We start from the raw sequence: 56216 nt of genomic DNA, 5'->3' as shown, positions 1-56216 counted from the left end.
CGAGCTTGGCACATGCTTCACGTCCAAGCTCCAAGATTTCGCGCTCGACCAGCAACAGCAACTCGAGATGCCGCTCGATCTCTTCGTCGCGCAAAAACAAGGGGTTAAGAGCATGCATCGCGATCGTCATCGGCCCATGATGGCGCCACCTATCGTGCGTCGCTTTTCCTAGTTACGTTGACACTTATGAGGGGCAATGATACCCCTCGCAATGGTCTTTTTCACACCAACTTAATGTCTTAAGAGGCCGGTTGGCCATGGCGCAGCTTGTTCCCTATGATGATCGCGACGGTTGGATTTGGCTTAACGGCGACTTGATTCCCTGGCGTGACGCAAAGCTTCACGTGCTCTCGCACGGTCTGCATTATGCTTCGGCGGTGTTCGAGGGCGAGCGCTGCTATGGCGGGCAAATCTTCAAGCTTACAGAACACAGCCAACGTCTGATCAACAGCGGCAGGATTCTCGGCTTCGAAATTCCCTATACGCTCGATGAGATCAACACTGCGACGCGCGACGTGGTGGCCCGGAATGGCGTGCCTGACTGCTACGTGCGGCCGATTGCTTGGCGGGGTTCGGAGCAGATGGGCGTGTCGGCCGACAAGGCACGCATCAATCTCGCCATCGCCAGTTGGGAGTGGGGGGCCTATTACAGCGACCTGAAACTCACTCGTGCAGCCTTCGATCGGCCAGCGCCGACGACAGCGCCCGTGCATGCCAAAGCCGCGGGTCTCTATATGATCTGCACGATCAGCAAGCATGCCGCCGAAGCCAAGGGCTTTGGCGACGCCTTGATGCTCGACTATCGCGGCTATGTAGCGGAAACAACCGGGGCCAACCTGTTTCTCGGAATGAACGGCAAGCTGCATACGCCGATCCCGGACTGTTTTTTGAATGGCATCACGCGTCAGACCGTCATCGAGCTGGCGCGGGGTAACGGCATTGACGTGGTCGAGCGCCACATCAAGCCGGACGAATTGCGCGACGCTCAGGAAATTTTCGTCACTGGCACGGCGGCCGAAGTGACGCCGGTTCGGGCGATCGATGAGCTTTCATTTCCCATCGGTCCGATTACGCGTCTTTTGATGGACGCCTACCAGGCCGAAACTCGGCGGACTCATGCCGATGTTCAGGCCGCAGAGTGACGCTGGAGGCTGGAGCCCTGGCCAATCGGGCTGCATCTGAGCACCGGTTCAGCGTTGGCGTCTTTTGTGGCTCCCGGTTCGGCAATGATCCTGCCTATGAAAATGTGGCGCGCGAGCTAGGGCGCGCCATCGCCACTCATGGCTGGGGGCTCGTCTACGGCGGCGGAAACGTTGGCTTGATGGGCGTTGTGGCTGAGGCCGCGCTCCGGGCGGGTGGCCATGTTACCGGCATTATTCCTCGCCGCCTCCTCGAGCGTGAAGTCGGCAAACCTGAGATCGACAGCCTGATCGTCACCGACACGATGTTCGAGCGCAAGCAGAAGATGATTGCGGCTGCGGATGCCTTTGTAACGATCGCTGGCGGCTTTGGTACATTGGATGAACTGCTTGAGGTCATCACCCTCAAACAGTTGGGCTATCATGAAGGTGCGATCATGATCTTGGATACGCTCGGAATATGGCAGAGCCTGCTGCAAACTTTTGACGATCTGATCGGGCGGAATTTCGCTGCGCCGGACGCCGTATCACTGTGGCAGGTCGCCTCCGATGTCGAATCCTGCGTCGCACTCTTGCGACAAGGCGCGTCCGGCCAACCGGCCGCGCCTGCGCCCTGAATTCAGGCGTGGCCAACCGGCGGTTCGCCGGCGGTCTGGCCCTGCATCTGCTCCAGCCTGTTGCGGTACAAAGCCACGAAATCGATCGGCTCGAGCATCAAGGGCGGCAAGCCGCCATCGCGGGTGACGTCGGCTACGATGCGTCGCGCAAAGGGGAAAATGAGCCGCGGGCACTCGATTAACAAAATAGCCTGCATCGTTTCGTCGGGAATGTTGGCGATGTTGAAGAGCGAGCCATAGCTCAATTCCATGACGAAGACGGTTGTGTCACCGGACTTTGCGTTGAGCTTGAGATCGAGCACGACCTCGTATTGTTCCTGGCCGATCTGCTTCACGTTCACGTCGACGGCGATCTGGATTTCGGGACGCGATTGGCCCTGAACCAGCGTCTGTGGCGCGCGCGGGTTCTCGAACGACAAATCCTTGATATATTGCGTGAGGACGGCAAGACGTGGGGCGTTCTGCTGATCGGCGGCGGCGCCTTGCTGCGGCATTTCGCTCATCGGGATACCTTTAAGATAGCGTCAGTTGGGAGCGGCGACGGTTGAGACGGTCGGATCGACGCTTGCTGTGGCGAGGTTTCCCACTTCGAGCCCTGTGACGCAACGGATGAAGCCCCAATGGGTAACGACCAGAACATGATCGTGGTCGTCCCATCGCGCGGCTCTATCGAGAAACGCTTGGGCGCGACGTTTGAGGCTCGGATTGCTTTCGATGGTTCGTCCCCACCACCGCTCTTCCAATTCGCCGAACTCAAGTTGCGGCCACAAGGATTGAAGAACCGATCTCGGTGTCCCTTGGTCGCAGGAAAAGGCACATCTCTCCCGTACCGAGACGTCGACCTCGATGGGCAGGTGGAGAATCTGGGCGAGATGCGAGGCCGTCTTGAGGGTGCGCTGGTAGGGGCTGGAGACGATCCTGCGCAATCCCTTGTCCTTCAAGTCCATTGCCGCGGCGGTGCAAGCCATGCCACCCGATTCCGTCAGGTCTGGGTCGGTCAGGGCTGCGTCGATCCGGCTGGCACCGAATACCAGATTCCAAGTCGACTGTGCATGACGGATGAGAAGCATGAATTGGCTCCGAGGGAACGGTGGCGCGCGGCTTTTATTATCCTCTGCGGTTGCTTATATGCGAGCCGCAAGGCATGGCCGCCGGGCCGGCTGGGATGCGCAATGTCCACGTTGGCACCGGACTTTAAGCGAGGCCTTCCCGCCGGGACGGGCTGTATGGCGGCTTTGACGCTCGATCCAGTGGTGGAGAATGATGTCTAATAGCTTTGCATATATCGATATCATTCTCTTCGCCATGCTTGCGGCGTTCATTGCCTTCAAGCTGCGGAGCGTCCTTGGTCGCAAGACCGGCAATGAGCGTCGTCGTATGCCCCCTGCCTTGGGTTCGAGCAAGAGCACATCGCCTGTGGCGCCAACGGTTGACCCAGTCGATGAGACTGGGGCATCCGGATTGCCGGGGCTTCAAGAGCTCCGTGCGGCAGACCCCCAATTCGACCCCGCGGCCTTTCTGGATGGCGCACGGGCGGCCTTCGGATTGATCCTGGATGCGTTTGGCAGAGGAGATCGCGCTTCGCTTGAGGGCCTCGTGGAGCGTGACGTCCTTGAGAGTTTTGCTCAGGCGATCGATGCCCGCGAGGCTGTCGGTGAAACGCACGGCGCGACCTTGTTGTCGATCGACGATGCCAAGATTGTCGGTATGCGGCTGGATGGGTCGCTCGCACGGGTCACCGTGCAGTTCACCAGCCGTCAGACGGACCCCGGCGCTACCGATCAGGTCCATCCGCCGGCTGACGAGCCAGTCATCGATGTTTGGACCTTCGTGCGCGACACGCGTTCGACGGATCCAAATTGGCGGCTAGCCGAGACTCGCTCGCCCCACGTTTGAAGATTCGCATCAATGACGAGTTGGCGAACCCTTCGAGCGTCCCTGATCCTACTGTTGTTACTCGCCGCCAGTTGCGGCCGCGACGAAAGCTCACCGCCGGTAGTGAGCTATGAGTCCGTAAATGTAACGTCGCTGCCCGGCTGGGATGCCGATCGTCAAGGCGATGCGTTGGGCGCGTTCCAGCGTTCGTGCGGCGTCATGATGAAGCGCTTGGGCGGGCAGGGGACGGCGGCGCCCCATGAATCCGGTTCCCTGTCAGGCGCTTGGAACAAGGTTTGCGCCGCGTCGCTGACAACCGCCGCTAGTGAGAATCCCAAGCGATTTTTCGAGACTGGTTTCGATGCGTATAAAGTGAAGCCTGCCCAGGCCGAGGGCCTGTTTACCGGTTATTATGAACCTCTTCTCAATGGTGCCCGCCAGCCCGATCAGCGCTACGCTACTCCCCTTTATGAGAAGCCGAGTGACCTGATTAGTGTTTCGCTTGGCGATTTCAGCGACGATCTGCGAGGACGACAGCTTTGGGGACGGGTCCAGGACAGCCGGCTCGTGCCTTACGACGACCGCGCCGCGATCATTAAAGGATCGCTTCAGGGCCGGGCACGGGAATTGGTCTGGGTTGATGATCCGACAGATGCCTTCTTCATGGCGATTCAAGGATCTGGCCAGATCAGACTGCCCGATGAAACGAGGATCCGTGTGGGCTATGCGGCGCAAAACGGCAGACCTTATCGCGCCATCGGCAGAGATCTCGTGGCGATGGGGGCGCTGACAAGTGAGCAGGTCTCCATGCAGAGCATTCGCGACTGGTTGCATCAGCATCCGGATCAAGCGGATGCCTTGATGGCGAAGAACCCGTCGTATGTGTTTTTCCGCGAACTCGGTCGGGTTGACGACACTCTGGGCCCACTCGGCGCACAGGGCGTTCCCCTGACGCCGGGTCGTTCGTTGGCGGTCGATCGCGAAGAGGTACCGTATGGCATGCCGGTCTGGATCGACACAATGGCCCCCTTCCCGGAAGGACGACGGCCGTTGCAGCGATTGATGATTGCGCAGGACACCGGAGGCGCCATTCATGGCGCTGTACGCGGCGACGTCTTTTGGGGCTCCGGTGCCGCCGCTGCCTACATTGCTGGCCAGATGAAGGAGGCCGGGCAATGGTATTTGTTGCTGCCGAAAGGATTGCCCGCGCCAATATCGGGAGGCGACCTTACCGCGTCGTCGGCCTCTTGAGCCGTCGCCGCTCATCTTCGTTAGATATATCCGTGCCCCGCGTCTCGAGCCGAGCCGTGAGTGTGAGCGAAATCGAGCTTTGGCATCGGGTCATGGCGGATGTCGAGCCTATCGAGATGAAATCGAAGACCGCGGGTTCACGTTCATTCCCCAGCGGGGATGACAATACTGCCCCCGGCGTGGAAGGGAGCAAGTCAAGCGATTCGAATGGTCACGTTATAGTCCCGCCGGCAAAGATGAAGTCCCGGATGCGGGCCGTTCCAATCACTCTTGATCGACGTACGCGACAAAAATTGCAGCGTGGCCAGTTTCCGATCGCTGCCCGTTTGGATTTGCATGGCATGACCCAGGCGCGGGCACATGCCGCTCTGACTGAGTTCATCCAGCGCCAGAGCTCGCTCGGTGCGCGCTGCGTGCTCGTGATTACCGGTGTCGGCCTGCGGACGGGGGGCGTCCTTCGATCGCTGACGCCCCGATGGCTCGATGAACCGCCGATAGCGCCTCTTGTCCTGGCGACGAGCCCTGCCAGTCTGAGGCATGGTGGCGACGGTGCGATCTACGTGATGTTACGTCGCCGACGGGATGGCGAAGGGAACGCAACCTAGGATCGTCAGTTTTTCTTCTGCCTATCCAACGGGCGTGACGCAGAACTAGGGCCAGGACGGCAGGAAGGTCATCATCGGTATTCTGAGCAGAGCGATCGGTTTCGAACAGTCTGTCTCACGAGCTGAAACTCAGGCGGTGAGCGGGCACTATGTAGCTTTGGATGGCTGGCGGGGCATTTGCGCCATTCTGGTTGCAGCCCATCATTTCCCGGCAGTCAGCCACATCTTTGGCTGGCCGATCATTCGCAACAGCTTTTTGTTCGTCGATTATTTTTTCGTGCTTAGCGGCTTCGTGATAGCAGCGGCCTATGGCCGCAAACTTTCTGATGGACGCGATTTTGCCAGGTTTATGCTCAAACGCTTCGGTAGGATCGCTCCGCTCCACTTTGCCACCTTGGCAATGATCGTGTTCGCCGATTGCGCCTTATGGGGCATTGGAAATGTGGGCGGGATCGGCTCCTCCTTACTCGGCGAAGGGCGCACGTTCTGGGAAGCGATGGTGAATATCGCGATGATGCAGAGCTTTGGCATCTTCGACCACCTGACCTGGAACGAACCCAGTTGGAGTATCAGCGCGGAGTTTTGGGTAAGTAGTGCTTTTGCGGCTCTGGCAGCATTTTCCGGCCGTTTCGCCAAGCCGGCTCTCGCGGCGTTAGCGGTGGCCGCCCTCGTTTTCCTTATGGCTCGCTCGCCGAATTACATGAACGCTACGGGAGACTATGGCGCAATACGATGTATGGTGGGCTTCGTCATTGGGCTGTTCATTTTCGACCTTAAGCAACTTCTCGGGGACACATTGGTCGAGATGCGGGCGCATGTCGTCCTCTCAAGCGCCATCGAGATCCTTTTGCTGACGATCATCATGGTCTTCGTCGCTCGCGACGGAACGAGCTTTGCTTCATTCGGAGCCCCGTTCCTCTTCGCCGCTGCCGTGCTCGTCTTCTCAGCCGAGGCCGGCATCGTCTCCTGGCTGCTCAAAAGCTCGCCGATCATCGCCTTGGGGGCTTGGTCCTATTCCATCTACATGATGCACTTCGTCGTCCAAAAATCGATGATTTGGGTTGCGGTCTATGTCATCGACCCACTCTCGCCCGTACCGCTGATGAGCTATCCGTCGGGCGACATCCTGTTCGGGACGGAGCGTTGGATGGGGGACCTCTTCTATCCATTGATGCTGGCGATCGTTATCGCCCTTTCGAGGCTGACCTTCCTTTGGATCGAGGTGCCGGCGCGAGACTGGTTTCGAGATCGAGCTCGGGCCATTTAAGCGCGGCTCCGAGCTGCCCCCTAGATGGACGAGCGACGAGCGCGACGGGCCCGAAGGAGCAGGACGAGGGAGAGCGAAACGGCGATGACGACGAGGGACACCGCTGTCGTCAGTGTGCCAAGCGCATAGATGACCGGCGTCGTGGCATTGGTCTGCATGGCTTGGAGTTCGAGCGGCAAGGTGTTGAGCGCACCCATGGCCTGTGAACTTCGCGCCAGTTCATCATAGGAAAGTGTGAAGCCAAACAGGCCTACGCCGACTAGGGCCGGGGCGACGACGGGCAGAATCACATGCATGACGACTTGAAATCTGCTCGCACCGAGGTCTCGGCCGGCCTCCTCGAGCCGACGGTCGAAGCGATTGAATACCGCCAGCATAACCAGAAGGCCGAAGGGCAGGGTCCAGGTGAGATGGGCGCCGATGCCGGAGCTAAACCAGTTGCGTTCGATCCCCAGGAGTTCGAAGAGTGAACCGATTCCCAGTGAGATCACGATCGACGGCATGATCAGGCTGGCAATGACGATGTAGAAAAGAATGCTGCTCCCTTTGAACCGGAGCCTGAAGGCCAAGCCTGCCATAAAGGCAATGATAACGGTTGTAAGGCAGACGATCGCCCCCAGGATTAGCGAGCGTTCAAAGCTCCCGCCGATATCACCGACAGATTGCGCTTGGAAAACCTGCGTGAACCAGGAAGTTCCAAATCCGCGCATTGGGAACGTTAGCCCGCCCTCCGGGCCTTGAAATGAAAGAATCGTGATGGTGATGGTCGGGCCATAAAGAAACAGCACGAAGACCACGAAGAGCAGCAGGAGCGCCCAGAAACTGCGTGGGTGATTCTCTCGCAGCATGGACCTAGAGTTCCTTGCGAATATCGATGATTCGCGTCAATCCGACGATCATCAAGATCACGATGGCCAGGAGAACCATGGCATTGGCCGCGGCTGGCGGAAACTGCAGGTAGGAGAGGTCCGTCCAGATCGACTTACCGACACTCGCCACTTGGCCGCCGCCCAGAACCGTCACCGTGACGAAATCGCCCATGACGATAGTGATGACGAAGATCGATCCGATCGCGATCCCGGGCTTGCAAAGTGGCAGGATGACATGGCGGATCGTTTGCCATTGGCTGGCACCCGCGTCGGTGGCGGCTTCAATCAATGCTTTGTCGATGCGCACCATCGAGTTGAAAATCGGCACGATCATGAACATCGTATAGAGATGGATGAAGCCTAATATCACCGAGAAGCTGGAATAGAGCAGCCACTCTTGCGGCTGCCGCACCACGCCCAGATTCAAGAGCAGTGAATTGACGATCCCATTCCTGCCAAGAAGCGGGATCCAGGAGATCATACGAATGACGTTGGAGGTCCAAAAGGGGATGGTGCAGATAAGGAACATGACCATCTGCCACGTCACCGACCGAATATAAAAGGCCATGAAATAGGCAAGCGCGAAGCCGAGAACGAAAGTGATCACCCACACGATGAGGCAGAATTGGAACGTTGCGAGATAGGTGTCCCAGGTGGTCGACTCGGTAAATACATCGATATAGTTTTGTAACGTGAACGCCGGAATCAGGATCTGATAGCTTTCGTAATTAAAAAAGCTGACGGCGATCACGAGCAGGATAGGAACAACGAAGAATGCTAGAAAGACGAGTGTCAGTGGCGTGACAAGAAGAAGGGTCCGCCAACTGGGCGCGTTCGGGTCGCGGCCGCTATCGTCTTCTTTGGTCGATGCCAACTTTTGTTCGGCGGAGACCACGGCACTAGCAGGTGTGATCACGGGCGTGGCCTCCTCGAGCTGGAAAAGTGGGCCCCTTTGAGGGGCCCTGTGTATTGTAACCCGGTCACGCGGCGACGAACTCGTTCCATTTGCGGACCATGTAGCGATCCTCGTCCATCACGGCGTTCCAGCAGGCAATCTTGCCCATTCGGTCCAGGAACGAGCCCCCATCGCGGGTCTCTCCCGGGTTGGCAATGACTTCACCTGTCGGGCTCTTGATCGGCTGGGTGGCGGGCTTACCCTCCATCCAGTAGCCCCACTCATCGGGTGTCATCTGCGTCTTGGCGGTATTGAGGACGGCCGTGTAATAGCCCTGTCGATTGAGAAAGGCGCCGGCCCAGCCCGACAGGTACCAGTTGATGAATTCATAGGCCGCATCGAGCTTGCGACCCGTCAGATGACTGGGAATGCCAAGGCCCGATGCCCAGGCACGATAGCCTTCTTTAAGTGGCTGGAACCGGCAAGCGATCCCCATCTGGCGGACCTTTGTAACGGCCGGCGACCACATGGACTGGATGACGACCTCGCCAGAAGCCATGAGATTGACAGACTCGTTGAAATCCTTCCATAGCGCGCGGAATTGTCCGCTTTTCTTTGCCTCGATGAGAGCTGCGATCGTCTGGTCGATTTCCGCCTTGGTCATGTTGCCCTTGTCGGCATACTTGATGGAGCCCCTGGCTTCGCATGCCATGGCCGCATCCATGATGCCGATCGAGGGAATGTTCAGGATGGAAGCGCGTCCTTTAAATTCCGGGTTGAGTAGTTCAGCCCAGCTGTCGACGGGATGCTTGATCAGGTCCGGCCTGATTCCCAGCGTGTCTGCATTGTAGACCGTGGGAATGAGCGTCATGAACTGACTGGGATCAGGAGCAAACGCTTTGCTCTTCTCGCCGGTCATGTAAGCGACCTTGATCGGTGCCGTCCCCTCACGGGAGACCTTGCTGCCGTCCGGTAGCGTGCCCTTAGTGAAGATTGGAACAATCTGGTCGTAGTACTTGATCTTCTTGACGTCGATGCCGAGCAGATTCCCGGAAGGGACGATCTTGGCCAGCATCCAGTACTCGGAGTCGAGCAGGTCGAAACTGCTGGCCTGGGTCACGGCGCGCTTGACGACATCATCCGAGCTTAGCGTCGTGTATTGGACGTCGAAGCCAAGGTCTTTTTTTACTTGGTCGGAAATTTCCTTGAAGGCGTTGACGCCCGTGCCCGCATAACGGAGCACGATTGCTTCCTGGGCATGAACGGCGGGTGCCGGAAAGTTGCTGGCCGCAATGCCGGCGCCGACCAGCGCGCTGCCGCGCATGAGGTCGCGGCGCGTCAAGCCGCCCGAACGGACAAGGGTGCGCACGATGCTGTTGCTCATGTCGAATGTTCCTGTTTTGGTCGCCGATCTGCTTGACTGCGTAAATGCGGCGTCAGTGGAGCTCGCGCGCGGCGGTAGCCACCCATCGAAGTGTTACGGCTTGGCCCACATTGACCGGATCCCTGTCGAACGCATCCTCGCTCTTGATCACCAAGATGTCGGTGGCAGCGGGCCCCCGAACGCGCAGGTGAACGTTCGTTCCCTGGTACTCGACCATGCGCACCGTCCCCTGCAGGGAGGTCTCGCCAGGAGCGGCCTGCCCTATGTCGATATGGTCGGCGCGAATGGCGACATCGACGCGGCCTCGGCCTATGAGATCGCCAGGTATGACGTTGTGCCCGCCAATGAAGCTTGCAACAAACGCGTTGGTGGGTTCGTTGAAGATCTGCCTGACGCTTCCTGACTGGGCCACCACGCCATCGTTCATGACTACGGCCAGATCGGCCAGCGCAAGTGCCTCGTCCTGGCTGTGAGTGACGTGGATGAAGACGATGCCAAGCTCCATTTGCAGTCGCTTCATTTCCTCGCGAACCTTGATCCGCAGAAAGGGATCCAGCGCGGAGAGAGGCTCGTCGAGGAGGAGGACCTTCGGATTGGTGATGAGGGCGCGTGCCAGGGCCACGCGCTGCTGCTGACCACCGGAGAGTTGGCCCGGAAGCCGCTCGGCATAGCGCTCCATGTGGACGCGCTCGAGCATCTCGGCCGCGCGTCGCCGGCGCGTCGACTTGTCCACACCCTTCATGTGCAGGCTGAATGCGACGTTGTCGGTGACGCTCAAATGAGGAAACAGTGCATAGGACTGGAACATCATGGCCGTCCCGCGCTGCACGGGCGTCATGTCATTGACCACGGTGTCGCCGATGAAAATATCTCCGGCGCTTATGCGTTCGTGACCGGCGATCATGCGAAGCGTGGAAGTTTTGCCGCAACCGGAGGGACCGAGCAGGCAGCAATAGGTGCCGTCCGGAATGGCGAGGCTGACAGTATCGACAGCTGTCGTTTGGCCATAGCGCTTAGTGAGACCGACAAGTTCCACGCGCGCCACCCGCTTCTCCCCGCTACTGACAATCTGTCGGCTCTTGAGCAACAGGCGTGCCACAGAAATTTGCGCAGGCGTGCTATGGAAATTGGCTGATAATCACGCCAATCGCTCAATCGTGCTGCCTAACACTTAATCAGTAGCCGGCATTCGCGCGGTTGAGTTAGGCATCTTCGAATTTCCGGTTGACCTAATGTCCAGGCCTTACTAGCAGCGGCGGATGAACAGACACGCCTTCGCTCTCGCCATCCTGGCGATGATCGTCATCGTCACGTCGTCGAATTGGTTGGTCCAGCACCCCATTAATGACTGGTTGACGTGGGGGGCTTTGACCTATCCGGTGAGTTTTCTCGTCACAGATTTGACGACTCGTTTGCTGGGGCCGGAACGTGCCAGATATTGCGTCTATGTGGGCTTCTCACTGGCGGTAGCATTGTCGTGGTGGCTGGCGACGCCCCGTATAGCGCTGGCTTCCGGCACTGCGTTCTTGGTAGGCCAGCTTTTCGACATTTTCGTGTTTCAGCGTCTGCGCAGAGGCTCATGGTGGCGTGCGCCGCTTATGAGTTCAATCAGCGGCTCCATCATGGATACCATTCTTTTCTGGAGCATCGCCTTCGCCGGTACGGGGATTCCCTTGCTTTCCCTTGCCTTGGGCGATCTCTCCGTCAAGCTCCTTCTCGCTATCATTTTCCTGGCGCCGTTTCGTGTCGTATTGGGTCTTGCGATGCAGGGACGTGCGGCGGCTGTTAATTGAGTCGACGCCGACCTGTTAGTTAGCGGACCAGCAGTGGCCGCAGATCTATTGGTTGTTTACGGTCACCAGTTCTCCGACCCTCATCCAGGGCTGGATGCATCTAACGTTTCCCGCTTGCCATCGTCATCCCATATGCCTCTTCTCGCCGCTCTTTCCATGTTCGTTTGAAACGTCCTCGTCTCGATCCTGACGCTCGAAGATATTTCGTTGAGGACGGGCGAAGTCCTGTCCGTAGCCGGCATGTTCAATAACGCGCTGCAACGGACGACCAATCGTCTATGCTGCGTGATTTGAGTGGCACAAAGGGACCAAATAATAGAATCCTTCCAGATCCGCCCTGGACAAATTTGCCCAAACATTAAATGTTAGTCGAAGCAAACCTTGCTGAGGCGTTTATGGACATATTGGAGCGGATGGCGAACAGAGAAGGGGGCGCACAGCCTAGCGTCAGGCTCCGGCAGAACGCCTCATTCTTTCATCGGTTGCTGGGCTTTATCGGTCCGGGTTTTCTCGTCGCCGTAGGGTATATGGATCCCGGAAACTGGGCGACGGCATTGGCCGGCGGCTCTGCATTTGGTTATCAACTTCTCTCTGCGGCGCTCGTGTCTAGCCTCATGGCCATGCTGCTACAGGCACTGGCCGCAAGGCTTGGCATCGTTGCCGACGCCGATCTTGCGCAGCTCTGCCGCCGTCATTGCCCGCGTCCGATCAACTTGGCGCTTTGGGCGCTTGCCGAAATTGCCATCATCGCAACGGATCTGGCCGAGTTGATTGGTACGGCGGTTGCACTCCAGTTGCTGTTTCGAATCCCGCTGCTTATGGGCGTTCTACTCACAGCGCTGGATGCGCTCCTGATACTCTGGCTGCAAAACAAAGGCGTCAGAGTGCTCGAAGCCTTCGTCATTGCCCTCATCTCGTTGATCACCGCCTGCTTCGCGATCGAAATAGCCCTATCCGATCCGGACTGGGGCAGCCTCCTTGCAGGTTATCTCCCGACAGCGGCAATCGTGCGGCAGCCTGAAATGCTCTATCTGGCGATAGGCATCGTCGGTGCTACGGTAATGCCGCATAATCTCTATCTGCATGCCGCGATCGTGCGCTGGCGCAGGCTAGGGGATGGGGATGCGGCTGTGCGGGAGACGATCCGTTTCGCGACGATCGATTCAACGGCTGCGTTGATCCTGGCATTGTTGATCAATTCGGCCATTCTCGTTCTGGCCGCCGCAGCTTTCCATGCGATTGACCGAACCGACATCGCTGAGATCCAGGACGCCTATCTGCTTCTAGCGCCCGTCCTGGGCGTCGGCATTGCCTCGATTCTCTTTGGAGTTGCTCTTTTGGCCTCCGGCATCAGCTCGACGGTGACGGCCACGCTAGCAGGCCAGATCGTCATGGAAGGCTTCTTGAATTTCAAGGTGGCACCGTGGCTTCGACGCTTGGTGACAAGATTGATCGCTATCGTTCCGGCCGTAATAGTCACGTGGCTTTGGGGGGAGCGGGGTACTGCGGACCTGCTGGTTTTCTCGCAGGTCGTCTTGTCGCTGCAATTGCCCTTTGCCGTGGTCCCGCTCCTCCTTTTCGTCGGCTCACGCCACGTCATGCGCAATTTTCGAGCGCCGGCGTGGATGTTGACTTTGGGCTGGGCTTCGGCCGCGATCGTCATCGCGATCAACATCAAGCTCCTGTTCGATTTTTCCTTCGCATGAGCGGTGCCGGTGCTAGAGCGTTACGCGGACGTCGATTTCGCCCTGCCGCTTGAGGAGGGAGACGGTTACCTCCTCGTCGTGCCGGCGCAGCAGAAGATCGACGCTGGCATCGCCTAGCGTCAGGTTGCTGATCTTAACTTCGTTCAGGAAACTTGGGAGTTGGGGGCGGATCAGGCGAATGACACGCCGCTCTGGATCGAATTGCAAGCCGAGACATGCCTCGAGCAAGGCAAAGGGCGCTGCCGCAGCCCAGGCCTGCGGGGCACAGGCAACCGGATAGGCTACGGGCCCGCGCCGTGCCTGCCGATGGAAGCCGCAGAACAGTTCCGGCAGCCGGCGTTGATCCACGTAGATAGACGCTTCGAAGATCGCCGTGAGAACGCTCATCGCTTCGCGCCTCAGCCCATATCGAGAAAAGCCCAGGGCGATGAGCGCATTGTCGTGCGGCCAGATCGAGCCGTTGTGGTAGCTCATCGGGTTGAAGCGGGGTTCGCCCTGCGCGATCGTGCGGACGCCCCATCCGGAGAACATTGACGGACTAAGGAGTCGCTCGGCCACTCTGCGGGCCCGCTCCGGCGTTGCCAGTCCGGCAAAAAGTGCGTGCCCTGCGTTGGAAGAGATAGCGGGCAGTGGCCGCTTCTCGCCGTCGAGGGCCATCGCATAGCAGCCTGTTTCCTCAAGCCAGAAGGCCGCGTTTACTCGCTCGGCCAGATGGCTGGCTTCGTGCTTGAGGCGGGCTGACTGCGCGTCGAAGCCGAGTGCTTGAGCAAGGGCGGAAGCCGCATGCTTGGCAGCAAACACGTAGGCTTGCACCTCGATCAGCGCGATCGGCCCTTCCGCGAGGTTGCCGTCGCGGTCAAAGACCGAGTCATAGGAATCTTTCCACCCCTGGTTGACAAGGCCTTTGTCGTTGCGTCGGCCGTATTCGACGAAGCCATCACCATCCCGATCGCCCTGCTCATCCATCCACGTGAGGGCGGCCTCAATGTTCGGCCAGATCTGGCGAATGGTGAGGAGATCGCCCGTTCGCTGGTAATACATGCCGGCGAGGACGACGAAGAGTGGCGTGCTGTCGATCGACCCATAATAGCGGCGGAAGGGTACCTCTCCTAATCGCGCCATCTCACCATCACGAAGCTCGTGCAGGATCTTGCCTGGCTCGGCATCAGCCTCGAGATCGAAGCTGGTCGCCTGTTCCCGGGCGAGAAAACGCAGTACACCGCAGGCGATCTGTGGATCGATGCTCAACGTCTCCATGGCGGCTATTAGCCCGTCGCGCCCAAATACGGTCGAGAACCAGGGAACGCCGGCGTAGGGGTAAGGGCCGACGCTCGTTTGGGTCAGCAGCATGTAAATGTCGGCCGTCGACCGACATAGCAATTCATTGAAAAGGTCGTTCGAGGTCCGGATTGTGGCAATCCGGGCCGTCGCGGTACGCAACTCCCGGCGCGCGTCGCGGATGACGTCGAAGAATGTCCGATTGCTCCAAGACGTCTGCCGGGCAATTTCTTCACGCGCTATCCGCTGACCGCCATCAAGCTTGATGCGAGTGAATAGGCTGATCTGCCCATGCGATTTCACCGCCATCTGAAATGTAGCGTGATCGGCCGATAAATGGGCCGGTATCTGGTCGAACTCGATGCGCGTGGTACGCCTCACGCCATCGACGCCCAAATAGCCAAAGAGGGCGGCTCGATCGCCGTCGACGGCGCTCGTGATCTCTCCGCGCCTGGGTCGCACCGCACCACGGATCTCGAAGAGATCGGCGAAATCCGAGCCGTAACGGACCGACAACTCGAATTGCGCGTCGCGATCACCGAAATTGCGAATCGCCAACCGCTCGTGATAGGCGCCATCATATAGGAAGATAGTACGCGAGATATGCAGCGTGTCCTTCGGCAAGACGAGGACGTCGCCGTCGAAGAGGTCGGCACTCGTGAGGTCGACCGCGAGCGAGGCGTTATCGTCACGCGCTGTGGAACTCAGGAGGAGCGGGCGAAACCCTCCGACCGTGAGCTGCCAGCGCGACAAATGGCGAGTGTCGCCAAAGAACAGGCCTTCCGGCGTCGTGGGGCCGGCGAAAACGTCGCCGTTGGCATCGAAGAGTGCGAAACAGTCACCGTGCTTCAGCGTTCGAGGCCTGCGTTCCTGCAACGACGACGTCGCGGCGATAAAGAAGGCCGGCGTGTTGCTGCCTAACTCCTCGTTGACGTCTTGAACAACCATGTTCATCCCGTCCGGCCAGATAGTGGAGAAGGTCGCGTTCAAATCCCGTCTAGGGCGAACGCTGTTTATGCGCTAGTGGCGAAGAACGGCTTTTTCCGATCACGTCCGTGACGAGCGGGCCGATAGCTGCTCGTCACGATGCGGGTGGTCGGTCTTGATCAGCGCCATCGCGCATGATTGATGTCCCAAGTCGACGCTCGACGTCGCGGGCGTCGTAGGCGTTGATATCGTCCGCCGGTTTCGCGCCTTTGCGGACTAGGATGGTCGCATACGCCGTATAGCTCGTGATTGGACGGGTTGTCGACGTTGTGAACTCCGGGCCGACGAATGGGCCTCTGTAGGGATAAGCGCCATAGTAGCCACCGGGAAAACCATCATTGAGGGTCTGATAGATGGTTGAGGGCGTGGTCTCGCGTTCGCCCATCTCGAACCAGTCATTCCCGCTCTGTAGCGTCAATTCTGCCGCTCGATAGAGAAGATAGTTCTCCACGCGTTCCTTAGGCGTCTGAGCGTTGCCGGCGAAGCTGATCCTGTAGCGTCCCGTCTCAAGCTCGCGCTCGGCGTACCCCTCGCCCTGCGTGGCCGCCTGATAAGGAGTCGGATGCGTGCATGCAGCCAGGAACGACACGGCCACGATCGATGGCATCCACCGCGACAACGACATCAGCCACCATCCTTTTTGACGAGTTGGGCGTCCCGCGGTGAATTTGGCGCTCTGGGCCTCAGATATCCAGATTGACGACGCGTAGCGCATTTTCCTGAATGAACTCACGGCGCGGATCGACGACTTCGCCCATCAACGTCGTAAAGATCGATTCGGCTTCGCCCACATGGTCAACCTTTACCTGCAGGAGGCTGCGCTTGGTGGGGTCAAGCGTTGTCTCCCATAGCTGCTCCGGATTCATTTCGCCCAGGCCCTTGTATCGTTGAATCCCGAGCCCACGCCGACCTTGTTCGAGAATCGTGTCGACCAGTCCCGCCGGCCCATACACTGCTCGCTCTTGCTCGCGCCGGACCAGCGTGCCCGGGCGGAGAAACACGTTAGCCACCTTGGCCGTCGCATCGGCAAGGCGACGAGCCTCGGGCGCTCTGAGGACACTTTCGTCGAGCCGATGGCGTTCCCGTCGGTCGCCGTGCTGTTTTTGGAAAACGAGGACGCCCTGATCGTCGCGAAATGCCGTCCAGCCGCCTTTGCCTGCAAGGCTGAGGCGTTGGGCAACGAGTTGCGCTAGACGAAGCGCTTCGGCTTCGTCGACGAGAGCTTGTTCATTGAGCCCGTTTTCCAGCGCGATGGCCTCGGTCAGCTCGATCGGCAGTTTTCGCGCGAAGCTCGTCAGCAAGTGGCGAATTTGCCGAGCTGCAGTGATAAGCTCGACAAGTTCATCGCCCTTGATCTCGCTGCCATCTTCAAGACGTAACGACGTGTCGTCCAGGCCGTCCTCAATGAGGTAGGCCTCGAGTGCCGAGTCGTCCTTAAGATAGCGCTCCTTGCTTCCCCGTTTGACGCGATAAAGCGGCGGCTGAGCAATGAAGAGATGTCCTTGCTCGATGACCTCCGGCAGATGACGATAAAAGAAGGTCAGGAGCAGGGTACGGATATGCGAGCCGTCGACATCGGCATCCGTCATGATGACGATGCTGTGATAGCGCAGCTTGCCGATGTCGAACTCGTCTCGGATGCCGGTGCCCAGCGCCGTGATCAGCGTGCCAATCTCCTGATTGCCGAGGACACGGTCGACGCGGGAGCGTTCGACGTTCAAGATTTTGCCACGCAAAGGCAAAATGGCCTGGTAGGAACGGTCGCGGCCCTGCTTGGCGGAGCCGCCGGCACTGTCTCCCTCAACGATGAAGAGTTCTGACTTGGCTGGATCGCGCTCCTGGCAGTCCGCAAGCTTGCCCGGCAGGTTGGCGATGTCGAGCGCACCTTTGCGCCGCGTCAGCTCGCGAGCTTTTCTCGCCGCCTCGCGTGCGGTCGCGGCCTCGACGACCTTCCCCATGATGGCCTTTGCCTCGACCGGGTGCTCGCCCAGCCATCGCTCCAGCGCTTCGGAAACCGCACCGGAGACGATGGGCGTTATCTCCGAGGATACGAGCTTGTCCTTGGTTTGAGAGCTGAACTTAGGGTCGGGCATCTTGACGGAGAGAACGCAGGTCAGCCCCTCGCGCATATCGTCGCCGGTCAATTGGACCTTGTCACGCTTGATCACGCCGGAGGCCTCGGCGTAGGCGTTAATCGAGCGCGTGAGAGCCTGACGGAAACCCGTCAGATGCGTGCCGCCGTCCCGCTGAGGGATGTTGTTGGTGAAGCAGAGCATCGTCTCGTGGTAACCATCGTTCCACGCCATGGCGACCTCGACGGTGATCGCCTCGCGCTCCGACTTGATGACGACGGGTACGTGCAATGTGGTGCGCGATCTGTCGAGCCAGACCACGAACGCCTCAATTCCGCCTTCATAGAAGAAGACCTCTTCCTTGGGCGTTTCGCCGCGAAGATCCTTTAGGATTACCCGCGCGCCGGTATTGAGAAATGCCAATTCGCGCAGCCGATGCTCAAGAATGGCATAGGAGAAGGAGAGTTTGCGAGGATCGTCCTTGGCGAATACCTCCTGCGACGGCATGAACGTGATCTCCGTGCCGCGTCGGCTCGCGTCGGGCCCGACCTCCTCCAGTGGTGCCACGGGGATGCCGCCGTTTTTGAAGCGCATCGCGTAGAGGTTGCCATCGCGCCAAACCCTTAGGGTCAGCCAGTCCGACAGTGCGTTGACGACCGAGACACCGACGCCATGCAGGCCACCGGAGACCTTGTAGGAATTCTGGTTGAATTTTCCGCCGGCGTGGAGGACGGTCATGATGACTTCGGCGGCTGAAACGCCCTGGCCCTCGTGAATGTCGACTGGGATACCTCGTCCGTCATCCGCGACGGTGCATGAGCCGTCTGGGTTGAGCGTTACCTCGACCCGTGTCGCGTGGCCGGCCAGGGCCTCGTCGATCGCGTTGTCGACGACCTCGAAGACCATGTGGTGCAGGCCTGAGCCGTCATCGGTGTCGCCGATATACATGCCAGGACGCTTACGGACGGCTTCTAGTCCCTCGAGAACCTGGATCGAGGATGCGGTGTAGCTGTCGCTTGAGGATTCAGTCTGTTCGCTCATCGTCGTATCAGTACCGCATCTTGCACATGGAAAAATTGGGCCGCGCCTTTAAGGGGCGCGAAGTTCGGCTCGTCGGTACCCGTCAACCAAGTCTGGGCGCCTAGAGCCACGAGATAATCGAAGAGCTGGATACGCCGCCGTTCATCGAGGTGAGCGACAACTTCGTCCAGTAGAATGATCGGCAATTGACCCTGGCGATCAGCACGCAGTCGGGCCTCGGCCAGCACGATGCCGAGCAGCAATGATTTCTGCCGTCCGGTCGAACAGGCGGTCGCCTCACGTCCACTTTCGGCGTCGATCACTCGAAGATCACTGCGATGCGGTCCATGCGAGGTGCCGCCCTGTAGGCTGTCAGCCTGTCGCGCGTCTGCCAGTTGTTCTATCAGCAGCGCCTCAGCTCTGACAGCCGGCATCGACTCCAGCATCGCGTCGACGCCACCTTCAAGGGCCAAATGGGCGGCCGGAAAGGGTGACATTGGGGCGGAATCGCCCGAGGGCGCGCCAGCAAGCACGCCATCTAGTGCCTGAACGAGTTCGCGTCTCGCGGCCGCTATGGCAATTCCCTCTTCGGCCAAGCGCTGTTCGATGGCCCGAAGCCAATGGGGATCAGGCCTCGCCTGCCTTAGAAGAAGAACGCGCTCGCGCAAGGTGCGTTCATAGCTTGCGACGCGCCGCGCGTGGCCATTATCAATGGCGAGGACCAAGCGGTCGAGAAAGCGGCGTCGGGCCGCGGGCGAATCCATGAAAAGGCGATCCTGGGCCGGGGTTAGCCAAGTTGCCCCCATGAACGCCGCAAGTTCACTCTGCGAGCGCGTAGCCACGCCTTCGATCTCGATCAATCGCCGCTCGCTGTCGCTGCGTCGCCCGGTGGTCACTCCAACAAGCTCCTTGCCGGAAGCGATGGTTGCAGTGACTGCCCATGTGTGCCCCCCCTCGCGCGTGAGCTCGCTTAAGCTGGCGCGGCGAATGCCTCGTCCTGGCGCTAAGAGTGAAATTGCCTCCAGGAGATTCGTTTTTCCCGCGCCATTGTCGCCGGTCAGGATGATCGGGCGAGAGTCCGTCTCGATATCAAGGCGTCGATAGTTGCGAAAGTCGCGCAGCCGCATTTGCCGTATGGCAATCGGCGAGGAACGGTTCGCTTGAATGCCCGGCTGGGTCAAGTCGGCTCTATTTACAGCAAATGTCGCCATCAAACCCGCATGGGCATGAGAACGTAGAGCGCGCCGCTGTCGGCAGGGTCTCTGACGACCGTCGGCGCGGCGGCGTTAGCCATCTCGATGCGGACCTCGCCGCCGTCAATCTGCGACATCATGTCGAGAATATAGCGGGCATTAAAGCCGATCTCGAGGGCGCCGTCAGGATACTCGGCGTCCAGTTCTTCGACGGCCCGACCGGCGTCGGCGCTAACAGCCGAGATCGTGATCTTGCCAGTATCGAACGCAAGTTTGACGGCCCGAGCCTTTTCGGTCGAGATTGTGGCAACCCGATCCACCGCTTCGGCGAAGACCTTGGCTGGGAGTGAGGCCACGCGCTCATTGCTCATGGGAATGACACGCTCGTAATCTGGGAACGTACCATCAATGAGGCGCGAGACGAGCATATCCGGGCCGCAGCCGAACTGGATCCGGGCGCTTGACACGGCAACCTGGACGGGGACATCCCCCGCAGTTTCGATCAGCTTGCGAATCTCGCCCACGGTCTTTCGCGGTACGATGATGGGCGGCATGTTCTCTGCGCCCGGCGGCAGCGGAACCTCGACTCGGCTGAGGCGATGGCCGTCGGTCGCCACGCCCCGCAACGTCCCAGTGGGTCCGCTGCCTGCAGCATGCATATGGATGCCGTTCAAGTAATAGCGTGTCTCCTCCGTCGAGATCGCGAAACGAGTCTTGTCGATCAGGCGCGCCAAATCGGCGGGCAGGATCTCGAAGCGAACGTCGAGCTCTTCCAGGGACATTGCCGGGAACTCGTCGGCGGCAAGGCAGGGAAGATGGAACACCGACCGGCCGGCTTCGACCGTCATCTCCGTACTGCCCGCGGCCTGCTCCAGGGTGATTGCTGCTTCGCCAGGAAATTTTCGTACGATGTCGAAGAATGTGTGAGCCGAGACAGTTGTTACGCCAGGATCGATCACGTCCGCCTTTTCATTGGCCATCAGCGTAAGATCGAGATCGGTGGCCGTCAGCGCCAGGTTTTCGTCGCGCGCCTCCAGCTTGACATTGCTCAAGATCGGGATGGTGGTCCGCCGCTCAACGACATTCTGGATATGGGAGAGCGACCGCAACAGCGCCGCACGCTCGATCGTGATCTTCATCGTAGGTCAAAGGCTCCGGCGACAGAAAAAGACCCGGCGGCCAGAACCGTCGGGCCAGCATCCTAGCAGCTTTTTATGTGCTGACGCACCCCTTTGAGCGTACCCTTTTAGCTCGGCCCGCCTCGAGTAGCTCAGGCCTGAAGCCGGCGCTTGAGCAGTTCCACGTCCTCGGCTAGCGCCTTGTCCTCGACGACCAGACGTTCGATCTGGCGAACAGCGTGCATGACCGTCGTATGATCCCGGCCGCCGAATCTCTTGCCGATTTCTGGCAGCGACCTCGGGGTCAACAATTTTGAGAGATACATCGCCACCTGACGCGGCCGAGCCACAGCGCGGCTTCGCCGGCTGGAGGTCATGTCGGTCAGCTTCAGGCCATAATGGTCGACGACCGATTTTTGTATCTCGTCGATTGTTACTCGGCGGTCGGCAGCGCGCAGAACATCCTTGAGGATCTCCGAGGCCATCTCGATCGAAACCACGCGCTCGGTCAGGCTGGCCTGATGGACGATCCGGTTGAGCGCGCCTTCGAGCTCGCGGACGTTCGAGGTGATCCGGTGCGCCAGGAACTCGATAACCCGAAGCGGTACGTCGAGCCGCATCTGTTCGGCCTTGGACTGCAGGATCCCAAGGCGCAGTTCGTAGGTGGTGGGATGAATATCTGCAACAAGGCCCCAGGACAGCCGCGAACGGATCCGTTCTTCCAATCCCGAAAGATCGGAAGGGCTGCGATCAGCTGAAATCACGATCTGCTTGCCGCGATCAACGAGGGCATTGAAGGTATGGAAAAATTCCTCTTGCGTGCTTTCCTTGCCCGAGATGAATTGCACATCATCGACCATTAGCATGTCGACGGAGCGGAACAACTCCTTGAAGCCGATGGTGTTCTGCTCGCGCAGCGCGCGAACGAACTGATACATAAACTTCTCTGCCGACAGATAGACGATCTTACGCTGCGGGTCGCGCTGGCGTACGCGCCAGGCGATCGCATGCATGAGATGAGTCTTGCCGAGGCCAACGCCGCCATGAAGGAAAAGCGGGTTGAATGACGGCTTGGGCGAGGAAGCGACTCGTTCGGCCGCGGCGACCGCGAACTCATTGGGCTTGCCGACGATGAAGCGCTCAAATGTAAAACGAGGGTCGAGGCGGCCCGAAAGGTCGCCCAGCGGCAGTTCGGCCACCTCGCTCTGCGTCGTGGGCGCTTCCCGCATTCCGGCGTCGGGCCGAACGCCATAGCCTTGACTGAATGAGTCCTCATCGACCGGCGGTTCTGTAGGGCTCGCAGCAAACGCCGTAGATCGGCGTTCATCTAATGAGGGTCGCGCGCCTCTTTCGCCAAGCGGCGGCGACGGAGCTTCGTTTCTTGCTGCGCCGACATCCGGGCGAACGTGGAGTGTTACCGATCGCACCGCAGGATTTATGGCGGCCCAGGCCGAGCGTATGCGGTCGCCGTAATGACGGCCGACGAAATCACGTATGAAGTGCGTCGGAACGCCGACGAGAACGCGTTCGCCTTCCTGGCCGATAACGTCGAGCCGCTTCAGCATACCCGACGACACATCGCCAAATTCGCTCCGCAGGACGGCCAGCACGTCGCGCCACTGATCAACAAGATCGCTGGACCGGTCGGACATCGGCTCCCTTACGACGGCGCGGGCGGTGGCATAAGCCATCTCGATCTTTGGCCTTCCGGCCATGGTCCCCCTCAGGCGGCCAAGGTTTGCATAAAGAGGCGCGGGCTTTCCATCGAAAAACCATCACGCCAACATAAGAAAGTGCGTTTGACGCACTCATGATTGAAAGAAGCGTGGAACGTGCTCTGCTTCCCCGTCATGTGGCAAATGACCATCAGCCAAGCGGCAAGCAAAGTATCCGATCGGATGGAAGCAGCTTGCACAAATTCTCATCAAGTAATCGCCACCGCTGGAAACGGCTCGGAGGGCCTTGATGCGACGATGTCGAATGTTACGAACTGCGGTCGGAGCTTGCAAGAGGATCGAAAGGAGAACGCGCGATTCTTGAAAATATGTCAAATACAAATAAAAATGCCTTGCAGCTTACAGGCCGCAAGGCACTTTTTTAATACCGCAGCAGCGGCATGCTACAGACCCATCCGGATAAACCGGACGGGCGCTGAAATCAGACTGCGGGCTGGGCGAGGGCCTTCACGCTGCGCGACAGGCGCGAGATCTTGCGTGACACAGTATTTAGATGCAGCACGCCTTGGCCAACGCCCCGACGCAGCAAAGGTTCCGCTGCGGCGAACGCCTCGCGGGCGCTGTCGTAATTACCGCCGGCAACAGCTTCCTCCACCTTGCGGACGGAAGAGCGGATACGGCTGACATGCATCCGATTGATGGCCGCGCGCTTCACGCTCTGCCGAGCACGCTTCCTTGCAGAAGGTGTGTTTGCCAAAATATGTTCTCCAGAGGTCGAGCGCGCCCCTATAAGTGTTGCGCGGGTGACCGTCAATCCGTAACTGCGCGTCCTCCGAGAATCAGCCGTCGCCTAGCTGATGGAGCAACCGGTGACGCGAAGTTCTTCATCGTCCATGATTGAAGGACGGTTTACGCTTTTCCAAAAAGGCTGTCATCCCCTCACGTTGTTCGGGGCTGGCAAAGGTGGCGTAGAAGGCGCGTCGCTCGAACCGAAGCCCTTCCGCTAAGCTCGTCTCGAAAGCCACGTTCGTGGCCTCCTTGGCCATCTGCACGGCGGCTCTTGGCTTGGCCGCAATGGCCTGGCCGATCTGCATCGCCGTGGCCAGGAGATCCGCAAAGGGTACGACGCGAGCGACGAGGCCACATCGCTCCGCTTCCTGGGCACCCATGAAGCGGCCGGTAAGGATCATATCCATTGCCTTGGCCTTGCCGACGGCGCGTGGCAGGCGCTGCGACCCACCGGCTCCAGGCAGGATCCCCAGATTAACCTCCGGCTGGCCAAATTTGGCATTCTCTGCGGCGATCAGGATGTCGCACATGAGGGCAAGTTCGCAGCCGCCCCCGAGCGCAAAGCCTGCGACGGCGGCAATCAATGGTTTTCTATGCGAAGCTATTGCGGCCCAGCGACCGATGAAATCGCTTTCATAGGCCGAGGCAAAATCATGGTCGACCATCTCTTTGACGTCAGCGCCGGCGGCGAATGCCCGCTCAGAGCCGGTGATGATCGTGGCCGCGACGTTGGGATCGGCATCGAAGCGGGTGAGGGCGTCCTCAAGTTCGCTGATGAGTTGCGCATTGAGGGCATTCAACGTTGCTGGCCGATTGAGCGTGACCAGCCCCACCTCGTGGGTTGTCTCGACCAGGATCGTCTCGTAGGTCATCGGCCAATCCCCTCGTTGGGCCGCAATTTAGAAGAGCTGCCCGATTTTCTGTCAACGCTGGCAGGCAGCGCAGAAATAGGTGGCGCGGCCACCCTGGACGGTGCGGGAGATCGGATCGCCGCACACGACGCAGGGATTGCCTTCACGATCATATACTTGAAAGAAGCGCTGAAAGTTGCCGAGCTCGCCATTGGCCTGGACATAATCACGCAGCGATGAGCCGCCGGCGTCGATGGCACGCCTCAGCACTGACTGGATGGCTTCGGCCAGACGTGTGGCGTGGCGCATGGAAAGTTCACCAGCCGGGCGAGTGGGAGCTATCCTGGCCTCGAAGAGGGCCTCGCTAGCATAGATGTTGCCCACGCCAACCACCCTTCTCTGGTCCATGATGGCCGTCTTGATCGCGCTGCGCGATCGGCCCAGCAGGCCTTTGAGACACCGCCCCGTGAAATGAGCGCCCAAGGGCTCTTCTCCGAGATGCCGGAGCCACCGATGTTCAGACAGTTCGGAGGGCCGGCTGATGTCAAGCATGCCAAATCGCCGTGGGTCAATAAAGCGAAGCATGGTGTCGTCGTCGAACTCGAATGTCACATGCTCGTGCAAGGCGCCGGCCGGTCCATCGAAGACCAGGCGACCGGACATGCCCAGATGAAGCAGAAGGACGTGCTCCTCGCCCATGTGAACGAGAATGTATTTGGCGCGTCGGTCGAGGGAAGTGACGGTCAGCCCCGCGACTTGATCGGCTAGGCCTGGGGGAATGGGAAAGCGGAGGTCCGGCCTGTGCAACCGCAGGCGCAAGAGCCGGCGGCCGATGAGACGCAGTCGCATCGCCCGCATGACCGTTTCAACCTCGGGAAGTTCGGGCACTTTTTCCCCTGCGGTTAGAGAATCCTGGTTCACGTCGCGGGCAAGTCGATATCGGGGAGGGCCAAGGCTTGCCACCCCTCGGCCACCACCGTTATCGAGCACACAGGTGGATGCCGTCCGCGCCATGCCGGACGCTCGAAGATCCGCGCTGCCGGGCTATCTGCATGAGCCGGGCAGGCCGGGCAAGAGGAAAGGGGCGATCTTGAGTGAGCCAGGACAGGAGCGAGGTGAGGGGCGGCAACCTGCGGCGGGCAGCGGCGCGCCAGCGTCTGCAGCGGAGGATTTAGCCGCTTCGTTCGGTTACCGCAAAGTCGATCCTCAGGCCAAAGCGACCATGGTGCGCGCTGTTTTCGACAGTGTCGCCGAGCGCTATGATCTCATGAACGATCTGATGAGCGGTGGCATTCACCGCCTTTGGAAGGCAGCGCTCATCGACTGGTTGGCGCCGCGGCCCGGCCGCCACTATCTCGATGTGGCGGGGGGGACCGGCGACATCGCCATGCGCATTTTGGATCGGCAGCCGCTCGTTGGTCGGGTCACGCTGATCGACATCAACTATCAGATGCTGCGGGTAGGTCGTGGGAAGGCCATCAATAAAGGCAGGCTTGCCAATCTTGACTGGGTGACCGGGGACGCGATGGCCCTGCCGCTCCCAGGCAACGCCGTCGACGCCTACACGATCGCTTTCGGTATGCGCAACGTAACCCACATCGAGCGGGCATTGGCTGAAGCACATCGTGTCCTTCGCCCCGGCGGCAGGTTTCTCTGTCTGGAGTTCAGCCGGGTCTTCCTGCCGGTACTCGACAAGCTTTATGACCGTTATTCATTCAACGTGCTGCCGCTCCTTGGTCGAATCGTCGCGCAGGATGCCGAGAGTTACCGCTACCTCGCGGAAAGCATTCGCAGATTTCCCGATCAGGCCACTTATCTGGGGTTGGTTCGCGCCGCAGGGTTTCGCAACGTGACCTATCGAAACGTCTCGGGTGGGATCGCGGCAATTCATTCGGGCTGGAAGATCTAGATCATGGCGATCAGGCGGCGCGTGATCTCGTGGCGCAAGTCCGCCGCATGAAGCATCCCTTGCGTCATGTCAGCCGGTTTTTGAAAATCGGTTTCATTTTGGCCCGCTACGATGCGCTTTTCGTGTTCGAATTGGTTCCGCAACTCGAACCATTCGTGCGATTAGCCCGACCAATCACCAACAAGGCCGCCGCGGGGCGGCCGGGCGAGCGGCTTGCCAAGGCGCTCCAGGAACTGGGCCCCGCCTTTATCAAGCTCGGCCAAAGCCTGGCAACGCGTGCCGATCTTGTCGGTGAGACGATGGCCCGGGATTTGGCCCTCTTGCAGGACCGGCTCCCGTCCTTTCCTGCCGCCGAGGCCAGAGCCACGGTCGAGCGACAACTGGGCAAGCCGATCGAGGCGCTGTTTGCGGTCTTCGAGGATGAGCCTGTCGCGGCCGCCTCGATTGCACAGGTGCATCGAGCGGTCACGATGGAGGGTGACCTGGTCGCCGTAAAGATCCTTCGACCCGGCATAGAGCGTCGGATCGAGCACGATCTCGATTTCTTTGTCTGGCTGGCTAACTGGGCCGAGCGTCTGCATGCGCCCTTGCGCCGTCTTCGCCTGATCGAGACAGTCGGACTTTTTGCACGGGCGACACGTGCCGAGATGGATCTCCGGTTGGAAGCGTCTGCCGCTTCGGAATTTGCGCTGAACAATGCCGATGACGAGGCCTTCGGTGTGCCTGCGGTCGACTGGGAGCGAACGGCTAAGCGCGTTGTCACCTTTGAATGGGTCGATGGCGTGCGGCCTGACGAGACGATGGCTCTAGACGCCGCCGGTCTCGATCGTACCGCCATTCTTGAGAACGCCAGCCGGGTTTTCTTCAACCAGGTATTTCGCGACGGTTTCTTCCATGCCGATATGCATCCTGGAAACATGCGAATCGACCCCTCGACGGGTCGAATCATCGCCCTCGATTTCGGCATCATGGGCAGGATCGATATGGAGATGCGGCGCGATCTGGCCCTCGTTCTGCTCGGTTTCCTCACGCGGGACTATGCCAAGGTCGCCGATGTTTTCTTTCGCGCGGGCTATGTGCCTGTGGATCAGGACAAATCGGCCTTTACTCAAGCACTACGTGCGGTCGGCGAGCCCATTTTGGGCCTCCCGCTCGAGAAGATCTCCTTTGCCCGGCTCCTGGGACAGCTGCTTGCGACCGCAGCAACTTTCGAGATGACGACCGAACCCCAGCTGCTTCTACTGCAGAAGACGATGGTGGTCGCCGAGGGCGTCGGCCGTGCTCTCAATCCCCGGATCAATATGTGGCAAGTGGCCCAGCCTCTGGTCGAGGAATGGATGCGGCGCCATCTTGGTCCTGCGGCGACGGTCAAGCGCAACGTCGCTGAATGGGCGACACTCTTTGAGCGCATCCCTCGCCTTGTGGCCCGGCTTGAGGCGGACGTGCAGCAGACTCGCGTGCTCGTTCGCGATCTGAATCCGCGACACCATTTCTATTGGTTCGTGATCGTGCTCGTCGCGTTCACGATCGGTCTTGCCATCGGTTGGCGTTGAACGACAATAAAGGCTCCGTAAATCGCGGAGCGAGCTTCGAGGTTGGCTGGCCATGCAGGGGCGACGCATCCTTCTTGTCATCGGCGGCGGTATTGCTGCTTATAAATGCCTGGAGCTGATCCGGCGTGGTCGGGAGCGCGGGCTGGCGTTCCATTGCGTCATGACGGCCGCTGCAAAGCATTTCGTTACTCCGCTCAGTGTGGCCGCGCTGGCCGGCGATCGGATCTATGATGACCTTTTCTCGCTGACAGACGAAGCGGAAATGGGGCATATTCGATTATCGCGGGAAGCCGACCTCGTTGTCGTCGCTCCGGCGACGGCCGATTTAATGGCCAAGCTCGCCGGCGGTCATGGCGACGATCTGGCATCGACCCTCCTTCTGGCAGCTGACAAGCCGGTGCTGCTTGCACCGGCGATGAATCCCCAGATGTGGGCAAAGGCCGCGACGCGCAGGAATGCCTCGCAACTGGCGCAAGATGGATGCCAGTTCGTCGGACCCGATAGCGGGGATATGGCATGTGGTGAGGTCGGCTCGGGTCGTATGGCAGAGGCTGCGACCATTTTAGATGCCATAGAGAAGATTCTAGACGGAGCAAATCGATCGCAGCCTTTAGTCGGCATGCGCGCGCTCGTCACCGGTGGGCCGACCCACGAGCCGATCGATCCGGTTCGCTTTTTAGCCAATCGTTCCTCAGGACGGCAGAGTTATGCAATCGCCGCTGCGCTGGCCGAGGCCGGCGCAGCGGTGACGCTGGTCAGTGGTCCGGTTGCGCTCTCGCCGCCCGCTGGCGTTGAGCGCATCGGTGTCACGACGGCTGTCGAAATGCTGGCAGCCTGCGAGGCCGCGTTGCCGGTCGACATTGCCATCTGCGCTGCTGCTGTGGGCGATTGGCGGCCGCTGCATGTGGACGCGATGAAGATCAAAAAGGTGGCAGGCAAAACGATGTCGATCGAGCTTGCGGAAAATCCCGACATATTGGCGTCGCTGAGCCGGCACCCGCAGTCCAGGCCGCGTCTGGTGGTCGGGTTCGCCGCCGAAACCGGTGATCCGCTGCGTGAAGCTATGGCGAAGCTCGAGCGCAAGGGATGCGATTGGATCGTGGCCAACGATGTGTCGCCGAACCAAGGCGTGTTCGGCGGCTTGAATAACACCGTTACCCTGTTGCGCCGTGATCGACCGCCTGAGGCTTGGCCTACCGCCGAGAAGACGAGTGTGGCAAAGCGGCTGGTGGCCGAGATCGCGCTCGACCTTGTCGGGGAGGATTTCTGATGGTCGAGCCAGCGTCCTTGCTTCGCGTTACCGTCGAGCGGCTGCCGCATGCGTCGGATTTGCCCTTGCCGGCCTATGCTACCATGGATGCCGCTGGCCTCGATCTCATGGCGGCTATTCCGGAAGACGAGCCTTTGCACCTGGCGCCGCGTCAATGGCAGGCGGTGCCGACCGGGCTGCGTATAGCGCTTCCCTCCGGTTATGAGGCGCAGGTCCGTCCACGCTCGGGGCTGGCGATGCGCCATGGCATCACCGTTTTGAATGCGCCCGGCACTATCGATGCTGATTATCGTGGCGAGATCAAGGTGTTGTTGATCAATTTGGGTGAGGAGCCCGTCTCTCTCGTACGCGGCGAGCGGATAGCGCAAATGGTCGTCGCACCGGTGGCACGATTGGCGTGGAGCGAAGAACAAATCGATGTGCAGGGCACCGCGCGCGGCGTCGGCGGTTTTGGCTCGACGGGACGTCAGGGGTGAACTGCTGGCGCAACGAAAGGGTAGGGGATGTTGCGGCTCACCAAGAAATTGGCGCTGGCCGTCGAGGCCGTGGTTGATATCGGTTGTCATGGTGGCAATGAGCCTGTGCAAAGTCAGGACATCGCGATGCGTCTGGGGTTGCCCAAACGCTATCTGGAACAGGTGATGCAGCAATTGGTCCGCGCGGGAATCCTTAAAGGCGTGCGCGGGCCTAGAGGCGGGTATCGCCTTGCGAGGGAACAACGGCGTATATCGATAGGTGACGTCTTTCGCGTGATCCGGAAAAACGAGATCGAGGAAGAGACTTCGCTCGGCTCGGAGAGCGAGCTAGGCAGTCGCGTCATGGCTCCGTTTTGGATGCAGCTGGAAGAAGACTTCGTTCGGCGCTTGGATGATACGACTGTGGAAGAGCTATGCCGTACCGCCGCTGACAAGGGCGTGCGATTTCAGCGAGAAGCGGCGCCCGATTTTGCGATCTGAACCATCGATTGACCGGGGCGTAGCCGCTTCTAGAGCAGCTAGAGCTGCCCGCCAGCGGAGTTTTTGCAAGCCTTTGCACGCTAGGGTAAGTATGACGACGCCTGTCCCATCGTCTGTGTCCACGGCCTGACTCGCAACAGCCGAGATTTCGATAGTCTCGCTACAGTATTGGCCGGTCGCGGCGGAACAGTCTTTGTGCAGGGCATGGCCGGCCGAGGTCGCAGCGGTTGGCATAGCTCCCCGCACGAGTATGCGATCGAGACTTTTCTGATCAACGTTCAGGGATGCCTGGCGTTACCGGGCCGTCAGCGCATCGGTTGGATCGGCACGTCGATGGGCAGGCTGATGGGGATGGCATTGGCCGTAGTCCGGCCTGAAGCTGTCCGTTCGCCGGTCCTCAACGATATCGGTTTATTCTTCTGGCGGCGCCTCTTACACAGATTGCCCTTTGTCGGCGAGGATCCGGTCTTTACCGATGTTCGCGCCGTCGAAACTCACCTCTGTCGGGTCTATGTGGGCTTCGGTGCGCTCAGTGAATGGAAATGGCAACATCTGGCACGTCATAGCATTCGTCACGACCAGAACGCACAGCTCCGGCTGTACGATGATCCGGCGATCGGGCAAGAGTTCAAGTCGATCGAAGGGGTTATCGACCTTTGATCGCTCTGGCGGGACCTAAGTTGCCTCGCTTTCTGCTTCGCGGCGCTTAAAAGGACCTTGTTGCTCCCTGGCACTTTCGCCACTTGCCAGAAAGACCCTTTGACCGACGGAGCAGCATTCAGTGATGGCTGTCATTCACCAGCCCTCATGCACCCCGATCAGGTCGCCACTTGGCACGAGCGTTTAAGCAGCATTAATACTTAGAGAGAGGCTCGTAACCCATGTTCATCGCAATGAACCGTTTCAAGATCATGCCCGGCGAGGAAGGGGCGTTCGAGGAGGTCTGGCGCACCCGTGAATCGCACCTTGAATCGGTGCCGGGCTTTAAGACCTTTCATCTGCTTCGGGGCGCGAAGACAGATGAATACACGCTCTATGCTTCGCACTCGGTATGGGCATCGCGCCAAGCTTTCGAAGATTGGACAAAATCGGAAGCTTTTCGGATGGCCCACCGAAGTGCCGGTGACCGCAAGCCACTCTATCTTGGCCATCCGCAGCTCGAAACCTTCGAAAGCGTCAATCTTTGCTGACACCGACAATGGCTAGCCGCGCAGCCATCGAGCAATGTCCGAAGCGGCATAAGTAATGATGGCATCGGCGCCGGCGCGTTTAATGGCGGTTATGCTCTCGAGCATGGCGGCATCGCCGTCTATCCAGCCGCGCTCGGCCGCTGCCTTGACCATCGCGTACTCGCCACTCACGTGATAGGCAATCGTCGGCAAGCCGAAGCTGGTTTTGACTGTCTGAATGATGTCGAGATAGGGAAGGGCTGGTTTGACCATGACCATGTCCGCCCCTTCGGCAATGTCGAGCGCCGTCTCGCGCAAGGCTTCGACGATATTGGCGGGGTCCATCTGATAGGTTTTCTTGTCGGCCTTGCCGAGTGCGCTGCTGGAGCCGATGGCGTCCCTAAACGGCCCATAGAAGCCCGAGGCGTACTTGGCTGCATAGGAAAGGATCATTGTCTGGCTGAGACCTTCCGCGTCCAATGCGGCGCGAATGATGCCAATCCGCCCGTCCATCATGTCGGAAGGTGCGATGACATCACAGCCAGCTGCGGCCTGTGCCACGGCCTGTAACTTGAGCGATTCGAGCGTCAAATCGTTGACGATCTGACCATCGATCAGAACGCCGTCCTGGCCATGACTTGTGTAGGGGTCCAGCGCGACGTCGCCAACGATACCCAGATCCGGGACAGTACGCTTGAGTGCGCGACAGGCCCGGCAGACGAGGTTGTCCTGGTTCCAGGCTTCGCTGCCATCGGGCGTCTTGCGCTCCTGAGGAGTCATGGGGAAGAGCGCTATGGCTGGAATGCCGAGTTCCCGGATGCGCTTGCACTCCTCGACGAGAAGGTCGACCGAAAGCCGTGCCATACCGGGGAGGGAGGGAATCGGCTCTCGCCTGTTCTCGCCGTCGGTGACGAACATGCCCTGGATGAGATCGGATGGCACAAGGCTCGTCTCGCGCACCATGTCGCGCGACCAGCGATGCTGGCGAAGGCGACGGAGGCGCGTATGAGGAAAAGGCGGCTGGGTGGCGAGAAAGCTCGGGATCGTCATAAGGACTGTTGCCCCGGTTGCTGAGGAGACGATCGCGTTGACCTATACCTTCCAGGTTAGAGCGACAATCGTCTAACCTTGAAGGGCAGGGTCTCGCATTCGTCGAAGCCCGCTTCGGCCGCATTGGGGCCAGGGAGAACCCATGAGCGACTATGTGCGTGTCAAACGAAACGGCTCTGCGGGCATCATCCAACTGGATCGGCCTAGCGCGCTAAATGCTCTGGATCACGAAATGGTACGGGCCATCTCGGATCAGTTGGAGGGGTGGCGGGACGACCCCCTGGTCGCCTGCATCATCCTTAAAGGCACGCCCGGCCGTGCCTTTTGCGCGGGCGGCGATGTTCGGGCCGTCATCATGAAGTGCAATGCCCAGGGACCGGCCGCAGCTGCGTCCTTCTTCCACGACGAGTACCGACTGAATGCGCAGATCGCTCGTTTTCCCAAGCCGGTGGTTTCCTTCATGGACGGCATCACCATGGGCGGCGGCTGTGGTCTTGCAGTGCATGGGAGCTATAGAATCGCTACCGAGAACACGGTGTTGGCCATGCCGGAAGCGATGATCGGCTTTTTCCCCGATGTCGGGGCGGGCTATTTCCTCTCCCGCTCTCCTCCGGGTGTGGGCGCCTACATGGCCCTTACAGGCGCACGGTTGAATGCCGAGGAGGCCGTCTTTGCGGGCCTTGCGACACATCGACTGGCGGCGGCTTCACTTCTCGAGCTCGAGACAGCCATCGCCGACTTGCCCGCCGAAGGTCAACGCCTGAAAATCAGACTTCGCGACCTCATCGGTTCGCGCGTGCGGCCCTGCTCATCGTCTGAAAATTCACTTGGCGAACGCGCCTCGACAATCGCTGACCTATTCGGGCAGCCCTCCTTGCAAAATCTGCTCGATAAGCTGGAACGAGCCGGGGAAGTACCGTGGTTGGCAGAAGCTCTAGCTTTAATTCGCGAGCGATCTCCGCTTTCCTGCCGTCTAGCCTGGTCGCTGCTGCAGCGGGGGGCCGAGCTTGATCTCGAGAGCGATCTTTGTCTCGAATACCGTATGGCCTGCCGCAGCCTTGAGGTAGGCGATTTTGCGGAGGGCGTGCGAGCGCTGCTGATCGATAAGGATAAACAACCTCACTGGCAGCACCCGTCGATAGAGCGGGTGAATGATGCCGAAGTCGAGGCGTTCTTTCAGCCGTTCAAGAACACAGAGGACGAATTGGTTTTGATGTAGCTTTGACAAGAATAAGCAGATTGCATCCCCCATGCATGAGCCTTCTCACGGCTGGATATGATTTCTTAGACGATGGACTTGTTGTCCCGTCGAGGGTGCGCCGTGCCACATGCGCAATATAAACGTGAAATTTTCTGGCCCGCCGAAGAAGTTAACGCTTGCGGCCTCTTAACTTTCTGCTCTTAAGGTTGATATGGTGTTGGCGACTGCATGGTGGGCGTGGCTGGCCGTTTCGAGGAAGAAGTGAAAGAAAAGTACCTTCAGACTACCCGATTGATCGAACGACTTCATCGTCGCTTTCTCGATGTCATCAAGACCGAGCTCGATCGACTCGGAGTGGAGGACATCAACAATGTTCAGACCTTGATCCTGTTCAATATCAATGAGGATCAATTAACGGTCGGCGAACTGACGGCGCGCGGTTATTATCTCGGCTCGAACGTGTCGTATAACGTCAAGAAGCTCGTGGAGAATGGCTATCTCCTCCAGGAGCGGTCCTCGCATGATCGGCGCATGACCCGCGTCAAGCTCGCGCAAAAAGGTCTCGATCTGACTTTGCGCATCGATCAACTGTATGCGCGTAATGCGCAGGAGTTGGAGGGGCGATTCTCGGCCGAGAACCTAGAAAGCGTCAACAAAGTCCTGCAAGGACTTGAGCGCTACTGGAGCAATTTGGTCAGCTATACGCCCTGACTTGCCTGCGTGAATTGTGCCTCGGCTAAGAAAGACAGCTAGTTTTTCTTAGAAGTTGGCATGGCGTTGAGCTCCTCGAGCTGTCGTTGCAGCAATTCGAGCTTTGCCCTCAGATCGTTCATCTCACCCTCGCTAGCCCTGGTCCCGTCGGTTTTAGAGGCAGGCCGCGCTTGCTCGTCTGACGGGGAGCCGGGCGCCATGGGCTGAAACATGCTCGTCGCCTGGCGGAAAAGCGCTAGGTTCTGGCGTGTCATCTCCTCGAACTGGGCGAGGGGAAAGAAACGACCGAAGGTATCTTGCATATAACCCCGCATCTGTGTCTGATGCCGGGCGAAATTCTCCATCGACATTTCTAGATAGCGCGGCAAGAACGCATGTAGGCTGTCGTCGTAGAAGCCTATCAGTTGACGGAGAAACTTGATGGGGAGCAAATTGCGCCCCTTGCTGTCCTCTTCGAGGATGATCTGCGTAAGGACTGACCGGGTGATGTCGTCGTTGGATTTCGCGTCGTAGACAACGAATTCGTCGCCATTGCGGACCATGGATGCCAACTCGTCGAGCGTAACGTAGCTGCTGCTTGCCGTGTTGTAGAGTCGCCGGTTGGCGTACTTCTTGACAACGGCAACTTTCTCCGAGCCGGCCGCCTTCTCTTCGTCCTGGGACCTGTTGGTCGGCCCACCCTTGACGCTGCTCATCCTGATTCCTTTACCGACTGGCCATGCCGACTTGACGCGAAACATGGACGACGTTGAGGTTAAGACAATACAAGCGTCGAGCGGTGCCGACCAGAGGCGCGTTGGTCGCCTTGTCTAGGCGTCTGCCTGCTCCACGGCATCCACTATGGCGCGACTTATCTCATCTTCGTCGTCTTGCTCGTCCTCATCGGTACGCGGTGCGGCCTTGCCGGCCTGGATGTCGGCCTCCTCGGCGCTGCGGGCGACGTTGACGATAACCTTGACCTCGACCTCGGGATGGAGTGCCACGATCACGTCGTGAAGGCCGAGATTCTTGATCGGATGCTCGAGCCGGATCTGAGCGCGATCCAGGGCGATGCCGGTCTCCGTGAATGCTTCCGCGATGTCGCGGCTGCTGACCGAACCGTAAAGCTGCGCGCTCTCCGAAGCTTGACGCAGGATGACGACACTGCGGCCTTCAACGGAGCCGGCTAGTTTCGTCGCTTCATTCCTGGCCTCGATATTGCGAGCCTCAAGCTGCTGACGTCGTTCCTCGAAGCTCGCCTTGGTGCGCTCAGTAGCACGCAGCGCCTTGCCCTTGGGAATGAGGAAGTTACGGGCGTAGCCGTCGCGAACATTCACGATCTCGCCCATCTGGCCGAGCTTGGCTACGCGCTCGAGTAGAATAACTTGCATTTTCAGCCTCTTGGCTCACTTCAACGCGCCTGCGCGATCGCATGGCACGTGGAAGATCCTTGTTGATATCCAGCAGCGTGGGATCGCCCTTTTCGCTAGGCGCCTCCCACTCAATCGCAAAGGCGCGTGCTATTAGTGGGCGACGTAAGGCAAAAGGGCCAACTCGCGTGCGCGCTTGATGGCCTGGGCCAGTGCCCGCTGCTCCTTGGCGGTCACTGCGGTGATCCGTCGAGGGACGACCTTGCCACGCTCGGAGATGAAACGCTGAAGAAGTTTGATGTCTTTATAGTCGATCTTCGGCGCATCGGCATGGGCGAAGGGGCTCGACTTGCGACGCCGGAAAAAAGGGCGTCGAATGGTGATGTTCGGCGCGTCGCCACCACCATGGCGGTCGCCGCGGTCGCCCCGATCCCCACGGTCACGATTCGGACCGCGCCCGTCATAATTGCCCTGCTCGCTCATCGGTCGTCCTCGCGGAAACGGTCATTGCGGTCACTTCGCTCGCGGCGGGGCCCGCGATCGTCGTCACGGCGGGGCCCGCGATCGTCATCGCGACGGGGGCCACGATCATCCCGGCTGGCCTTCGCCTGCATGACGACGGACGGGCCTTCTTCCAACTCGTCGACCTTGACGGTGAGGTAACGAATCACGTCCTCATGGATGCGCTCATTACGCTCAAGCTCGGTGACCGCGGCAGCAGGCGCCTCGATGTTCAAATGCAGGTAATGACCCTTGCGGTTCTTTCTTACCCGGTAGGTTAGATTGCGGAGACCCCAATACTCGGTCTTGGTCACCGAACCGCCCTGCTCGGCGATAAGCTGCCCGAAGGTCTCAGCGAGCGTCTGTGCCTGCTGGCCCGAAAGATCGGGGCGGGCGATCAGCGTATGCTCGTAAAATGGCATCGCGTCCGTCATCTCCAATAGCGCGCCCCGAACCGGGCGCGTTGCCTTAACGACAAAAGTCTCACGACAGCGCCTCGAGGCCCGTCTATCGTGAAAGCACGAAAACAGGTGCGCCCAGCCACCCCGGAGCCTTGCCCAAGGTTGCCGCTCGCCCCTTATGTCCGCGGTAGTGCCACATCAGCCGCCATCGCCGATCTCAATTCGAATCGGTCTGCTGCGGCAGGTGCGTGAACCGGACGGCCCTTATACAGGATCGATGCCGATCCGCAAGAGTGCTTGACAGGCTCTGGGGAAACGTCCAGACGAGCGGTCCTGAGTTCGCCAACTGTCGTTAATCCTACGGCACGGTGCCTGACCATCAGCTTAATATAGATGGTCTTTCAGTTGAACGATTACCAATAGTTGACTCCGCCATGACGACGATTGCCGTATTCCCCGGTCAGGGGGCCCAGACCGTCGGCATGGGGCGCGCGCTCTACGAGGCCCTGCCGGTGGCGCGTGAGGTTTTCCAGGCCGTCGACGATGCGCTGGGCTTTTCTCTATCGAAAATTGCCTTCGACGGGCCGGCTGACACTCTGACTCTTACCGAGAATGCACAGCCCGCATTGATGGCTACCTCGCTTGCCGCCTTTCGAGCACTCGAACAGATTCTGGGAGCGCCACTCGGCACACGGATCGACTTCGTCGCCGGCCATTCGCTTGGTGAGTACTCGGCGCTCGTGGCGGCGGGCGCTCTCGATCTGGGGGCTGCGGCGCGGCTCCTGAGATTGCGCGGCCAGGCCATGCAGCGTGCCGTGCCTGCCGGCCAGGGCGCGATGGCCGCTGTCCTAGGCCTGCCGACGGACGAGGTTGAGGCTTTGGCACGATCGGCCGCCGCGCGAGGCGTCTGCGAGCTTGCGAACGATAATAGTGACGGGCAGGCGGTTCTGAGCGGCGATCGGGCCGCCGTCGAATACGCGGTCGACCTGGCAAAAAGCAAAGGTGCCCGCCGCGCGGTCCTTCTCGATGTAAGCGCTCCATTCCATTGCAGCTTGATGGCCGGAGCAGCGGATGAATTGGCGCCAGCTTTAAGAGCGGCGCAATTTTCGACGCCAGCCGTACCACTCATCGCCAACGTCACGGCGGCCCCGGCGCGCGATCCGGCCGTCCTGCCCGACCTTCTCGTTCGCCAGGTTACCGGCCGGGTCAGGTGGCGAGAGAGCATGGTGCGCATGCGGGAGGAACAAGTGTCTCTCCTGATCGAGTTCGGCGCGGGAAAGGTGCTGGGTGGCATGGCCAAGCGCGCGCTGCCGGATGCGAGGATTCTCTCGGTACAGACGCCAGACGACGTTGCCGTCGCGGCCGAGGCGCTGGCCCAGTTGGCAGCCTGACGAAACGAAAGAGACGATGACGGCAATATTTGATCTTACAGGCCAGTTCGCCCTGGTCACAGGCGCTTCCGGGGGGATCGGGGCCGCAATCGCCCGATCCTTGCATGCGCAAGGCGCACATGTAGTTCTCGGCGGACGCCGTCGCGATGCGCTGCAGAGCTTGGCGGCCGAGTTGGGGGGAGGCTGCTCGATCGTCGAGGGTGATGTCGTCGGCGCCGGCGCGGCGGACGCTCTGATTGGCGCGGCCGCCGCGGCCGGTGGCCTGGATATCCTTGTTAACAATGCGGGCATCACCCGGGATACGCTAGCCCTCAGGATGAAGGACGAGGATTGGGATGCCGTCCTCGATACCAATCTAAGGGCCTGCTTCCAGCTCTCCCGCGCCGCACTGAAATTGATGGTCAAACGTCGTCAGGGACGCATCATCAATATTGGTTCCATCGTGGGGACGACCGGCAATCCCGGCCAGGCGAACTATGCGGCCGCCAAGGCTGGCCTGATTGGGATGTCGAAAGCGCTGGCCGCTGAGGTGGCGGGACGTGGCGTCACGGTCAACGTCGTGGCGCCAGGCTTCATCGCCACGCCCATGACGGATGCTCTTAGCGATCAGCAGAAGGCTGCGATCCTGGCGCGGGTCCCGGCCGGCCGACTCGGCACGGGGGGGGACGTGGCCGCCGCCGTCTGCTACTTGGCGGGGCCAGGTGGAGCTTATGTCACCGGGCAGACCATCCACGTGAATGGCGGGATGGCCATGGTCTGAACGTGTTTGACCAGGTATCGCGCCGATCGGGACTCTCATCTCGACGGATCAGCCGCGATCCTATTACTTTTTGATCCAGTTTTAGAGGGGCGAGCGGCTGGTAACGCCCTTGGTCATCGTGTAAACAGCGCGGCACTGCGAGCCCAGCGGGGACGCTTGTGCCTCTTTGCGCAACCGGAGAAGATGAATGAGCGATATCGCCGAACGGGTTAAGAAGATCGTCATCGAACATTTGGGTGTCGATGAGTCGAAGGTCACGGAGACGGCTAGCTTCGTCGACGACCTGGGAGCCGACAGCCTCGATACGGTCGAACTCGTTATGGCGTTCGAAGAGGAATTCGGTGTCGAAATCCCCGACGACGCTGCCGAGAAAATCATCACCGTGCAGGATGCGATCAACTACATTAAAGAGCACGCTTGAGCTGCGGCGCCGCGCGCCGCGCTGCCGCCTCAAAGACGCACGGAGGTCGCTGACGTGCGACGCGTAGCAGTTACCGGATTGGGCCTCGTTACACCACTTGGCTGTGGTGTAACGACGGTGTGGGAGCGGTTGATCGCCGGCCAGTCCGGCATCCGCCGCATCGAGAGCTTCGAGGTTTCAGATCTGCCCTCGAAGGTGGCGGGTCAGGTGCCGCTAGGTGATGGTCCCGGAGACTTTCAGCCGCTCGAATTCGTCGAGGCGAAGGAACTCCGGCGCAACGACGATTTCATCATCTATGCTGTCGCAGCGGCCTCAGAGGCCATTGCCGATGCCAAGGTTCCCCTCGATACGCCGGAATTGCGTCAGCGGGCCGGTGTGATGATCGGCTCGGGGATTGGCGGGCTCAACAGCATCGCCAAGACAGCCGTCATTCTGGAGAAGGAGGGCCCTCGGCGTGTCAGCCCGTTCTTCATCCCATCCGCGTTGATCAATCTTGCAAGCGGGCAGGTATCGATCAAGTTCGGCCTCCAAGGCCCGAACCATGCGGTCGTCACGGCCTGCTCAACCGGCGCGCATGCGATCGGCGATGCTGCCCGTCTGATCGCCCGCGGCGACGCAGACGTCATGGTGGCCGGCGGGACTGAGTCCGCAGTGGGTCGGTTGGGTATCGCTGGCTTCGCCGCCGCGAAGGCCCTCTCGACGCACTTCAACGATGAACCCTGGCGTGCGTCGCGCCCATGGGATAAAGCGCGTGATGGCTTCGTTATCGCCGAGGGTGCCGGTGTCGTTGTGCTCGAGGAGTACGAACGGGCCAAGGCGCGCGGCGCGGAGATCTATGCGATCGTCCAGGGATATGGCATGTCAGGCGATGCCTATCATGTGACCGCGCCACTTCCGGATGGCGACGGCGGCTATCGTTCGATGATATCCGCGCTCAAGAGTGCAGGTCTGCAACCGTCGGATATCGACTATATCAACGCCCACGGAACCTCGACGCCGCTGGGCGATGAGATCGAGTTCGGGGCGATCAAACGCCTGTTCGGCGACAGCGGTGATAAATTGTCGATGTCGTCGACCAAGTCAGCCATCGGCCATCTGCTGGGTGCGGCCGGCGGCGTCGAGGCGATCTTCTCCATTCTCGCGATCAAGCATCAAATCGTGCCGCCGACGCTAAATCTCGAGAATATCGAGGATAGTTGTCAGGGTATCGATCTCGTGCCGCTGGAGGCGCGTCGTCGTCCAGTTCGTGCGGCCCTCTCCAACTCATTTGGTTTTGGCGGTACGAACGCAACCTTGATCTTGACCGCTCCCGACGATCAGTAGGTCTCACAGACGAATCACCCATGCTAGCCAGCCGGCTTTTGAGAGGTACGTTGCGCATCATTATGGTGCTGGCGTTCCTCTTCTGTGTCTCTGGGATCGGTGCCTGGCTCTATCTTGATCATTGGCTGAACACACCTCGTCAACTCGACGCGGCGGTGACGGTGGATTTACCACTTGGCCTTGGCACCATGGACATCGGCCAGGCATTGCAGGCAGCCGGTGTTATCGATCAGCCCTGGCTTTTCTTCGCGGCGGTCAAGCTCGGCCGTGAGCAGCGCGCCCTGCGCGCCGGCGAGTATCAGTTCAAGCCCGGGCAGACGCCAGCTGAAGTCATCGAGGCGATGCGGACTGGAGCCGTACTGCTCCATCCCGTCACCGTCCCGGAGGGAAGGACGGTCAAGGAGGCGTATGCGATCCTTGCCGGCTATGATTTTCTCTCCGGCGACCTGCCGCCTCTGCCGCCCGAGGGTACCTTGTTGCCGGAGACCTATCTGGTCGCCAGGGGCACGACGCGGGCCCAACTCGTGAAGCGGATGGCGAGCGATATGCAGCGTTTGCTCGATTCGGTCTGGAACTCCCGGCCGGCGGGCTATCCATTGGCCGCACCGCTGCAACTGCTGACGCTGGCGTCCATCATCGAGCGCGAGACGGCGAAGGCGGATGAATATCCGCTGGTGGCCGCCGTGTTCCTCAATCGCCTACAGCGCGGAATGCGCCTCCAGACGGATCCGACGGTGATTTATGGCTTGGCTGATGGCATGGGGTCGATCGGGCGGCCGCTGACACGTGCCGACCTCGCCAGCGACACGCCGTTCAATACATACAAGATAGATGGTCTGCCGCCAGGACCGATCGCCAACCCTGGCAAGAAGGCGCTCATGGCAGCCGTGAGGCCGGCTGCTGTAGATTATGTTTATTTCGTGGCAGACGGTTCGGGCGGGCATGTCTTTGCAAGCACGCTGCAAGAACATAACCGCAACGTTGCCAACTGGCGTAAGATCGAGTCCGCCAAGGACGCGTTGCAACAGGGGGGGCAGGTACCTGCCGCGCCGACCGACGCGCAGCCGCCGCCAGCCGGGCCGCCGCCGACCGACGCGCAGCCGCCGCCAGCCGGGCCGCCGCCGGCCGAAATGCAGCAGAGCCAGCCGTCCGAATGATGTCAAAGCGTCTTGGCGTCAGGCCTGCGGCTCACGAAAACGCCGCACGAACTCGGTAAGGCCGGGCTGACGGCGTCGTTTCAGGCGCTCGGCCATAAGAACCGAGCGGAGCGCCCAAAGGCTGGCTTCGAATTCCGCATTGACGAGCACATAGTCATATTCAGCCCAATGGGTAACATCGGCTGAGACCTGGGTCATGCGATAGGCAACCACGGCATCGCTGTCCTGCGCCCGCGTGCGCAGGCGACGCGCCAGCTCGTCCCGGTCGGGCGGCAGGATGAAGACTCCAACCATGTCATCGGCGGCTGCTTCGCGAAGCTGTTGGGCACCTTGCCAATCGATATCGAAGAGGACGTCGCGCCCCTGGCTCAGCGCCTGCTCCACAGCCTTGCGTGGAGTGCCATATCGATGGCCGTAGACATGAGCATGCTCGAGAAGCTCGCCCGCCAGGGCCATCCGATCGAATTCTTCTTCCTTGATGAAGAAATAATGGGTTCCGTCGATCTCGCCCGGTCTAGCGGGTCGGGTCGTGACCGACACCGACATCGAAAGCTCGTCTTCCGTCTCGAGCAAGCGGCGGGATAACGAGGTCTTGCCAGCGCCCGAGGGTGACGACATGACTAGCATCAAGCCGCGCCGACGTGACTGAGGTACGAGTACGGAGGCCAGCATTCTTGCGCGAAATCCCACCACATATGACGATGCGGATGAGTACTAATCCGAGCCACGCTCCGAACCAACCCCGTAAGCACGTCCTCATCACCGGTGGGTCCAGCGGTATTGGAGCTGCATTGGCGCTGGCTTATGCCAAGGAGGGTGCGCTCGTCTCATTGCAGGGGCGAAATCTCGAGCGACTGCGTCGCGTGGCTGCGCACTGCGTCGAGGAAGGTGGTGCCACCAGTCTCCAGGCGATCGACGTCCGCGAGCGGGATGCTCTGAGAGCGTGGCTGTTGGCGCGGGACGATAGTCAGCCAATCGATCTGCTGATCGCCAACGCGGGCATCGCGGGTGCGGTCGAAGCCAGCCCGAACGAGGCGCCGCCAATCGATGCGGGGGGTATCGTCGCTCGGACGATCGTGGAGATCAATCTTCTCGGTTTGATCGATACGGTTGAGGCCTTGCTGCCGCGTTTTCAGACGAGGCGCTCGGGACAGCTGGCGCTAATGGCGTCGCTTGCAGCCTATCGCGGCTATGCGGCGGCGCCTGCTTACGCCGCCAGCAAGGCGGCGATCCATATCTACGGACAGGGGTTACGAGCCCGCCTCCGACCTTTAGGCATCGCCGTCTCGACGATCTACCCGGGTTTTGTCGACACGCCCCTGACGCGGGACAACCCTTTTCCCATGCCCTTCATGATGTCTGTGGAGCGTGCCGCCCGGTTGATCAAGACAGGCTTGGACCAGCGCCGCCCGAAGATTGTTTTCCCCTGGACGACGTTCCTGCTCGCCAAATTGGCTGCAGGATTGCCCGATCGTCTCGTCGATCGCCTGATGAGTCGCACGGTCAGCAAGGAACCAGGTCCCTGACATGCTCTCGACGGCGCCTGATTGTTGCGGCAAGCATGACGCGCCTAGAGCCACCGACGCCGGAGCGATGACCCTGCCTCTCACGCCATCCACCCGTTCAGCGGAACCGGACCTTCCGCCTTTGCGCGAAGTCATCCGCCATTATGGCCTTCGCGCCGACAAGAAGCTTGGCCAGCATTTCCTCACTGATCCCAACATCCTGGGGCGCATTGTCGCCAGTGCCGGAGATCTTGCCGGCAAGGTGGTCGTGGAGGTCGGCCCGGGGCCCGGCGGTCTGACGCGGTTCATCCTTCGGGCCGCACCGAGGCGACTGACCGTGATCGAGCAGGACAGGCGTTGCCTTGCGGCCCTCCACGATCTGGATGGATTTTTTCCTGGCGTGATAAAGATCATCGAGGGTGATGCGCGGCGCCAGGATACGGGCACGCTGGCAGGCGGTGACAAACTGATCTTGATCTCGAACCTGCCTTACAATGTCGGGACCGAGCTTCTGCTCGGATGGCTTGGCGAACTGGATGTCTTCGAGCGGCTCGTTCTCATGTTTCAAAAGGAGGTGGCCCTTCGACTGACGTCGCGACCAGGCGAGGATGCCTGGGGGCGGCTTGCGGTCCTGGCCCAGACCCTCTGCGATGTGGAACGGCTCTTCGATCTGCCAGCCAGCGCCTTTGTGCCGCCGCCCAAGGTGGAGTCGAGCGTAGTGCGCTTTGATCCTCGCCCCGACCGGCCTGCGCAGGCATTCACCGTCCAATTGGGCCGGGTCACGCAGGCGGCATTCGGCCAGCGGCGCAAGATGTTGCGATCAGCTCTGCGGACCCTGTTGCCGGAGCCGGAGCTGCTTCTGGAGGAAGCGGGCATTATGTCGACGCGTCGTGCCGAGGAACTCTCGCTCGCCGAGTTTCACAATTTAACGCGTCTCTACATGCAGCGGCTCGATGGCCGGCCTTAGCCTGCCCGGTCCGCGGCCGTGGCATCCTCGATAGCATCGAGATCCCGATCACGCGTCTCTGGGAGAAGAAACGTGGCCCAGATCGTGCCGGCAGTGAGTATCATGAGATAGAGTGCTATCGGCAGCCAGGCGCCGACGCCGCGTGCGTCATCGGGATGAAGCGCTATCGTCGCGGCGATCAGCGCCGAGCCGATGAGCGGGGCGATTCCACCGGCAATCACGGCCGAGATCTCACGTGCCATCGAAACGCCCAGATAGCGGTGTCGGGCACCGAAGAGTTCCGGCATCAAAGCTCCCTGTGCACCGAACATGCCCCAGGCGCCGATACCCAGTGAGATGGCAAGGAACGTCAGCGACAAGGTGGTGCCGCCTTGGCTGAACGCCCACCAGGTCGGGATCGCCAGGACGAACTGTAAAATGGCAAAGCTTCGATAGACCGGCCGACGCCCGAACCGATCGGTCAGGGCTCCGGCGATCGGTACCGTGATGGCTCCCAGGATCGCCGCGACGATCAGGCCGAAAGAGCCGTCCGCGCGAGGCAGGCCCATAGTTCCGACGAGATAGCTGACGGCCAGTGCCTGATAGATCGAGGAACCGCCGTTCTCGGCTAGCCTCAGGCCGATTCCAATCAAAATGGGACGCTTGGACGCGAGCAGAAGCGCACGTAGCGGATGCTCGCGGTCTTGCTCATGCGCCTTGAGCTTCTTGAAGGTGGGACTTTCCTTGAGACGCAGGCGCATCCAGACTGCGACGGCGAGAATGAGAACGCTGCCGAGGAATGGTAGGCGCCAGAGCCACGAATCGGCGATGTTCTCCGTACTGTAGAGTAGTACGAAATAGACCAGGGCCGCGATGATCGTGCCGATCTGGATGCCCATGAAGGGAAGGGAGGCGAAGAATCCACGCCGGCCCTTGGGCGCATATTCGGTCATGAGGACCGCAGCACCCGCCTGTTCCGCCCCTGCTCCCAAGCCTTGCATGATACGGCAAAGTACCAGAAGAGTTGGGGCCACGAACCCGGCCTGCTCGAATGTCGGTAGAAGGCCGATGGCCGTGCTGCTCAGGCCCATGAGAAGAATGGTGGCAAGGAGGACGAACTTGCGGCCTAGCCGGTCGCCGAGTGCCCCGAAGACGATACCGCCGATCGGCCTTACGGCAAAGCCGACGAAGTAGGTGGCAAAGCTCGCAAGGAGGCCGATGCCCGGCGCTTGCCCAGGAAAGAAGAGCGGCGTGAAGATCAGCGCCGAGGCCAGGCTGTAGAGGGCAAAGTCATAATATTCGAGTGCGCTTCCGAGCGAGGCCGTCCAGGCGGCGACTGCCAACTCGGACGTCGTTATGACCGAGGATCCCGAATTGGTCGCTTCATCCACTGCGACTGCCCCCGTCATCGCCTTATCCCTTATTGGTGCCCTGACCGTCCGCTTCCAAGGCGGACGCATGCTTAGCCTGCGCCAGTTTTGCCGCCAGAGCAAATCAGAGTTATGCGATCATCGTGATCGGCGTCCGAAAAACCTATTTATTTGGCGTTCGTGCGAGAACTAGATGAAAAGAAGAATTAGATAAGTGATGCGCTAACTAGAATTGATACCGTTTATGATATCGGCAGATAGAACATCATCGATTTGACGAAATGTGTTCGCTCAGGTGACCGCCGAGGCGGTTTCGTGTCAAAGCAGCGATCGGGTATTTGCCTCGTCCATACTCCTCATGGTTAGGCTGTCTGCAACGCGATCGAAGTGTCCGTCCTGCCCTTCAATGCGTAGGTTCGCCAGGATAACGATAACTTCGTTGCCACGCGCGAGGCTGACGATCAAACCATTGGAAAATACCATACATCCCCCTCCGCCCCGGGGCCGCCAAAACAACGGTGGTTGCCACCCCCCGGCGGGTATTCGGCAGCAGGCGTGACGACAAGATCTATGGCGCGCTCTGCCGCGCGAGAGTTGTGGAAGTCCATCTCATGCGATTCGGCAACGTGCTGATGGACGCAATAGGAGTCTGGATTAGAATTCTCTACGCGTGGCCAGCCTGGATATCCTCTCGGCCGTCCTGGCGATCGCAAGCCTGCTCCCGGTGATGCTGCGCCATCACCGGCTACCACGAGAGGTCGAGGCTCATCAGCCGCGGGCCGGAGTAACCCTGGGGTTCACCTACGCCGCCCGTCAACGGCGAATGGCGATGGCGGGCTCAGGCTCCGACAGCAATTTCCCGCATGTCGCGCGGAACTAAGGCCAGTTCGGGTGCCGGACGATCGTTCCACGTTCCAGTCCAGGCCTCGAGGACGACCGGCACTGATTTCGAAGTCGGTGTATTGCTCTGCAAAGCTCGACGGTGCAGCGGTACCAGCGGATTGGTCTCCGGATAATAGGCTGCCGCACAGCCTGCCGGGATGTCGTAATCGACCAAGCGGAAGCCACCGACGCGTCGCTCCTGGCCATCCGGCGAGACGGTGCGCATCGCCACCATCGCGCCCTCTGCAAAGCCAAGCCGCTCACGGTCTGCCTTGTTGACGAAAACGACCATGCGCTGGCCGAAGACGCCGCGATAGCGGTCATCTAGGCCATAGATGGTCGTGTTATACTGATCGTGGCTTCTGATGGTCGTCAGGTTGAGCACGCTTGTGTCATTGTCGGGCATGTCATCCTCGACGATGCCGTCATGGACGATGAAGTTTGCCTTGCCGTTCGGCGTCTTCCAGATCCGATGGTCGACGGGCGAATAGAGGCGAAAGCCGCCGGGCTGTCGGATCTTGGCGTTGTACCCGGCAAACAGATCCGGCATCGTTGATTCGATTGCATCGCGGATGCGGTCGTAATTGGCCGTGAAGCCGTCCCAATCGATGCCGAGCGAGGCTGGCAGGGTCGCCTTGGCCATGCCGCAGATGATGGACACTTCTGAGCGGAGATGCCGCGAGGCCGGAAAATTGCGCCCTGCCGAGGCGTGCACGCACGACATCGAATCCTCGACGGTGACCGATTGTGGTCCGGAGGCCTGATAGTCCATCTCGGTGCGTCCGAGGCAGGGCAGCAGGAGGGAGACCTTGCCGTGCACGAGGTGGCCGCGATTGAGTTTGGTGGCGATCTGGACCGTCAGGTCGAGCCCGCGCATCGCCTTCGCTGTCACTTCGGTGTCGGGTGCGGCCAGGAGGAAATTGCCGCCGAGCCCGATGAACGCCTTGGAATGGCCCTCCACCATGGCCTCAATTGCCTCGACGACATCGTGACCCCAGTCGCGGGGTGGGACGAAGCCGAAGGTGCGCTGCAGACCGTCCAGGAATGGTCCCTTGGGCTTCTCGTAGATGCCGACCGTACGGTCGCCCTGCACGTTGGAATGACCGCGTACGGGGCAGCAGCCGGCCCCGGGCTTGCCAAGATTGCCGCGCAGCATGAGGAGATTGACGATCTGCTGGATGTTGGCGACGCCCGTCCGGTGCTGGGTGATGCCCATGCCCCAGACGGCGATGACCGCATCGGCGCGGATATAGCTGCCAGCGGCTGTCAGTATAGCCTCTTTGGTCAGCCCCGATTCGCGTACGATCTCGGCCCAGCTCAGACGCTCGACATCCTGCTGCACGGCCTCAAAGCCGGTCGTGTGAGTAGCGATGAACTGCCGGTCGAGGATCGAGGGACGGCCCTCGGCCAGCGCCTCCGCATCGGCCTCGAGCACGGCCTTCATGATGCCCTTGATGGCGGCAAGGTCACCGCCGACACGCACCTGATGATATTGCGTGGCGATCTGGACGGGCTTTACGAGGTCGGCCACATGCTGCGGCGAGGCGAAGCGCTCGAGAGCTCGCTCGCGCAGCGGATTGAAGACGATGATCTCCGCCCCCCGCTTGGCGGCCGCACGAAGATCATTCAGCATGCGCGGGCTGTTGGTGCCGGGATTCTGGCCGAAGATGAAAATGGCGTCCGCCTTCTCGAAATCTTCGAGAACGATCGTTCCCTTGGCGACACCGATCGATTGTGGAAGCGCCACGCTCGTCGATTCGTGGCACATGTTGGAGCAGTCAGGGAAATTATTGGTTCCCCAGGCGCGCGCGAAGAGCTGGAACATGAAGGCTGCCTCGTTCGAGGCGCGGCCTGAGGTATAGAATTCCACCATGTTTGGATCCGGGAGCTTGTTAAGCTCCCGTCCAATCAGCGCATAGGCTTCATCCCAGCTCGTTTCGACGTAGCGGTCCGTCGCCGGATCGTAGACCATGGGGTGCGTCAGGCGACCCTGGTCCTCAAGCGCGAAGTCGCTCCATTCCAAAAGTTCGCTTACCGTATGTTCGGCAAAGAATGCGGGGATGGTCCGCTTCTTGGTCGCCTCCCAGGCGACGGCCTTGGCGCCATTCTCGCAATACTCGAAGGAGCTTGTGTGCGAGGGGTCGGGCCAGCCACAACCTGGGCAGTCGAACCCCTCGGGCTGGTTCATCTGGAGCAGCGCGCGATTGCCGTTGATGAAGACCTTCTGCCGGCAGAGATGGCGCTCCACCGCCTCGAGTGCGCCAAGGCCGCCGGCAGCAGCCTTGTATGCCTTGATCTTGGCCTTGCCAGACATGTGGCGCACTCCTCACTCGACACAACTATAAAGGCTGCAGGTACGTCTTGCGGGATCGGTACGTAAGTCGCTAGATCGACAAAAGATTGTTGCGGATAGCGCAATAATGGAGGCGCAGCTGGACGATCTCGCTGGAATGCGCGCGCTAAAAGCCGTCGTTGAGGGCGGCAGTTTTTCGGCCGCAGCCCGGCGGCTGGGGGTCAAAACCTCGGCCGTCTCGCGGGCGGTGGCGGCTCTTGAGCGTGATCTCGGCGTCGGACTCTTCCTGCGAACGACCCGCAAGGTGCATCCGACCGAGGCTGGCGGTACGCTCTACCAGCACGCGCTACGGGTGTTGCGCGAGATCGAGGAAGCGCGAAGTGCCGTGTCGGCGATCGCTGACCGTCCTCAGGGCCTCTTGAAGCTGCATCTGCCCGCGGCTTTTGCGCGGCTTCACGTCATGCCGTTTATCCCTGAGTTCCTGGCGCGTTATCCGGATATCCGGCTGGATGTGGGGCTATCAGACATCCGTGTCGACTTGGTTTCGGTTGGCGTCGACGTCGCGATCCGGATCGGGCCCATGCTGGATTCATCGCTTATTGCTCGCAGGCTGGCGCCGCACCGCCGTGTGGTCTGTGCCAGCCCGGCCTACCTAGACAAGGCCGGCCCTCTCCAGCAGCCCGACGACCTTTTGCGCCATAATTGCCTGATCTATTCGCTCCAGCCTTCGCCCTACTGGTACTTCCGGCGGGGCGGACGCGAGAGCAGCGTTGCTGTTAGCGGGCGACTGCGCTCCGACGATTCCGGGCCGCTTCGCGATGCGGCCGTCGCCGGGGTGGGCGTGGTCCTCCTACCCACATGGCTCGTGGGACCTGATCTAGCGGCGGGTCGGCTGCGTCTCGTTTTGCCAGAGTGGGAAGCGATGATCGCCACCGCACCCTCGGGCATCTTTGGTATCCACGCCCCAGGCGGTCCTGTCTCTCCAAAGGTCAGGGTGTTCTTGGATTTTATCCAGGAACACTTTGGCCGTCCGCCCTATTGGGAGTCCTGGGAGGTGGCGCCGGCGGCCTGACCTTCAGGCGTGGGCCGTGCGCCGCGTCACGGGACGTTTGCCGGCGGGGCGCTCGGTAAGGCGGGCTATTGCGCTGGCACGACGAGGGTGCCTGGCCGGCCCGGTTGGCGCGGTCGACGTGCTGATTTGTACCTCGGGATCCTTGGCTGCGGCCAGGGCGGCGCTAAACGCCCGGGCCCGGCCCTCGGCGATCTCGAAGCGCGTCTCCCGCTCGTCGATCTGGATCCTTCCGATATCCTGCTTCGTGACCTGGCCCAGGCGACAAATCATCGGCACGAGCCATTTGGGATCGGCATTCTGGCGTCGACCTACGGGCAGGGAGAACCATACGGCCGGCATCGGCGCGAAGCGCCCTTCGCCGCGTCGGTGGCTGTCAATCGACTTAGCGCTATCATCGACCTGAGCCCTTGTCACAGGCTCAGGCGTCCCCGCTGCGGCGGCATTATTGCCGCGCATCGCTGCGCGCCGTTCGCGCCGGTTCAAGGGTTTCGTCGGCGAGCCCTCGGGCAGCGAGTCCGCCACCGTTACATCGGCTGCCAGCGGCAGGCGTGCCCGGTAGAGGCGAACGAGCACTGCGGCCAACCTCTCAGGCTCGAATTTAGCCAGGAGCGCGCGGGCGGCTTCCTGGTCGGACGCCGTTGCCGGCTCTTGGAGAAGGGGGTCTGCGAGGAAGCGAGTCTGGTCGCGCGCCTCGATCTGGGCCGCTGTCGGAGGATCGCTCCAGACAGCCTGCAGGCCGGCCCGATAGAGGAGCTGCTCGGCGCGGAGACGCCGGGAAGATGGCACGATGAGGACGCTGACGCCCTTGCGGCCGGCACGGCCAGTGCGGCCACTCCTGTGCAGGAGCGTTGCGTGGTTGGTGGGCAAGTCGGCATGGACCACGAGGTCAAGCTCGGGCAGGTCGAGGCCGCGCGCTGCTACATCGGTGGCGACGCAGATGCGGGCGCGGCCGGCGCGCATCGCATCCAACGCGGTGTTGCGCTCGTGCTGGCTGAGTTCGCCCGAGAGTGCCACAGCACTGAAGCCGCGATCCAACAGGGTCATATGCAGTCGCCGGACGGCTTCGCGTGTCGCGCAGAAGACGAGGCTTGCCGGCGATTCGTAGAAGCGCAGCACATTGACGATGGCCGCATCGGTTTCGGCCGGGAGAACGTCGACGGCGCGATAATCGATATCAGCGTGCGGTTGGCCGCGATCCAGCGTGTCGATCCTGAGCGCGTCCCGTTGGTAGCGCTTGGTCAGGGTGATGATGTTGCGCGCCAGCGTGGCCGAGAAGAGTAGGGTGCGCCGGCTTGCCGGGGTCCCCTCGAGAATGAACTCGAGATCCTCGCGAAAGCCTAAGTCCAGCATCTCGTCCGCTTCGTCGAGGACCACGACCCTGAGCGCGCTCGTATCAAGCTTGCCACGCTCCAGATGGTCTCGGATACGCCCGGGCGTGCCCACCACGATGTGGGCGCCTGCCGCCAGTGCCCGATGCTCGCGACGAATGTCCATGCCGCCGACGGCGGTCGCGATGCGCGCGCCGGTGGCGGCATAGAGCCAACTCAGCTCCTCGTTCACCTGCAGCGCCAACTCGCGCGTCGGTGCGACGATCAGCGCCAGCGGGGCGCCGGGCGCATCGAAGCGGAGGCTGTCCCCGAGGAGGGTGGGGGCTGCTGCCAGCCCGAAGGCTACGGTCTTGCCGGAGCCTGTCTGCGCCGAGACGAGCAGGTCCCGTTCAGCGTTGCCCGCTTCGAGAACCGCGGCTTGAACTGCCGTAGGTGTCGCATAGCCACGTTGAGCCAGCGCCTCGGCAAGGGCGGGATGGGTCGAGGGAAAAGACATTTAGCGGTCGGTCCTGATAAATGGCTGCGACCGGACACGCCTCAGCCCCGGCGACGGGCCGGGGAATGAAAACGAGGATGACTGAAGGTCCAAACGCAGATTCGTGACGCGCGACGACAAGAGACACAACGCCAACGCTCCGGCCTTTTATAGGCACTACGTCTCATGCGAAAGGCTTTTCGCGAAAGCGAGCTATGTTGTTTTGCAGATGGCTCTCGCTGCCGCAGCATGCAGCGATACGGCATCGCTTGTTGCACGGCGATAGAGGGCGCTGGAGGCCTCGGCGATTGAGTATGAAGACACATCCGGGCTTGAGGTGGGTTGCCATGGCGGCGGCGCTAGGTGTGGTGGCCAGCCATCCGGCATTGGCCATGACCTCGCAACCTTATGGCCGGCTCGCCGACGGTCAGGTCGTCAGTCGCTACGAATTGACCAATTCCCACGGGCTGAAGGTCGAATTTATCGATTATGGTGCCATCGTCACGGCGATTGTGACCCCCGATCGACGCGGGCAGCTGGCCAATATCGTGCTGGGACTCCCCAGCCTCGATGCCTTTCAGCGCTATAACGGAACCTACCATTTCGGGGGCGTGGTTGGCCGCTTCGCCAATCGTCAGGTCGAGAGGAGCGTCGTCCTTGATGGGAAGACCTATCAGGTGCCGCCCGAGGATTCGCCCAACGCTGTTAACGGCACACCCGACGGCTTTGATCGCCGCATTTGGAAAGTGGCACCCAAGGAAGCTGCTGGCGGCGAGGCTGCGGTTTTAACCCTTAAGAGCCCGGACGGTGATCAGGGCTTTCCTGGCAATCTCACAGTCCACGTAACCTACACGTTGACGGATCGGAACGAGTTCAGGATCGACTACGAGGCCAGCACGGATGCACCCACCGTCGTCAACTTGACGAGTCACTGCTATTTTAATCTCGGGGGGAACGGCAGTGGAAGCACGGATCGCGATCTCGTACGGATCGAGGCGGACAGCATCATGCCGTCCGACGCCCAGGGCATGCCGACGGGCTCTGTCCGTCCTGTCAAAGGAACACCCTTCGACCTGCACCGGCTGACCGCTATCGGTCCGCGACTGCGAGGGGCCGATCCTCAGCTCGTCGCGGCCAAAGGCTTCGACATGAATTACGTGATCGATCGGAGCAATGCGACTGCGGGGGCGCCTGTCGCCGCTGCAATGCTTCACGACCCGGAATCGGGCCGCACGTTGCGCGTCGCCACGACACAGCCGGACCTGCGATTTTATACCGGCAACCGACTGGACGGCAGTGTTGTCGGTTCCTCCGGCGGCATCTACCGCCAGGGCGACGGCATCGCCCTGGAGGCGGAGCATCTTCCAGATGCGTCGAACAAGCCGTCTTTCTTTTCGACTGAATTGCGGCCCGGGCAGAACTACAAAGCGACGACGATCTACCGCTTCGAGGTCGATAAATACCGGCCGGAGTGACCTCCGGCCGGTAAGAGGTAGCAAGATGCTGCTAGAGCGAGCCCTCTAGGGCCTTCGTCTGTTCGGCGTCGAGCCCGAGCCGGCTCGCCAGGTAGTCGAGATAGGCGCGCTCCGGTCGCTTTGTCGCGTCGACGGCGACAAAGGAGGCTAGATAGACCTGTTCGCGGCTGGTCTGGTCGGTAACGTCTTTAAGAAGTTGGTCAATGGAAAGAGGCTGGCTCATCTCGCGCTCGAGAATGGCCCGCTCCTCATCACCGGCCCCAGCCTGGGACAGTGCCGAGCTGATCCGCTGACGCTCATCGTCGCTGATCTGCCCGTCGGCATTGGCGGCCGCCACCATGGCCCGGATTAGAAGAAGCGCCTTGGCGTCCTGCATGGGCTCGACCGGCGGGGGCGGCGGCGAGGGCGCTCGTAGGATCTTGCCGATCGAATCACCGAGTGCGCCGCCAAAGCCGCCGCCACTGCTTGCCGGCGCCGGCGCCGGATTCGTGCCGCCGGGCTGCGGGCTGCCGGCCGGGCCGGATTGCTGCCACTGCTGAAACGCCTTCCAAGCGAGGTAGCCGAGACCGGCGATCGTCGCCGCCTGTCCGGCGCTGTAGCCCGATTGGGACGACGCACTCCGGGATGAGCGCGTATTTCCGCGCCCACCCATTTGCGTGGCGATCATGCTGCCCAGAAGGCCGCCCAGATCTGCCATGTCGTTTCTCCCTTGCTTGCGTGTTGGAAAACAAACCGCGGATCGTTAGGGGCAAGCTCTATTTAAAATCTTTCTTTGGCACGATGCCTGCCGTGGCCGCCTTGCCGAAGAGAACGCGATATGTCAGGCCCGCTGCAGCGGCGCCCACGATCGGGGCCACCCAGAAAAGCCAGAGCTGTCCGACGGCCCAGCCACCTGCGAAGAAGGCAACACCGGTGCTGCGGGCAGGATTGACCGAGGTGTTGGTGACCGGAATGCTGATCAGGTGGATCAGGGTAAGTGCCAGGCCAATGGCCAACGGCGCAAAGCCCGTAGGCGCACGCTCGTCGGTGCCTCCAAGGATGATCATGATGAACATGTAGGTCATCACAACCTCCGTCACGAGGCAGGCCAGCAGCGAGTAGCCGCCCGGCGAATGATCGCCATAGCCATTCGAGGCAAAGCCGGCACTAGGGTCGAATCCCGCCTGGCCCGAGGCGATGATGTAGAGGACGAGACCGCCTAGAAGGCCGCCCACGACCTGGGACACCACGTAGGGAATGAGCTCGGCAGTCTTGAAGCGTCCGCCGAATGCCAGTCCGACGGAGACGGCGGGATTGAAATGACCGCCGGAGATGTGGCCGACCGCGTAGGCCATGGTCAGGACAGTGAGGCCAAAAGCGAGGGCCACGCCCAGAAAGCCAATGCCCGTTCCTGGAAACTTTGCGGCCAGCACGGCACTGCCGCATCCGCCCAGGACGAGCCAGAAGGTGCCGAACACCTCAGCAAAGCATTTTGTCGAAAGATTCATCAATTGGTCTCCCGCGCGCGCAGCGCGCCTTTGATCAGTCTGCGGTCGAATGAGGGCCGATTCGTAATTGTCCAGCCAATCCGCCGAGCGCAGTTTAGGCAAAATCACCTTGGACGCTGCAAAAAACTTCATCATCGCGCAGTTGCCGACTAGAATGTCGCGGGCTTGACACGCGTGGCTTTGGCCGTATGTTTCGCGCCCGACTGAAATACGATTTGCCGTAGGAGACCGTCATGGCCAAGGCCGCGACAACCCTCATCAAGCTGGTGAGTTCGGCCGGTACCGGATTCTTCTACACCACCAAGAAGAATGCCCGGACGAGCACCGAGAAGCTGAGCTTTAACAAGTATGACCCCAAGGCTCGCAAGCATGTCGAGTTCAAGGAAGCGAAGATCAAATAAGGGCATTTGTAGCGGCCTTGCGGCCCTTGCACCCTGGATTTTTGACGAGACCCTCGAAAACCCGCTTCGGCGGGTTTTGCTATTGGTGAGCCCCCCTATAGGGCGGTCCGGCGTCATGCTAGGCGCCTATGCGTGACGGAAGCAGCGACGGTGAACGCCATTGCGATCGGTATCGACCTTGGCGGTACGAAGATCGAGGCCCGAGCGTTGGCACCAGATGGTGGCGAGTTGCTTCGGCGCCGACTGCCAACGCCGAGTGGCAGCGGTGACGACGCCTATCAGGCGGTTCTGGCCGCTATCGTGACGTTGGTCGGCGATGTAGAACAAGAGTTGGGTCAAGTCGGGAGCGTTGGCATCTGCCACCCAGGCACGACCTCGCCCGTGACGGGGCTGATGAAGAATTGCAACCGCGTCTTCATGAACGGTCGGCCTTTCGAGACCGACCTCTCGCGTCATATGGGCCGCAGGATGGCATTCGCGAATGACGCGAATTGCCTGGCACTTTCCGAAGCAATCGATGGCGCTGGGGCGGGTGCGAACAGCGTTTTTGCCGTGATTATCGGTACTGGATGCGGCGGTGGCATCGCAGTCCATGGTAAGGTGCTGGCCGGGCCCAATCGTGTGGCCGGGGAATGGGGGCACAACCCGCTGCCCTGGCCCGACGCCGATGAATTGCCGGGGCGACAATGCTTTTGTGGCCAGCGTGGCTGCCTGGAGGAATGGATCTCGGGTCCGGCCTTTGCCCGCGATCATCGGGAGGCCACAGGCGTGGCTCTGGATGCCCCGTCAATCGTGGCGGCTGCACTGGCCGGCGACGCACCGGCTATGGCGTCGTTAGATCGCTATGTCGATCGTTTAGGGAGAGCCCTGGCCACGCTCGTCAACACCGTCGATCCAGATGTGATCGTGTTGGGAGGGGGCATGTCGAATGTCTCGTGCCTTTATGAGCGGTTGCCGCCGGTCATCGCGGGTCGGATCTTTTCCGACACCTTCACGACGCCAATTCGCCCGGCTAGCCATGGCGACAGTTCCGGCGTGCGCGGTGCTGCCTGGCTCGGCCGTGATCTCCAAAGCCGTGCCTGACGCGATTTCGCGCGGCGCGACTAAGGGCAACTGGGCATTGGCAGCACCTCGAGCTTCTCAAGATCGGCCTTGAGGACGAAGTTGCCGTAGTCCATGCGCATGTTGCGCATCACTCCGTTTGCGGCCAAGTCGAACTCGGTCTCGAAATCGGGCGTGTCGCTTGAGTCGTCGCTGCCGTAATAAGCGAGACTGACCCGCCAGTTCGGGACCCTTGTTTGATCATCGTCCGAGGCTGCAACATCACCGGGCTTGCCGATCACCGCCGTGATTTGGGTCAGGCCTTTGCCGCCCGAGCCATCGAAGACTTGATTGGTGACGAAATGCTCGCCTGCTTCTGCGGCGCTGATCAGGCGTCTTAGATGCTCGGTCGGAAAGAGAGTGCCGGCCGGGAG

At 60.6% G+C, this 56216-nt stretch carries 57 protein-coding genes (2 of these 57 running past the window's edge); 29 read left to right on the top strand and 28 right to left on the bottom strand.

The features are described from left to right. Positions 1-130 carry the start of a MarR family winged helix-turn-helix transcriptional regulator gene (locus CFB17_RS05500; RefSeq protein WP_088560400.1) on the bottom strand. It extends 359 nt beyond the left edge of the window, so only the first 130 of its 489 coding nucleotides appear in the window; it begins with the start codon at positions 128-130; the stop codon falls past the left edge of the window. A gap of 127 nt (positions 131-257) precedes the next feature. Here CFB17_RS05500 and CFB17_RS05495 point away from each other — a divergent pair, with 127 nt between their 5' ends. Both CFB17_RS05495 and CFB17_RS05490 read left to right on the top strand, forming a co-directional pair. Then, positions 258-1142 (top strand): branched-chain amino acid aminotransferase, encoded by an 885-nt coding sequence (locus tag CFB17_RS05495; protein ID WP_088560399.1) that lies wholly within the window; start codon positions 258-260, stop codon positions 1140-1142. Further along, positions 1139-1756: an LOG family protein gene (locus CFB17_RS05490; RefSeq protein ID WP_165769444.1), complete on the top strand. Its 618-nt coding sequence runs from the start codon at positions 1139-1141 to the stop codon at positions 1754-1756. The genes CFB17_RS05495 and CFB17_RS05490 overlap by 4 nt, the downstream gene beginning before the upstream one ends. A gap of 2 nt (positions 1757-1758) precedes the next feature. Here CFB17_RS05490 and secB read toward each other — a convergent pair whose 3' ends face one another. Then, positions 1759-2259: a protein-export chaperone SecB gene (secB, locus tag CFB17_RS05485; RefSeq protein WP_407642380.1), complete on the bottom strand. Its 501-nt coding sequence runs from the start codon at positions 2257-2259 to the stop codon at positions 1759-1761. Between the two features lie 21 nt (positions 2260-2280). After that, positions 2281-2826 (bottom strand): histidine phosphatase family protein, encoded by a 546-nt coding sequence (locus CFB17_RS05480; RefSeq protein ID WP_088560397.1) that lies wholly within the window; start codon positions 2824-2826, stop codon positions 2281-2283. Positions 2827-3019: 193 nt separating this feature from the next. Here CFB17_RS05480 and CFB17_RS05475 point away from each other — a divergent pair, with 193 nt between their 5' ends. From CFB17_RS05475 to CFB17_RS05460, 4 genes are all read left to right on the top strand, one after another. After that, positions 3020-3652 carry a Tim44/TimA family putative adaptor protein gene (locus CFB17_RS05475; RefSeq protein ID WP_165769443.1) on the top strand — a complete coding sequence of 211 codons (633 nt, stop codon included), beginning with the start codon at positions 3020-3022 and terminating at the stop codon, positions 3650-3652. A 12-nt stretch (positions 3653-3664) separates the two neighbouring features. Beyond that, positions 3665-4882, top strand: coding sequence for a murein transglycosylase A (mltA, locus tag CFB17_RS05470; RefSeq protein WP_088560395.1), 1218 nt, complete (start codon positions 3665-3667; stop codon positions 4880-4882). Continuing rightward, positions 4807-5487 (top strand): Smr/MutS family protein, encoded by a 681-nt coding sequence (locus CFB17_RS19915; RefSeq protein ID WP_088560394.1) that lies wholly within the window; start codon positions 4807-4809, stop codon positions 5485-5487. The genes mltA and CFB17_RS19915 overlap by 76 nt, the downstream gene beginning before the upstream one ends. 136 nt (positions 5488-5623) lie before the next feature. Then, positions 5624-6754, top strand: coding sequence for an acyltransferase family protein (locus CFB17_RS05460; RefSeq protein WP_165769441.1), 1131 nt, complete (start codon positions 5624-5626; stop codon positions 6752-6754). Positions 6755-6774: 20 nt separating this feature from the next. On the opposite strand, the gene CFB17_RS05455 is transcribed toward CFB17_RS05460, so the two are convergent. The 4 genes from CFB17_RS05455 to CFB17_RS05440 form a co-directional block, all read right to left on the bottom strand. Next, on the bottom strand, positions 6775-7602 hold the full coding sequence (locus tag CFB17_RS05455; protein ID WP_088560392.1) for an ABC transporter permease: 828 nt from the start codon (positions 7600-7602) through the stop codon (positions 6775-6777). A 4-nt stretch (positions 7603-7606) separates the two neighbouring features. Next, a complete protein-coding gene (locus CFB17_RS05450; protein WP_243389747.1) occupies positions 7607-8539 on the bottom strand; it encodes an ABC transporter permease in 933 nt (310 codons plus the stop codon). Between the two features lie 64 nt (positions 8540-8603). Further along, positions 8604-9902 carry an ABC transporter substrate-binding protein gene (locus tag CFB17_RS05445; protein ID WP_088560390.1) on the bottom strand — a complete coding sequence of 433 codons (1299 nt, stop codon included), beginning with the start codon at positions 9900-9902 and terminating at the stop codon, positions 8604-8606. A gap of 52 nt (positions 9903-9954) precedes the next feature. Then, a complete protein-coding gene (locus tag CFB17_RS05440; RefSeq protein WP_407642385.1) occupies positions 9955-10992 on the bottom strand; it encodes an ABC transporter ATP-binding protein in 1038 nt (345 codons plus the stop codon). Between the two features lie 169 nt (positions 10993-11161). Here CFB17_RS05440 and CFB17_RS05435 point away from each other — a divergent pair, with 169 nt between their 5' ends. Next, positions 11162-11695, top strand: a complete 534-nt coding sequence (locus CFB17_RS05435; RefSeq protein WP_088560389.1) for a queuosine precursor transporter — start codon at positions 11162-11164, stop codon at positions 11693-11695. A gap of 395 nt (positions 11696-12090) precedes the next feature. Next, the gene (locus CFB17_RS05430; RefSeq protein WP_088560388.1) at positions 12091-13401 is read left to right on the top strand and encodes an Nramp family divalent metal transporter; all 1311 of its coding nucleotides are present in this window, start codon (positions 12091-12093) and stop codon (positions 13399-13401) included. Between the two features lie 12 nt (positions 13402-13413). Here CFB17_RS05430 and CFB17_RS05425 read toward each other — a convergent pair whose 3' ends face one another. The 6 genes from CFB17_RS05425 to dnaA all read right to left on the bottom strand — a co-directional run bounded on the left by CFB17_RS05425 (position 13414) and on the right by dnaA (position 22634). After that, positions 13414-15633, bottom strand: a complete 2220-nt coding sequence (locus tag CFB17_RS05425; RefSeq protein WP_088560387.1) for an amylo-alpha-1,6-glucosidase — start codon at positions 15631-15633, stop codon at positions 13414-13416. Between the two features lie 127 nt (positions 15634-15760). Next, on the bottom strand, positions 15761-16291 hold the full coding sequence (locus CFB17_RS05420; RefSeq protein ID WP_207761947.1) for a CC0125/CC1285 family lipoprotein: 531 nt from the start codon (positions 16289-16291) through the stop codon (positions 15761-15763). A 58-nt stretch (positions 16292-16349) separates the two neighbouring features. Further along, entirely contained in the window at positions 16350-18779 is a 2430-nt protein-coding gene (gene gyrB, locus CFB17_RS05415) for a DNA topoisomerase (ATP-hydrolyzing) subunit B (RefSeq protein ID WP_088560386.1), read from the bottom strand. Further along, on the bottom strand, positions 18776-19885 hold the full coding sequence (gene recF, locus CFB17_RS05410; RefSeq protein WP_243389766.1) for a DNA replication/repair protein RecF: 1110 nt from the start codon (positions 19883-19885) through the stop codon (positions 18776-18778). Before recF ends, gyrB begins: the two co-directional genes overlap by 4 nt. 83 nt (positions 19886-19968) lie before the next feature. Then, on the bottom strand, positions 19969-21090 hold the full coding sequence (gene dnaN, locus CFB17_RS05405) for a DNA polymerase III subunit beta (protein ID WP_088560384.1): 1122 nt from the start codon (positions 21088-21090) through the stop codon (positions 19969-19971). A 131-nt stretch (positions 21091-21221) separates the two neighbouring features. Then, positions 21222-22634 carry a chromosomal replication initiator protein DnaA gene (gene dnaA, locus CFB17_RS05400; protein ID WP_243389765.1) on the bottom strand — a complete coding sequence of 471 codons (1413 nt, stop codon included), beginning with the start codon at positions 22632-22634 and terminating at the stop codon, positions 21222-21224. On the opposite strand from dnaA, the gene CFB17_RS19575 reads away from it, so the two are divergent. Then, positions 22542-22883: a hypothetical protein gene (locus tag CFB17_RS19575; RefSeq protein ID WP_243389773.1), complete on the top strand. Its 342-nt coding sequence runs from the start codon at positions 22542-22544 to the stop codon at positions 22881-22883. The genes dnaA and CFB17_RS19575 overlap by 93 nt on opposite strands. Positions 22884-23226: 343 nt before the next feature. Here the strand turns inward: CFB17_RS19575 and rpsT are convergent, their stop codons facing one another. The 3 genes from rpsT to mutM all read right to left on the bottom strand — a co-directional run bounded on the left by rpsT (position 23227) and on the right by mutM (position 25273). Next, positions 23227-23502: a 30S ribosomal protein S20 gene (rpsT, locus tag CFB17_RS05395; RefSeq protein ID WP_088560383.1), complete on the bottom strand. Its 276-nt coding sequence runs from the start codon at positions 23500-23502 to the stop codon at positions 23227-23229. A gap of 127 nt (positions 23503-23629) precedes the next feature. Further along, entirely contained in the window at positions 23630-24406 is a 777-nt protein-coding gene (locus tag CFB17_RS05390; protein ID WP_088560382.1) for an enoyl-CoA hydratase, read from the bottom strand. Between the two features lie 51 nt (positions 24407-24457). Beyond that, positions 24458-25273: a bifunctional DNA-formamidopyrimidine glycosylase/DNA-(apurinic or apyrimidinic site) lyase gene (mutM, locus tag CFB17_RS05385; RefSeq protein WP_088560381.1), complete on the bottom strand. Its 816-nt coding sequence runs from the start codon at positions 25271-25273 to the stop codon at positions 24458-24460. Positions 25274-25475: 202 nt separating this feature from the next. Here mutM and ubiE point away from each other — a divergent pair, with 202 nt between their 5' ends. From ubiE to CFB17_RS05350, 7 genes are all read left to right on the top strand, one after another. Continuing rightward, positions 25476-26294, top strand: coding sequence for a bifunctional demethylmenaquinone methyltransferase/2-methoxy-6-polyprenyl-1,4-benzoquinol methylase UbiE (gene ubiE, locus CFB17_RS05380; protein WP_243389743.1), 819 nt, complete (start codon positions 25476-25478; stop codon positions 26292-26294). A 47-nt stretch (positions 26295-26341) separates the two neighbouring features. Then, positions 26342-27847, top strand: coding sequence for a 2-polyprenylphenol 6-hydroxylase (gene ubiB, locus CFB17_RS05375; RefSeq protein WP_088560380.1), 1506 nt, complete (start codon positions 26342-26344; stop codon positions 27845-27847). Between the two features lie 52 nt (positions 27848-27899). Beyond that, positions 27900-29117, top strand: a complete 1218-nt coding sequence (gene coaBC, locus CFB17_RS05370) for a bifunctional phosphopantothenoylcysteine decarboxylase/phosphopantothenate--cysteine ligase CoaBC (protein WP_088560379.1) — start codon at positions 27900-27902, stop codon at positions 29115-29117. Beyond that, positions 29117-29593 carry a dUTP diphosphatase gene (gene dut / locus CFB17_RS05365; protein WP_088560378.1) on the top strand — a complete coding sequence of 159 codons (477 nt, stop codon included), beginning with the start codon at positions 29117-29119 and terminating at the stop codon, positions 29591-29593. Before coaBC ends, dut begins: the two co-directional genes overlap by 1 nt. Before the next feature lie 27 nt (positions 29594-29620). Continuing rightward, on the top strand, positions 29621-30073 hold the full coding sequence (locus CFB17_RS05360) for an RrF2 family transcriptional regulator (RefSeq protein ID WP_088560377.1): 453 nt from the start codon (positions 29621-29623) through the stop codon (positions 30071-30073). Positions 30074-30181: 108 nt separating this feature from the next. Further along, positions 30182-30733 (top strand): alpha/beta fold hydrolase, encoded by a 552-nt coding sequence (locus CFB17_RS05355; RefSeq protein ID WP_407642384.1) that lies wholly within the window; start codon positions 30182-30184, stop codon positions 30731-30733. Positions 30734-30954: 221 nt separating this feature from the next. Next, the gene (locus CFB17_RS05350) at positions 30955-31263 is read left to right on the top strand and encodes an antibiotic biosynthesis monooxygenase family protein (RefSeq protein ID WP_088560375.1); all 309 of its coding nucleotides are present in this window, start codon (positions 30955-30957) and stop codon (positions 31261-31263) included. Between the two features lie 12 nt (positions 31264-31275). Here the strand turns inward: CFB17_RS05350 and hemB are convergent, their stop codons facing one another. After that, positions 31276-32292, bottom strand: a complete 1017-nt coding sequence (hemB, locus tag CFB17_RS05345; RefSeq protein WP_088560374.1) for a porphobilinogen synthase — start codon at positions 32290-32292, stop codon at positions 31276-31278. A 142-nt stretch (positions 32293-32434) separates the two neighbouring features. Here hemB and CFB17_RS05340 point away from each other — a divergent pair, with 142 nt between their 5' ends. Further along, complete coding sequence (locus CFB17_RS05340; protein ID WP_088560373.1) at positions 32435-33511, top strand: enoyl-CoA hydratase/isomerase family protein; 1077 nt, start codon at positions 32435-32437, stop codon at positions 33509-33511. Between the two features lie 210 nt (positions 33512-33721). Further along, complete coding sequence (locus CFB17_RS05335; protein ID WP_165769440.1) at positions 33722-34204, top strand: MarR family winged helix-turn-helix transcriptional regulator; 483 nt, start codon at positions 33722-33724, stop codon at positions 34202-34204. Between the two features lie 38 nt (positions 34205-34242). Here CFB17_RS05335 and phaR read toward each other — a convergent pair whose 3' ends face one another. From phaR to rpsF, 4 genes are all read right to left on the bottom strand, one after another. After that, entirely contained in the window at positions 34243-34899 is a 657-nt protein-coding gene (gene phaR / locus CFB17_RS05330; protein ID WP_088560372.1) for a polyhydroxyalkanoate synthesis repressor PhaR, read from the bottom strand. Positions 34900-35013: 114 nt separating this feature from the next. Continuing rightward, a complete protein-coding gene (gene rplI, locus CFB17_RS05325) occupies positions 35014-35574 on the bottom strand; it encodes a 50S ribosomal protein L9 (RefSeq protein WP_088560371.1) in 561 nt (186 codons plus the stop codon). Positions 35575-35706: 132 nt separating this feature from the next. After that, the gene (rpsR, locus tag CFB17_RS05320) at positions 35707-35937 is read right to left on the bottom strand and encodes a 30S ribosomal protein S18 (protein WP_243389764.1); all 231 of its coding nucleotides are present in this window, start codon (positions 35935-35937) and stop codon (positions 35707-35709) included. A gap of 95 nt (positions 35938-36032) precedes the next feature. Beyond that, entirely contained in the window at positions 36033-36476 is a 444-nt protein-coding gene (gene rpsF, locus CFB17_RS05315) for a 30S ribosomal protein S6 (protein WP_088560369.1), read from the bottom strand. A 413-nt stretch (positions 36477-36889) separates the two neighbouring features. Between rpsF and fabD the strand changes: the two genes are divergently transcribed. From fabD to mltG, 5 genes are all read left to right on the top strand, one after another. Then, a complete protein-coding gene (gene fabD / locus CFB17_RS05310; RefSeq protein ID WP_088560368.1) occupies positions 36890-37846 on the top strand; it encodes an ACP S-malonyltransferase in 957 nt (318 codons plus the stop codon). A gap of 25 nt (positions 37847-37871) precedes the next feature. Next, positions 37872-38606: a 3-oxoacyl-[acyl-carrier-protein] reductase gene (gene fabG, locus CFB17_RS05305; RefSeq protein ID WP_088560583.1), complete on the top strand. Its 735-nt coding sequence runs from the start codon at positions 37872-37874 to the stop codon at positions 38604-38606. Between the two features lie 187 nt (positions 38607-38793). Then, positions 38794-39027 (top strand): acyl carrier protein, encoded by a 234-nt coding sequence (locus tag CFB17_RS05300; RefSeq protein WP_088560367.1) that lies wholly within the window; start codon positions 38794-38796, stop codon positions 39025-39027. Between the two features lie 54 nt (positions 39028-39081). Continuing rightward, complete coding sequence (gene fabF, locus CFB17_RS05295) at positions 39082-40350, top strand: beta-ketoacyl-ACP synthase II (protein ID WP_088560366.1); 1269 nt, start codon at positions 39082-39084, stop codon at positions 40348-40350. Positions 40351-40400: 50 nt separating this feature from the next. Then, positions 40401-41507: an endolytic transglycosylase MltG gene (gene mltG, locus CFB17_RS05290; RefSeq protein WP_243389741.1), complete on the top strand. Its 1107-nt coding sequence runs from the start codon at positions 40401-40403 to the stop codon at positions 41505-41507. Between the two features lie 18 nt (positions 41508-41525). Here the strand turns inward: mltG and gmk are convergent, their stop codons facing one another. Continuing rightward, entirely contained in the window at positions 41526-42125 is a 600-nt protein-coding gene (gmk, locus tag CFB17_RS05285) for a guanylate kinase (protein WP_243389740.1), read from the bottom strand. Between the two features lie 77 nt (positions 42126-42202). Here gmk and CFB17_RS05280 point away from each other — a divergent pair, with 77 nt between their 5' ends. Then, a complete protein-coding gene (locus tag CFB17_RS05280; protein ID WP_088560364.1) occupies positions 42203-43033 on the top strand; it encodes an SDR family NAD(P)-dependent oxidoreductase in 831 nt (276 codons plus the stop codon). Positions 43034-43100: 67 nt separating this feature from the next. After that, complete coding sequence (rsmA, locus tag CFB17_RS05275) at positions 43101-43979, top strand: 16S rRNA (adenine(1518)-N(6)/adenine(1519)-N(6))-dimethyltransferase RsmA (protein WP_088560581.1); 879 nt, start codon at positions 43101-43103, stop codon at positions 43977-43979. Here rsmA and CFB17_RS05270 read toward each other — a convergent pair. Together CFB17_RS05270 and CFB17_RS05265 are read right to left on the bottom strand one after the other, a co-directional pair. Beyond that, positions 43976-45367 (bottom strand): MFS transporter, encoded by a 1392-nt coding sequence (locus CFB17_RS05270; protein WP_088560363.1) that lies wholly within the window; start codon positions 45365-45367, stop codon positions 43976-43978. The genes rsmA and CFB17_RS05270 overlap by 4 nt on opposite strands. A gap of 799 nt (positions 45368-46166) precedes the next feature. Next, positions 46167-48524 carry an FdhF/YdeP family oxidoreductase gene (locus CFB17_RS05265; protein WP_088560362.1) on the bottom strand — a complete coding sequence of 786 codons (2358 nt, stop codon included), beginning with the start codon at positions 48522-48524 and terminating at the stop codon, positions 46167-46169. A gap of 106 nt (positions 48525-48630) precedes the next feature. On the opposite strand from CFB17_RS05265, the gene CFB17_RS05260 reads away from it, so the two are divergent. After that, positions 48631-49575 (top strand): LysR family transcriptional regulator, encoded by a 945-nt coding sequence (locus CFB17_RS05260; protein WP_207761946.1) that lies wholly within the window; start codon positions 48631-48633, stop codon positions 49573-49575. A gap of 3 nt (positions 49576-49578) precedes the next feature. On the opposite strand, the gene CFB17_RS05255 is transcribed toward CFB17_RS05260, so the two are convergent. Further along, positions 49579-51399 carry a DEAD/DEAH box helicase gene (locus CFB17_RS05255; protein ID WP_088560361.1) on the bottom strand — a complete coding sequence of 607 codons (1821 nt, stop codon included), beginning with the start codon at positions 51397-51399 and terminating at the stop codon, positions 49579-49581. Positions 51400-51725: 326 nt separating this feature from the next. Between CFB17_RS05255 and CFB17_RS05250 the strand changes: the two genes are divergently transcribed. Further along, positions 51726-52853: an aldose epimerase family protein gene (locus CFB17_RS05250; protein WP_207761945.1), complete on the top strand. Its 1128-nt coding sequence runs from the start codon at positions 51726-51728 to the stop codon at positions 52851-52853. Between the two features lie 31 nt (positions 52854-52884). Here CFB17_RS05250 and CFB17_RS05245 read toward each other — a convergent pair whose 3' ends face one another. Both CFB17_RS05245 and aqpZ read right to left on the bottom strand, forming a co-directional pair. Next, positions 52885-53550, bottom strand: coding sequence for a tellurite resistance TerB family protein (locus tag CFB17_RS05245; RefSeq protein ID WP_088560359.1), 666 nt, complete (start codon positions 53548-53550; stop codon positions 52885-52887). A gap of 58 nt (positions 53551-53608) precedes the next feature. Beyond that, complete coding sequence (gene aqpZ, locus CFB17_RS05240; RefSeq protein ID WP_088560579.1) at positions 53609-54340, bottom strand: aquaporin Z; 732 nt, start codon at positions 54338-54340, stop codon at positions 53609-53611. A 233-nt stretch (positions 54341-54573) separates the two neighbouring features. Between aqpZ and rpmG the strand changes: the two genes are divergently transcribed. Next, positions 54574-54741 carry a 50S ribosomal protein L33 gene (gene rpmG, locus CFB17_RS05235; RefSeq protein WP_088560358.1) on the top strand — a complete coding sequence of 56 codons (168 nt, stop codon included), beginning with the start codon at positions 54574-54576 and terminating at the stop codon, positions 54739-54741. Between the two features lie 132 nt (positions 54742-54873). After that, on the top strand, positions 54874-55824 hold the full coding sequence (locus tag CFB17_RS05230) for an ROK family protein (RefSeq protein WP_243389739.1): 951 nt from the start codon (positions 54874-54876) through the stop codon (positions 55822-55824). Positions 55825-55844: 20 nt separating this feature from the next. On the opposite strand, the gene CFB17_RS05225 is transcribed toward CFB17_RS05230, so the two are convergent. After that, positions 55845-56216, bottom strand: the 3' portion of a protein-coding gene (locus CFB17_RS05225; RefSeq protein WP_165769438.1) for an EipB family protein. 672 nt of this gene lie beyond the right edge of the window; only the last 372 of its 1044 coding nucleotides appear in the window; its start codon lies off the right edge, out of view; its stop codon occupies positions 55845-55847.

The organism is Arboricoccus pini, assembly GCF_900187945.1.
GTDB classification, from domain to species: domain Bacteria; phylum Pseudomonadota; class Alphaproteobacteria; order Geminicoccales; family Geminicoccaceae; genus Arboricoccus; species Arboricoccus pini.
The sequence above is the reverse complement of the archived record's forward strand: the minus strand, read 5'-3'. Positions and strand labels throughout refer to the sequence as shown.

Excerpts from the sequence above, each read along its gene's own strand:
- CFB17_RS05475 (WP_165769443.1), top strand. The coding sequence starts at position 3,020 with ATGTCTAATAGCTTTGCATATATCGATATCATTCTCTTCGCCATGCTT.
- rpsF (WP_088560369.1), bottom strand. The coding sequence starts at position 36,476 with ATGCCATTTTACGAGCATACGCTGATCGCCCGCCCCGATCTTTCGGGC.
- CFB17_RS05300 (WP_088560367.1), top strand. The coding sequence starts at position 38,794 with ATGAGCGATATCGCCGAACGGGTTAAGAAGATCGTCATCGAACATTTG.
- dnaN (WP_088560384.1), bottom strand. The coding sequence starts at position 21,090 with ATGAAGATCACGATCGAGCGTGCGGCGCTGTTGCGGTCGCTCTCCCAT.
- secB (WP_407642380.1), bottom strand. The coding sequence starts at position 2,259 with ATGAGCGAAATGCCGCAGCAAGGCGCCGCCGCCGATCAGCAGAACGCC.
- coaBC (WP_088560379.1), top strand. The coding sequence starts at position 27,900 with ATGCAGGGGCGACGCATCCTTCTTGTCATCGGCGGCGGTATTGCTGCT.
- CFB17_RS19915 (WP_088560394.1), top strand. The coding sequence starts at position 4,807 with ATGGTATTTGTTGCTGCCGAAAGGATTGCCCGCGCCAATATCGGGAGG.
- CFB17_RS05435 (WP_088560389.1), top strand. The coding sequence starts at position 11,162 with ATGAACAGACACGCCTTCGCTCTCGCCATCCTGGCGATGATCGTCATC.
- rpmG (WP_088560358.1), top strand. The coding sequence starts at position 54,574 with ATGGCCAAGGCCGCGACAACCCTCATCAAGCTGGTGAGTTCGGCCGGT.
- CFB17_RS19575 (WP_243389773.1), top strand. The coding sequence starts at position 22,542 with ATGACGGCCGACGAAATCACGTATGAAGTGCGTCGGAACGCCGACGAG.
- CFB17_RS05250 (WP_207761945.1), top strand. The coding sequence starts at position 51,726 with ATGGCGGCGGCGCTAGGTGTGGTGGCCAGCCATCCGGCATTGGCCATG.
- CFB17_RS05480 (WP_088560397.1), bottom strand. The coding sequence starts at position 2,826 with ATGCTTCTCATCCGTCATGCACAGTCGACTTGGAATCTGGTATTCGGT.
- CFB17_RS05255 (WP_088560361.1), bottom strand. The coding sequence starts at position 51,399 with ATGTCTTTTCCCTCGACCCATCCCGCCCTTGCCGAGGCGCTGGCTCAA.
- ubiB (WP_088560380.1), top strand. The coding sequence starts at position 26,342 with ATGAAGCATCCCTTGCGTCATGTCAGCCGGTTTTTGAAAATCGGTTTC.
- CFB17_RS05350 (WP_088560375.1), top strand. The coding sequence starts at position 30,955 with ATGTTCATCGCAATGAACCGTTTCAAGATCATGCCCGGCGAGGAAGGG.
- fabD (WP_088560368.1), top strand. The coding sequence starts at position 36,890 with ATGACGACGATTGCCGTATTCCCCGGTCAGGGGGCCCAGACCGTCGGC.
- CFB17_RS05455 (WP_088560392.1), bottom strand. The coding sequence starts at position 7,602 with ATGCTGCGAGAGAATCACCCACGCAGTTTCTGGGCGCTCCTGCTGCTC.
- CFB17_RS05335 (WP_165769440.1), top strand. The coding sequence starts at position 33,722 with ATGGTGGGCGTGGCTGGCCGTTTCGAGGAAGAAGTGAAAGAAAAGTAC.
- CFB17_RS05245 (WP_088560359.1), bottom strand. The coding sequence starts at position 53,550 with ATGGCAGATCTGGGCGGCCTTCTGGGCAGCATGATCGCCACGCAAATG.
- mltA (WP_088560395.1), top strand. The coding sequence starts at position 3,665 with ATGACGAGTTGGCGAACCCTTCGAGCGTCCCTGATCCTACTGTTGTTA.
- CFB17_RS05340 (WP_088560373.1), top strand. The coding sequence starts at position 32,435 with ATGAGCGACTATGTGCGTGTCAAACGAAACGGCTCTGCGGGCATCATC.
- recF (WP_243389766.1), bottom strand. The coding sequence starts at position 19,885 with ATGCGGCTGCGCGACTTTCGCAACTATCGACGCCTTGATATCGAGACG.
- CFB17_RS05430 (WP_088560388.1), top strand. The coding sequence starts at position 12,091 with ATGGACATATTGGAGCGGATGGCGAACAGAGAAGGGGGCGCACAGCCT.
- rplI (WP_088560371.1), bottom strand. The coding sequence starts at position 35,574 with ATGCAAGTTATTCTACTCGAGCGCGTAGCCAAGCTCGGCCAGATGGGC.
- rsmA (WP_088560581.1), top strand. The coding sequence starts at position 43,101 with ATGACCCTGCCTCTCACGCCATCCACCCGTTCAGCGGAACCGGACCTT.
- phaR (WP_088560372.1), bottom strand. The coding sequence starts at position 34,899 with ATGAGCAGCGTCAAGGGTGGGCCGACCAACAGGTCCCAGGACGAAGAG.
- CFB17_RS05445 (WP_088560390.1), bottom strand. The coding sequence starts at position 9,902 with ATGAGCAACAGCATCGTGCGCACCCTTGTCCGTTCGGGCGGCTTGACG.
- gyrB (WP_088560386.1), bottom strand. The coding sequence starts at position 18,779 with ATGAGCGAACAGACTGAATCCTCAAGCGACAGCTACACCGCATCCTCG.
- CFB17_RS05390 (WP_088560382.1), bottom strand. The coding sequence starts at position 24,406 with ATGACCTACGAGACGATCCTGGTCGAGACAACCCACGAGGTGGGGCTG.
- hemB (WP_088560374.1), bottom strand. The coding sequence starts at position 32,292 with ATGACGATCCCGAGCTTTCTCGCCACCCAGCCGCCTTTTCCTCATACG.
- gmk (WP_243389740.1), bottom strand. The coding sequence starts at position 42,125 with ATGTCGTCACCCTCGGGCGCTGGCAAGACCTCGTTATCCCGCCGCTTG.
- CFB17_RS05270 (WP_088560363.1), bottom strand. The coding sequence starts at position 45,367 with ATGACGGGGGCAGTCGCAGTGGATGAAGCGACCAATTCGGGATCCTCG.
- dut (WP_088560378.1), top strand. The coding sequence starts at position 29,117 with ATGGTCGAGCCAGCGTCCTTGCTTCGCGTTACCGTCGAGCGGCTGCCG.
- CFB17_RS05420 (WP_207761947.1), bottom strand. The coding sequence starts at position 16,291 with ATGTCGTTGTCGCGGTGGATGCCATCGATCGTGGCCGTGTCGTTCCTG.
- CFB17_RS05260 (WP_207761946.1), top strand. The coding sequence starts at position 48,631 with ATGGAGGCGCAGCTGGACGATCTCGCTGGAATGCGCGCGCTAAAAGCC.
- CFB17_RS05425 (WP_088560387.1), bottom strand. The coding sequence starts at position 15,633 with ATGAACATGGTTGTTCAAGACGTCAACGAGGAGTTAGGCAGCAACACG.
- CFB17_RS05265 (WP_088560362.1), bottom strand. The coding sequence starts at position 48,524 with ATGTCTGGCAAGGCCAAGATCAAGGCATACAAGGCTGCTGCCGGCGGC.
- dnaA (WP_243389765.1), bottom strand. The coding sequence starts at position 22,634 with ATGCTGAAGCGGCTCGACGTTATCGGCCAGGAAGGCGAACGCGTTCTC.
- CFB17_RS05360 (WP_088560377.1), top strand. The coding sequence starts at position 29,621 with ATGTTGCGGCTCACCAAGAAATTGGCGCTGGCCGTCGAGGCCGTGGTT.
- CFB17_RS05280 (WP_088560364.1), top strand. The coding sequence starts at position 42,203 with ATGACGATGCGGATGAGTACTAATCCGAGCCACGCTCCGAACCAACCC.
- CFB17_RS05495 (WP_088560399.1), top strand. The coding sequence starts at position 258 with ATGGCGCAGCTTGTTCCCTATGATGATCGCGACGGTTGGATTTGGCTT.
- aqpZ (WP_088560579.1), bottom strand. The coding sequence starts at position 54,340 with ATGAATCTTTCGACAAAATGCTTTGCTGAGGTGTTCGGCACCTTCTGG.